The organism is Mesorhizobium sp. EU05-FHT14A09, from assembly GCF_058790995.1.
This window is the reverse complement of sequence record NZ_JBYTDF010000005.1, coordinates 1-56,260: the sequence shown is the minus strand read 5'-3', so window position 1 is coordinate 56,260 and position 56,260 is coordinate 1. Positions and strand designations below refer to the sequence as shown.

Here is a 56,260-nt window from a genome sequence, read left to right as displayed (position 1 = left end):
AAGCCGTGCTGTCCTCGATAGGTCAGCGCTCGCGCCGCATGATCGAGGCGGAACTCAGCCAGGGTTCGGAAGGCATTCCGCTGGCGGACATCATGGCAGCACGCAAGAACGTCGCGGCGGCAACGGTACGCTTGGCACGCGAAGGCGCATTCGAACTGCCGACCGCGCAGAGCGCTGCCGATGCAGCCTGATCCACGCTAATCCGGCGGGCGCGGCATGGCGGAAGCCGAAGACAAGGATTCCAAAACCGAGGAACCCACAGAGAAGAAGATCCGCGACACGATGGAGAAGGGCAAGCTGCCCCACTCCAGAGAGGCGGCACTGCTGACTTCCTTTGTGGCGATCCTGGTCTTTGCGGTCTTCTACGCGCGCGAGGCGACGGTCGATCTGAGTGTTTTCCTTGCATCGTTTCTCGAACGCCCGGAATCCTGGTCGATCGACACCGAGACCGACGTTATCCACCTCTATGGCATGGTGATGGTCGAAATCGGCCGGGCGGTGGTCGCTCTGCTGGTGCTGCTGGTAGTGGCAGGTGTCGGCGCTTCGATTTTTCAGAACGTACCGCAGTTCGTCGGAGAGCGGATCCGGCCACAATGGTCGCGCATCTCGCTTGCCCAGGGTTGGAAGCGGTTGTTCGGCCTGCAAGGCTTCGTCGAATTCCTGAAGTCGCTGGCCAAGCTCGGTTTCGTCATCGCCGTGCTGATCTTCACCCTGTCCCAGGACCACCGCCGGCTGCTCAACGGCATGATCACCGGTCCCGCCGAGTTCGGGCTGGTCATCCGCTCGATCGCCATCCAGATTTTGGTGGCGATCGTCTTCGTCATGACGGTCATCGCTGCCGCCGACTTCGTCTGGTCGCGCTTTCATTGGCGGCGGGATCTGCGGATGAGCAAGCAGGAGGTGAAGGACGAACTGAAGCAGTCTGAGGGTGACCCGATCGTCAAGTCGAGGCTGCGCTCGCTGGCGCGCGACCGGGCAAGGCGACGCATGATGACTGCGGTGCCCAACGCCACGCTGGTCATCGCCAACCCGACCCACTTCTCGATCGCGCTGCGCTATGTTCGTGACCAGGATGCTGCGCCGGTCGTGCTCGCGAAGGGGCAGGATCTGGTGGCGTTGCGCATTCGCGAAATCGCGCGCGAGAACAATATTCCGATTTTCGAAGACGTTGCGCTTGCTCGCTCCATGTACAAGCAAGTTTCGGTTGATAGCGTCATTCCATCACAATTTTACCAAGCAGTGGCAGAGCTGGTACGCATCGTTTACTCGAAAAAGGCAGAGCGCCGACGGACCTCATGAACCGACAGCCGCACACACTTTCTCGCGAAGTCATCGTAGCCCGCGCCATCGAACAGGTGGTTGCAGAACTCAGGCTCATCGATGTCGCCGACTACATCGCCTTCATCCGGCTCGAGCATTTCGCCTGCCTGTCGGATCTGGTCGATTCAGCATCGGAACTGTTCTTCGTGCCGGGCACGTTGCGGCTGGGCAACGGTGGCGAGGCGCATGTCGACTGGAGCGGTTCACCACGCATCGTGCTTGACCTGGAGCTCAGGCCGCGCGGCGTGACGGTCTATTTCCAGCTGACGCTGACGGAGAACGAAGCTTCGGTGGTGTTGAACTACATCTCTTTCGAGAAACCGGACGAAGATCCCACCCGCAACACCGAGTTGCTGGAAACGATGCTGGAAGACGCTCGCATCCGGCGTCCCGAGCCGATCGGATAAGCCGTCAGTCGATAAGGCCGAGGCGCAGTGCCTTGGCAACGGCCTGCGTGCGGTTCACGGCATCGAGCTTTTGCGCCGACTGGGTGAGATACTGGTTGGCGGTGTGGACCGACAGCTTCAGAAGCCGCGCGATCTCCTCGCTGGTGTAGCCATTGGCGGTGAGCTTCAGGCATTCCAGTTCGCGTTTCGACATGGCTTTTGCCCGGCCGGTGTCGCCTGGCCGGATGCGGGATACGGCATCGAACAGCGTGAAGCAGCGGGCGTGAATGTCGTAGATGGTGTCGCCGAGCTGTGGGGTGACGTGGGCACCAAAGAAAACCACCAGCCCGCTCTGGCCGCGCTCGGCGTGCACCGGGAACGCTATGCCGGTCGTGTCCGGAACAAGGGCTTTCGCACGCTCGATCCAGGGAAAGGTGTTGGCATCGCGAGGGCGGTCGGTTTCCGCCGACCAGTATCGCGGGCCGGTCGAGCGGCGCACGTGCTGGATGATCTCTTCACTGGCTGTAGCGGAGATGTTGCGTGTTGCGCCAGCGATACCCGGATAGTCGGAATCGAAACACGGCATCAGCCGTGGCCGGTCGGCGGACGGTGAGACAAAATAGAGGCCAAATGCGCCGGCATTGATGTCCATGGCAATCCAGCGGCAGCGGCGTACGGCATCGGGAATGGTGACCGTGAAGAGATCGGCGTTCGCCGCCGCGGCGCCGAACGGATTGCGATGCGCGAAGAATGGGTCGTCTGCGATCTCGTCTGCGCGGGCGTGTGTCAAATGATGCCGCTCCTGATCGCGGTCGCGATCGCCATTGCACGGTTGGAAGCAGAGAACTTCTGGATGGCGTGGGTGATGTAGCTGTTGACCGTGTTGGCCGAGACGCCGAGGATGACGGCAACCTCTTCGGTCGTCTTGCCTTCCGAGACCCAGAACAGGCACTCACGCTCGCGGTCGGAAAGCGGATCCTGCAGGGCAGCAGCGGCGAGAAGCTGCGGCACTTGCGAGAGTGCGTAGCAGCACTTCAACTGTGCCTTGTTGAGGACATCCGGCTGGATGCTGCCGGTCTCAGCTGCGGAAAACAGCACGAAAAGGCGCTGCCGTCCGACATCGAGACGGAGGGAATAGAGTTCCGCATGGCCCAGCACGTCGAGCAGCTTGGCTTCTTCCCCGCTTAGCAGGCCAGCTACTGTTTCCGCGTGAGACGCGACAAGCACGCGTGGACGATTGCCGGGGGGGGACGTAAGGGGACCGTAGGCGAGAGCGGCGATCAGATGTTTGCCGATCAGTTCGATCGCATCATACAGCCAGTTCGATGCGACGATGCGGGCGTCGTTGCGTTCCTCGTCGTGGATGATGGCCACCAGCATGTAGCTGTCGGCACCGATCTCGTCGGAGAGTTGGGTCAGAAACCCGGTCAGGTCCGCGCGAGAGGCCAGACGTGCTCCGATCATGTCGGATGCTATGGGCGCTGCAAAGGCTGTCATAGTCTTCAGGCCGGAATCGATTCTTATGCCCGGTGCTGGTTCAGCAGCGCCGGACGCGGGTACGCGTCACATTCACCTAAAACACACTCTCGGCGCAGACGGCGCCTATCGGCCGAATCCGGCAGGGAACGCGAAACCAGTCGCGCCTTGTGCCGGAAAACTCCGGTACAACAGGACTTTGGATGGTTCGCCGCGCCCCCTTGGAACGGCTGATTCGGGTTTAATTTAGCGGTTGATGAATCCGACTTCAAACAGGAATTGACAGATCGGGATTCAAGGGACTCGCGAACGCGACTCAGGCCGTGCGTTTGCTGGATTTCGGGCCAGGAAAAAAATTCTTCGCCGACACTGGAGCGTCTCCGCTTAAGGAAACGCTCCAGCATTTTTCACGCAATTCCGAACCGAACCATCGCGCACTTTTGTGGAATTGCGCTGGTCGGCAAGGAGGGGGTCAGCGTCCTTCGAAACCGGTCAGCACGCCCACCGCGTTCACGCCGATTTCGTCGACGGCATAGCCGCCTTCCATCACGAACAGCGTCGGCAGATTCAGTTTTGCGATACGCTCGCCGATCCTGGGATAGTCGCTGCTCTTGAGCTTGAACTGGCTGATCGGATCCTTCTCGAAGGTGTCGACACCGAGCGAGACGATGACGACGTCGGGGCTATAGGCGGTGAGTTTCGAGCAGGCGTCGTCCAAAGCCGCATTCCAGGCTTCCCAACTCGTGCCGAAGGGCAGCGGGTAGTTGACGTTGAAACCTTCGCCTGCACCTTCGCCGTGCTCGTCGGCATGGCCGAGGAAGTAGGGATATTCGACCATCGGATCGCCATGCAGGTTGAGCACCTGCACGTCGGCGCGGGAGTAGAAGATTTCCTGCGTGCCGTTGCCGTGGTGATAGTCGACGTCGAGGATGGCAACGCGCTTGGCGCCCTGGTCGAGGAACCATTGTGCGGCGACGGCAGCGTTGTTGATGTAGCAGTAGCCGCCCATGAAGCCGGCGCCGGCATGATGCCCGGGCGGCCGGCAGAGCGCAAAGGCGGCCGGCTCGCCGTCCTTGATCAGCCTAGCGCCGGTCAGGGCGACGTCATAGGAGGATTTGATCGCTTCCCATGTGCCTTTGACGAAAGGCGCGCCGGCGTCGAAGGAATAGTAGCCGAGCTTGGCGTCGAGGGCCTCGGGCACGACATCGCCGCGCAGGCCGCGTGTCGGCCAGGTATAGGGAATGGCGGAACCGGAGCGGCCAAGCGCTTCCCATCCGGGATAGATGGTCGGCAGGAAGTCGATGTAGTCGGCTTTGTGGATGCGCTTGGCAGCGGTGAGGTCATGGACCTCCGGCGCCAGTATCGGCCCCAGCTTTTCGCTCTCGACCCGAGCCCTGATGATCTCGGCGCGCGAGGGTTTCTCGAAGCCGGGCATGATCGCTCCCGACATCAGCTCCATCGTGCCGGCATGGCCGGCATGAAGCGGCGAATAGACAGTCTTCATGAAGTTCCTTCCCTGGATTGGTTGTTAGTTGAGGTCGAGATAGGGGGTGACGAGCGCGATCCACATGGTCTCGACATCGTCTTCAAGCAGGTCGAAGGTCCTGCGATCCTTCTTGAGGCCGACCAGACGGCAGACGTGGCCGACCTCCATCATCACGACACCGAGCCGGGTGGCGACATCTACCTGCAGGGCGGGATTCACATGCCGCAGCCAGGCTGCGTAGAGTGCAATGATCTGGTCGTCATATTCGTTCTGGATCGGTCTGAGATCCGGGTTGCCGGTGATGGCCTCGATGACCGGCATCAGGCTGGCATTTTCGAGATAGAGCCTGGATGTGTCGATGAAGAGTTCCCGCACCTCGCGCTGGAACGCAGCGCGGGTGGTCGGGCGCGGCACCCTGGTGCGTTTTTCGATCACTTCGGGGAACGCCCCGAGCCAGCGCCGGGCGAGATCGAGAAGAATGGCTTCCTTGTTGGGATAGTATTGATAGACCGAGCCGACAGACAAGCCGGCGCGCTGCGCAATGGCGAGCGTTGTCGGTGTCCCTGTTCCCTGCTCGCGGGTCAAGATCAAGGCCGCATCGAGAATCCGATCGACCACCTTGCTCGACCGTTCCTGCCGCGGTTGCTTGCGCGGCTCCAGCGCTATCTTGGTTTTCCGGTTGAGACTGCGGTTCACTGACTGAATTCCTCGTTCCCTGATTGCGGGCACCATATACGAGGGACGTTCTTCGCGAAGCATTCCGAATCCTGCGTATTGACAAACGCGAATAAATAGTCGCATTTTTTCTCCACGCTGTCTTTAGGGAAACTAAGGGGAATTCCGAAGGCGGCGGACTGGCACAATTCCTGTCCGAACGCACCGTTCCAGCGGAACTATCGAGCGTGAGGTGCGGTGTTGGAACAGTCTTGGTCAGTCAAAAGCGCGGAGTCGCGATGTCTGTCACTGGTGCGGTTCATCAAGCCGATCTGATCGTCGTCAACGGCCGTGTGCTGACCATGGATGACGCCAGTCCCGTCGCTGAAGCCGTTGCCGTCAAGGACGGATCCATCCTCGCAGTCGGCCGCGCTGTCGACATCGAAGCCCTGAGGGGGCCGGCCACCAGAATCGTTGACGCCAAGGGTGGCTCGGTGCTGCCCGGCTTCATCGAAGCGCACATGCATCTCTTTTCCGGTGCCGCTGAACTGGCGCATCTGCATCTGGCAGGCGTGCACGGCTTCGATGCCCTGAAGCAAGCGGTCCTGGCTTATGCTGCCTCGCGGCCCGACGCGCCGATGCTGGTGGCGCAGAGCGCCGACTACACCATTCTCGGCGAAGAGCGGGTGACCCGGCATCACCTCGATGCGATCCTGCCGGACCGGCCGTTCTGCATGGCCGCGCCGGACCATCACACGATGTGGGCAAATACCAAGGCGCTCGAAGCCGCTGGAATCCTGCATGGCCGCACGCTTGGCCCGGGCAATGAGATCGTCATGGGCGACGATGGGTTGGCCGAAGGCGAGCTGCGGGAAGGCGAGGCATTCGGGCCGGTGCTGGCTCTAGCCGGCGAGGAGCGTGTGCGGCTTGGCCTGTCGACCGGCGGTGAGCCCGATCCTGCGCCAACGCCTCAGCAGCGTGCGGCCGATCGCGACATCATGCGGCGTGGCCTGGCCTGGTGTGCCCAGCACGGCATCACCTCGATCCAGAACATGGACGGCAATCTCTACCAGCTCGAACTGCTGGCCGAGATCGAGGCCGAGGAAGGGCTTTCCTGCCGTGTGCAGATACCTTTCCACTTCAAGAACTTCATGAAGCTCGACATCCTGGAGAAAGCCTCCGTGATGGCTGAGCGCTATGACAGCGAATGGCTGTCGTCCGGTATCGTCAAGGTCTTCTATGACGGGGTCCTGGACTCCTGGACGGCCGTGATGATCGAGCCTTACGCCGATCGCCAGGACTGGGTCGGTGAGCCGCTGTTCACGCCGGAAGAGTTCAAGGCCCTGGCCGTTGCCGTCGACGCGCGTGGTTTGCAGATTGCGGTGCATTCGATCGGCGACGGTGCCGTGCAGGCCGTGCTCAACGGCTATGAAGCGGCGGCGAAAGCCAACGGCACACGCGACAGCCGCCACCGCATCGAGCATATCGAGGTGGTCGCGTCCTCGGATATTCCGCGGTTTGCCGACCTTGGCGTGATCGCCTCAATGCAGCCTCCGCATCCGCCGGGTGCGATGGATTTTCCGTTGGAGCCGACGGTTTCGCGTATCGGCAAGGAGCGCTGGCCGCTGAGCTATGCCTGGCGCACGCTGAAGGATGCGGGCGCGCATGTCGTCTTCGCCTCCGACTGGCCGGTTTCGCCGATCGATCCGATCCTTGGCGTGCAGGCGGCGGTGCAGCGCAAGCCGTGGGCAGAAGGCGATCCAGACCAGAGTTTCTCGCTGCACGAGTCGCTGGCTGCCTACACGGTGGAAGGTGCCTATGCCGAGTTCATGGAGCACCGCAAGGGCCGGCTGAAGCCGGGCTTCATGGCCGACCTCGTGGTGCTTTCGCATGACGTGGAAGCCGTGGAACCGCAGCGTTTGCATGAGGTGCGGCCTGTCACCACCATTTGTGGCGGCAAGGTTACCTATCAGTCCTGAGGTGAACATTCGTTTCGCCTGCTGAAACGATATTCGATCCGATTGTTGCCAAGCACGGCGGCTTGTGGTGACAATCTAAACCAGAAGAAAAGGCCTGCTTTCGGGGGCAGGCCAAGAAAAAAGAGGGGCTTGAGTGCCGGAACAACCGGGTAAGAACGCGATCGAAGTCCGCGGCGTGCGGAAAGTCTTCGGTACTGGGGACGCGGCGGTTGCCGCATTGGATACGGTCTCGGTTTCGATCCGAGAGAACGAATTCTTCACGCTGCTGGGACCTTCCGGCTGCGGGAAGACGACACTGCTTCGGCTGATCGCCGGCTTCGACTATCCGAGCGCGGGTGAGATCCTGCTTTACGGCGACGACATCGCGCTGTTGCCGCCGTTCAAGCGCCCGGTCAACACCGTCTTCCAGAGCTACGCGTTGTTCCCGCATATGACGGTGGCCGAGAATATCGGCTTCGGTCTGGAGATGCTGCGCAAGCCCAAGGCAGAGATCAAGGCCCGGGTCGCCGAGATGCTGAAGCTGGTGCGCATGGAGCATCTGGCTTCGCGGCGTACCAGCCAGATTTCCGGCGGCCAGCAGCAGCGTGTGGCGCTGGCCCGCGCGCTGGCGCCGCAGCCGAAAGTGCTCTTGCTTGACGAGCCGTTGTCGGCGCTCGACTACAAGCTGCGCAAGGAAATGCAGATCGAATTGAAGCGGCTGCAGAACCAGACCGGCATCACCTTCATCTTCGTCACGCACGATCAGGAAGAAGCGCTGACCATGTCGGACCGCATCGCGGTGATGTCGTCGGGCAAGATCCTGCAGGTCGGCAGCCCGTGGGATATCTACGACAAGCCGGCCGATCGCTTCGTCGCTGACTTCATCGGTGAAACGAACTTCCTGACCGCTTCCATCGCCGGTGTCGAGAACGGCAAGGCACGCGCCACGCTGAAATCGGGCGCCACCATCACGGCCAGCGTCGCCGATGGGTTCCAGCCAAAGGGCGAGGCCACGGTGGTGGTTCGACCCGAACATGCCAAGCTGGTCAAGGGCAAGGCGGAGCTTTCGGGCACGGTCGAGAACATCGTCTATTTCGGCACCGACACGCACATCCATGTGCGGCTCGACGGCAGCAATGACCTCTTCATCGTACGCCAGCAGAATGCGCGCAACGCGGACTGCGGTTTTGAAACGGGCGACAAGGCTGGCATCGCAATCAGCGACGACGCCGCACAGGTGTTGAGGGACTGATGGCCACCGCCGAGGAAATCGCCAGGGCGGCCGACCGGCGCGACATCCGCAACCGCTGGTATCTGTCCGCGCCTGCCATGCTCACCATCTTCTTCGCCGCGGTCGGTCCGCTGGCGATCGTGCTCGTCTATTCCTTCCTGACGCCAGGTTCCTACGGCGACGTGAAGTGGCAATTCTCGCCCGAGGCCTGGGTCTCGGTGCTGTTCGAGCGTGACATTTTCGACGACACGCTGTCGCTGGCGGGAGCGCATATCAGCATCTTCTGGCGCTCGGTGAAGCTTGCGATCATCACGACGATCATCACTTTGGCGCTCGGTTTCCCGACCGCGTACTTCATGGCCACGCGCAGTGAAAAGACGCGTGACCTGTGGCTGTTCCTTATCACCATCCCGTTCTGGACGAACCTGCTCATCCGCACCTTCGCGGTGCTGCAGATCATCCGCAACGAAGGCATCGTCAACACCGTGCTGATGAAGCTCGGCATCGTCTCGGCGCCGATCCAGATCCTGTACACCGACGTCGCGATCCTGATCGGCATGGCCTATGTCTATCTGCCGCTGATGGTGCTGCCGGTCTATGCCTCGATGGAAAAGCTCGACTTCCGGCTGGTCGAGGCGGGCTATGATCTCTACGCCTCGCGCTGGCAGGTGCTGCGCCGCATCATTTTCCCGCTGGTCAAGCCGGGCGTGATCGCCGGCTCGATTCTGGTCTTCATCCCGGCGATCGGCGCCTATGTGACGCCGAGCGTGCTTGGCGGCGGCAAGAACATGATGCTGTCCAACCTGATCGAGCTGCAGTTCGGCCAGGGCCGTAACTGGCCGCTTGGTTCGGCACTGTCGATCACCGTCATGCTGATCGTCATGGTGGCGTTGCTCGTCTATGTGCGCAACGCCGGTTCGCAGGAGGTGCGGCATGGCTAAGAGCTTCTCCATCCGCCATCAGCCCGGCTTCACGACGATCGCGGCTGTCTGCTTCGTCGCGCTCTACATGCCGATCATCGTGCTCGTCGTTTATGCTTTCAATGAAGCGCCATCGACATCGGAGTGGGGCGGCTTTTCGCTAAAGTGGTTCCAATCCGCCTCGCAGAACGCGCAGGTCATCGACGCCACGCTGCGCTCGTTCCAGATCGCCGCAATCGCCGCGACGCTGGCTACGATCGCGGCGACGATGGCCGCGCTCGCGACGACACGCACGCCGCCTTATCCGGGATTGACCTTCAAATATGCGATGATCAACCAGCCACTGATGGTGCCGGAAATCGTCACCGGCGTGGCGCTGCTGATCTTCTTCTCGCGCATCAAGATCTTCACCGGTTATTCGGGCCTGGGTTACCTGATCGCCGCGCACACGGCCTTCTGCATTCCCTTCGCCTATCTGCCGATCCGGGCACGGCTTGAAAACATGGACCTGTCGCTGGAGCGTGCGGCGGCGGATCTCTACGCCACGCCCTGGCAGGCGTTCCGGCGGGTGACGCTGCCGCTGCTGTGGCCCGGCATCCTGGCCGGCCTGATGCTGGCCTTCGTGATCTCGCTGGACGACGTCGTCATCACCGAATTCGTCAAATCCGGCGGCCAGGACACGCTGCCGACCTACATGCTCGGCCAGATCCGCCGCGGCATCACGCCTGAGATCAACGCGATCTCGACAGCCTTCCTGCTGCTGTCGGTGGTCATCGTCACGTTGTTCTTCTTCGTCAGCAGGAAGCGTGACTAGAGCAATTCCAGCAAAGGCGCGTGGCGGCTTTGCGTCTGGAATTGCGTGAAAACAAGGAGATAGGGCGGTTCCGCATTCTCGCTAAGAAGTGGAAACGCTCTGGTGCAAAAAGCCGAAGTCAAAACCAAAGCAATAATGGGAGAACAGAAATGAGTTGGAAGACCACCGCGACGGCCGTTGGGCTGGCGCTGCTCGCTTCGTCGGGCCTCGCCCGTGCCGAGGGCGCACTCAACATCTACAACTGGGGCAACTACATCAGCCCCGACATGATCAAGAAGTTCGAGCAGAAGTATAGCGTCAAGGTCACCGTCACCGACTACGATTCCAACGATACGGCGCTTGCCAAGGTGCGTCAGGGCGGCACCGGCTTCGACATCGCCATGCCATCGCAGACCTTCATCCCGGTCTGGATCAAGGAGGGTCTCATCCAGGAGACCAATCCGGGCGGCATGGAGAACTTCAAGAACGTTTCGCCGGAATGGGCCAATCCCGATTTCGATCCCGGTCGCAAATACACCGTGCCGTGGGCATGGGGCACGATCGGCGTGGTCGTCAACACCGATGCCTACAAGGGCCCGGCCAACAGCTGGGGCATCATCTTCAACACGCCTGACGAACTGAAGGGCAAGGTCAATGTCGTTCCCGAGATGAACGACGTCATCTTTGCCGCCATCAAATATGTCGGCGGCAAGCAGTGCACCGACGACAAGGCGGTGCTGAAGAAGGTGCGCGACCTGCTGGTTGCCGCCAAGCCGAACTGGATCGCGATGGAATACAACACCATCGAGAAGATGGGCGCCGGCGACTTCAAGGCGACCAGCGACTGGAACGGCTCGGCGCTGCGCCAGCGGCTGGCCAATCCGGCCATTCACTACAACTATCCGAAGGAAGGCTACGGCCTCTGGAGCGATAACGTCGTCGTGCTCAAGGAAGCCAAGAACGTCGAAAACGCCAAGCTGTTCCAGAACTTCATGATGGATCCGGAAAACGCCGCGCTGAATTCGGCCTTCCACCGCTACGCCAACGGTATTGCCGGTTCGGAGAAGTTCATGCCGGCTGACATGAAGGATGCTCCGGAAGTGAACATTCCGGCCGACGTGAAGTCGCTCGGCGAACTGCAGCGCCTGTGCTCGCCGGAAATCCAGGAAATCTACAGCAAGATCTGGACCGAGCTGCAGAAGTAAGCACTAGAGCATTTTGTAGCCAACTGGAATCACTTGGCGTTACAAAAATGCGGCGAAAACAAAAACTTAGAGCGTTTCCGCGTTTCCGTAGAAAAACGGAAACGCTCTAAGACAGCATGAAAAGACGAAGCCGGGACCGACAAATCGGTTCCGGCCGTCACAAGCTTTTTGCCTGAAGCAGGCAGAAACATAGAAGATTGGAAGAAGGAGTCCCTGTCATGAATTCGAGATTGTTTGCCGCGACGGCGGCGCTCGCGCTGCTTGCGGCGACGGGCCTGGCCCGCGCAGAAGGCGAGCTTAACATCTACAACTGGGGCAACTACACCAACCCGGACGTGATCAAGAAGTTCGAGGAAAAGTACAAGGTCAAGGTCACCATCACCGATTACGATTCCAATGACACGGCTCTGGCGAAGGTCCGCCAGGGCGGCTCCGGCTTCGACATCGTGGTGCCCTCGCAGACGCACCTGCCGATCTGGATCCAGGAGGGCCTGCTGCTCGAGACCAATCCTGGCGGCATGGAGAACTTCAAGAACATCGCGCCGGAGTGGGCCAATCCCGACTTCGACCCCGGCCGCAAATATTCGGTACCATGGGCCTGGGGCACGGTTGGCATCGTCGTCAACACCGATGTCTACAAGGGCGACATCAACACCTGGGACATTATCTTCAAGACGCCTGACGAGCTGAAGGGCAAGGTCAACGTCGTTCCCGAAATGAAGGACGTGATGACCGCCGCCATCCGCTATGTCGGCGGCGAGCAGTGCACGGCCGACAAGGAAGTGTTGAAGAAGGTGCGCGACCTGCTGACGGCCGCCAAGCCGAACTGGATCGCCATGGAATATGGCGCCGTCGACAAGATGGGGGCGGGCGACTTCAAGGCGTCGTCCACCTGGAATGGCGCCGGCCTGCGCATCCGGCTTGCGCATCCGCAGGTTCACTACGGCTATCCGAAGGAAGGCTTCACCTACTGGTCCGATAATGTCGTGGTGCTGAAGGACGCCAAGAACGCCGAGAACGCCAAGCTGTTCCAGAACTTCATCATGGACCCGGAAGTGGCTGCCGGCCTTTCTGCCTATCACCGCTATGCCAACGGCGTTGCGGGTTCGGAGAAGTTCATGCCTGCCGAAATGCGCGATGCGCCCGAGATCATCGTTCCGGCAGAAGCCAAGCCGCACGGCACCATGGCGCTAATGTGTTCGGAAGAAGCGGACGCGCTCTACAAGAAGATCTGGACCGAACTGCGCAAGTAAGCGGTCCCGGAGCATTTTGTAGCCAGGTGGAATCACTTGGCGTGACGAAAATGCGGCGAGCGTTTCCGTAAAAACGGAAACGCTCTGGAAGCAATTTCGGGAAAGCGGTTTTCCGTCCTGAATTGCCCAAGACAAAGAGTTGGAGCGGTGCCGTGAAAGAGCGGGCCGCTCCAGCGTCCGGCGGTGTTGCTGCCGGATGCCCCGTCTGGTGGCTGCCCGTCGGCATACCAGCTCGAGAAATTGAAATGCCGCAGGAGGCGCTTCTCATGCAGCCCTACCGCAACAGCGATACCCGCCCGTCGATCATGCAAGGTTCGCCGCCGGCCTTGGTGGTGCCCAAACTCGACTGGGACAGGGCGCCCTGGAACCGCTGGGCTTTCCAGAACATGCGGCAGATCGTGCCCACAGTTGAAGTCTGGCGCGGTTCCGGCCAGGTCAACGCATTGCCGCGTGCCGAGATCGATCTCGATGGCCTGGCAGTGACCGACAGCCTTGGCCGCGCCTCGACGCTCGCCGGCCTGCTCGACGAGACCTATACCGACGGGTTCCTGGTGCTGAAGGACGGCGCCATCGCCTATGAGCGCTACTTCAACGGCATGACGGCGCGGTCGCTGCATCTGTCGCAGTCGATGGCGAAGTCGGTGACGGCCGCGGTCTGCGGCATCCTTGTCGGTCGTGGCCTCATCGATCCGACAAGACCGGTGACGGCGTATCTTCCCGAACTTGCCGAGACGGGTTGGGCGGGTGCGATTGTCCAGCAGGTGCTGGACATGACGACCGGCGTGAAGTTCTCGGAAGCCTATACCGATCGCTACTCGGACATTGGCCAGGTTGATGTTGCTTCCGGCTGGAAACCGGTGCCGCCGGACAGCGATCCCGCTTTCCCGTGGCCGACGCATGTGTGGGAGCTCATCCTGCGGCTCAGAGGGACCACGCGGCCGCATGGCGCTGCTTTCGAATACCGCTCCATCGAGACCGATGTGCTCGCCTTTGTCATGGAACGCGCGAGCGGGCGCAGGCTGGCCGAGCTTGTTTCGGAAGAGCTGTGGCAGAAGCTGGGTGTCGAGGAAAGCGCATGCTTCACCGTGGACAGCGCCGGCTATGCTCTGGCGGACGGCGGGTTCAATGCCACACTGCGCGATTACGCCCGTTTCGGCCAGATGATCCTCGACAATGGCGCCGGCATCGTTCCTGCCGACTGGATCGAAGCGACCAGGAACAGCGTGCATGGCAACAATTTTTCGGAAAGCCTGCCGGAAGGCAGTTACCGCAACCAGTTCTGGATCGAAGATCCGCGCTCGCGTGCCCTGATGTGCCGTGGCGTGTTCGGCCAGCTCATCCACGTGGACTGGAACAGCCGGATGGTGACGGTGAAGCTGTCATCCTTCCCGGATTTCTCGAACACGCCCTATGCCGTGGCGACGCTGAAGGCCATTGCGGCAATTGCAGCGGAGCTGAGCTCCGTCGCCTAGATCAGCTGATATGGAAGACCGGCGCCGACGATCGCGGATCGTCTGCGCGGCATGCACCACCCAGGAAGGACATGACGTGACCAACCCGACAAAATTCGAGGAAGCATATGGCTTCCGCCGCAGTGATGCCGCCCTTGCGAACTGGCGCACGGCGCCGTTCAACCGCTGGGCGTTCCAGAATGTCGGCGAACTGGTGCCAAGCGCGCGTATCGAAGCTCCGGCAGATGCAATGGAAGCGGCCATGGTGGATTTCAGCGGGCTGCTCGGTGAAACGGTGTCGCTGTCCAACGGAGCCGAGACGGTCGCGGCATTCCTGGATCGCTCGAGCGCCGACGCATTGACCGTCATGAAGGGCGGAAGATTTATCGGCGATTGGTTCGCATCGCATATGCGGCCCGGCAATCGTCACATCATCTTTTCGATCAGCAAGTCGCTGACCGCGATCCTCGCTGGCATTTTGGAAGGCGAGGGCCGCTTCGACCCGGACGCGCCGGTGACGGCCTATATCCCGGAAGCGGCCGGTTCGGCCTATGGCGACGCCACCGTGCGCCATGTGCTCGACATGACGGTGAGCCTCGATTTCGAGGAAGCCTATCTCGATCCCGAAAGCGCCTTCGCCCGTTATCGGCGGGCGACGCTGTGGAACCCGGGCGGCGGCGATGAAGGGCTGGAGGAATTCCTGCTGTCGATCAGGCGCAGGTCCGAACCACATGGCGAGGTGTTCCGCTACCGCTCGCCGAATTCCGACCTGCTCGGCGTTCTGGTCGAGCGTGCTTCCGGCAAGCGCGTTCCGGAGCTGTTTACCGAAAAATTATGGGCGCCGCTGGGCGCCTGCACGGAAGGTGCCATCACGGTCGATCGGGCTGGCACGGCACGCACGGCGGGCGGCGTCTCGATGACGCCACGCGATCTCGCCCGCATCGGCGAGATGATGCGCCAGGGTGGTGTCGCGAATGGCAAACGCGTCTTGCCGGAAACCTGGGTCCGCGACACCACGACCGCCGGCAGTCTCGACGCCTGGAAACAAGGCGACTTCGCGCATCTTTTTCCCGAAGGGCGCTACCGCAACAAGTGGTACCAGAGCGGCAAGGGTTCCTATTGCGGGATCGGCATCCATGGCCAGTGGCTGTTCGTCGATCCGGCAAGCGAGGTGGTCATCGTCAAGATGTCGTCGCAGCCGATCCCCGTCGACGATCCGCTCGACCACGACAATGTCGATTTCTTCGAAGCGCTTGTGACGATGGTGTGAGGCGCCCCGGCTTTCCTGGAGCGTTTCCGTTTTTTACGGAAACGCGGAAACGCTCTAAGTTTTGTTTTCGCCGCATTTTTGTAACGCCAGGTGATCCCACTTGGCTACAAAATGCTCGAACTGCCGGCTTGCGGGCCGTGTTGTTGCATGGTTCTCAATGTTCGGTCGAGAATGCGCAGCAATTCTCCAACGCGTCCCCCACCCGTCGGTGCGGGTGGATAGCGGCATAGCACCTCTATGACTGTCGGGTTCGCATGCAGGGCTGCGCGTTCGAGGTAATGCGTTCCGGCATCGGTCGTACCTCCAGCCGCGAGTTCAACTGCGTGGGCGGCATGAGCCGCCGCGCCGAGAATGTGCCTGACCTGGGTGGGCCGGGCCAGCGGATGAAGATAGGCAGCCGAAGCGGCACACATGGCGGCTCGCGCGGCCTGGCTTGCTGCAACGTCCTGGCATTGCTGCGCAGACTTCAGGGCATTCCAGGCTGCGTCACGCAGTACCTTGCCGCGTTTGGCGCCTCGCGCGAATGTCCGAGCAGTGTCGATGGCGTCGCGGGGACGACTGTCCGAAGGGTTTGATGCCTCAAAGACCTCGAGCACCTTGGCGGCACTTTCGGCGGCAAAGGCAGTGACTGCGCGCAAATCATCCGTGCTGAGGATGATCTCGCCTGTCATCGTTCAGTCGCCGTACCCTGCGGCAGTTTGGTAAGCAGCCAGCTGCGGAAGCTGGCGACCGGTGGGTAGAGCCGCTTCTCGTTGGGCACCACCAGATAGTAGGCGCTGCGGCTTTGCATGGCACGGCCAGGGGCGGGTACCAGCTGGCCGCGCTGCAACTCGCCGGTGATCAGGAACAGCGGCAGCAGCGCGATGCCGAGGCCAGCGATGCAGGCCTGGGCTGCGGTCGAAAACTGTTCGAACTGCATGCCGGGGCCGGTCGGTGTGGCAAGCCCCTGGTGCTCGAACCACTCGGCCCAGCCACCGGGACGCGAGGCCATGTGCAGCAGCGGCAGCCGGCCAAGATCGTGTGGTTCCGCGACCGCATTCGCCTTCAGGAATTCCGGGGCCGCTACCGGCGCCACTTCCTCGCGCATCAACAGCGTCGATGTCGCACCCGACCAATCCGGCTGGCCGACATGAATGGCTGCGTCGAGCCGCTCACGGGCAAAATCGAAACGGCCGATGCGCGTTGCGAAGTTGATGGTGATGTCCGGGTTCTGCTCGACGAATTCAGGGATCAGCGGCATAAGCCAGCGTGTGCCGAAGGTGGGCAGTATGGCGAGGTTCAAAACGCCGCCATGCCGATTGCTCATCAATCCAAGTGCCGCTTCGCGAAGCTGGCCGAGCGCCGCACGCACCGTTTCGGCATAGATCTCGCCTTCCGGCGAGAGCTGGACATTACGGCTGTTGCGCTCGATCAGCCGCTTGCCGAACTGATCCTCCAACAGCTTGATCTGCCTGCTTATGGCGCCCTGTGTCAGCGCCAGTTCCTGCGCCGCTGCCGTGAAGGAGCCAAGCCTTGCCACCGCCTCGAAGGCGGCAAGCGCTCCTGTGGTCGGCAAAAGGCGGCGTTGCACACTCATGATCCATTACTAATCGTCATTGATCTCGGAGGCAATTTCATTTGCTTTTTTCCGGGCGGGGGCCGATAAGCCCGGCATTCTGCGCATTCTGGCTGCGCTTTCTGGGAGAATTACGCATGGCTGCCGAAAAGAACGCCTTCGTCTGGGACGATCCGTTCCTCATCGAGGATCAGCTTTCGGAAGATGAGCGCATGATTCGTGACGGTGCGGCGGCGTTTGCCGCCGACAAGCTCGCGCCGCGTATCGAAGACGCCTACATGGAAGAAAAGACCGATCCGGCGATCTTCCGCGAGATGGGTGAGGCCGGCCTGCTCGGCATCACCGTGCCGGAAGAATATGGCGGGCTCGGTGCCAACTATGTGACTTATGGCCTCGTCGCCCGCGAGGTTGAGCGCATCGACAGCGGCTACCGTTCCATGATGAGCGTGCAGTCGTCGCTGGTCATGTACCCGATCCAGGCTTACGGCTCGGAAGAGCAGCGCAAGAAGTATCTGCCGAAGCTGGCCTCCGGCGAATGGATCGGCTGCTTCGGCCTGACCGAGCCGGATGCCGGTTCCGATCCGGGCGGCATGAAGACCCGCGCCGAGAAGACAGCGAACGGCTACCGCATCTCCGGTTCGAAGATGTGGATTTCCAACGCGCCGATCGCCGATGTCTTCGTGGTGTGGGCGAAATCTGCAGCACATGACAACCAGATTCGCGGCTTCGTGCTGGAAAAGGGCATGAAGGGCCTGTCGGCGCCGAAGATCGGTGGCAAGCTGTCGCTGCGCGCTTCAATCACTGGCGAGATCGTCATGGAAGGTGTCGAGGTCGGCGAAGATGCGCTGCTGCCCAACGTCTCCGGCCTCAAGGGCCCGTTCGGCTGCTTGAACCGTGCCCGCTACGGCATCTCCTGGGGCGCCTTGGGTGCCGCAGAAGACTGCTGGCACCGTGCTCGCCAGTATGGCCTCGACCGCAAGCAGTTCGGCAAGCCGCTGGCCGGCATGCAGCTCTATCAGAAGAAGCTCGCCGACATGCAGACCGAAATCGCGCTTGGCCTGGAGGGTTCGCTGCGCGTCGGCCGGCTGATGGACGAGGGCAAGATGGCCCCGGAAATGATCTCCATTGTCAAGCGCAACAACTGCGGCAAGGCGCTCGACATCGCCCGTATGGCGCGCGACATGCACGGCGGCAACGGTATCCAGATCGGCTACCATGTCATGCGCCACGCGCAGAACCTTGAGACCGTCAACACCTATGAGGGCGCGCATGACGTGCACGCACTCATCCTTGGCCGCGCCCAGACCGGCCTGCAGGCGTTTTTCTGAATACTCAGCCTTCTCCCCGGCGGGGAGAAGGCATCTGCTGCCCGTGATGTTCAGGCGATGACGATCGGGCGTTTGTCGTTGCTGCTGAGAAAAGCGGCGTCGATCAATTTCTGCATATCCGAGGCACGACGAAACGACGGGTCGCCGTTGACGCTGGAAAGCAGCGCGTCAACGAACCGGCGTGCATTGCGCTTGATCTCAGGCAGTTCGAGGTCGCGCCAGGTGACGGTGTCGATATCGTCGCCGAAACACCCCTTCAACGAAGACGTCCTGCCGTTGGTTTCGACCCAGAGCGCGCCCTTGGTGCCGTGCAGCTTCAGTTCGAGATCGTTGAGGTGACCGGTGGCGTAGCGCGTCGCGACGATGGTGGCCAATGCGCCGGTCTGGAAGCGTGCAGTCATGGCGACACTGTCATCGGCATCCAGGCGATACTTGCCGATCTGGTCGCCAGGGGCCTTTGGAAAGGTAACCAGATCGGCATTGAGACTGGCGATGTCATCGGCAGCGCCATAGGTCGCGAAGTCGAGAATATGGATGCCGACGTCGCCGAGCACGCCGGTCGAGCCGTGCTCGGTTGACAGCCGCCAGAGCCATTGGTCGGTCGTGCGCCAATCACCCCAGGCTTTGCTGACCAGCCAGCTCTGCCGGTAACTTGCCTCGACATGGCGCAATTCGCCGAGTTCGCCGGCTTCGACCATTTGCCGGGCGCGCTGCAGCGCTGGCGAGTTGCGATATGTCAGGTTGACCATGTTGATGAGGCCTGCGTGTTCCGCCGCCTCGGTCATTTTCAGCGCATCGGCATGGTTGGGGGCCAGCGGCTTTTCGCAGAACACGTGTTTGCCGGCGGCAAGCAGGGCGAGAGTCGTGTCGCGATGAACGCCATCCGGGGTGGCGTTGATGGCTGCGTCGAAATCGCCCCAGGCAAGGGCTTCTTCCAGGCCGTCGAAGGCTTTGGTGATGCCGTTCTTTTCCGCATAGGCGGTGGCCCGGCCCGGTAAGGCATCGGCACAGGCGACGACGCGGCACTCCGGAACCTTGCCGAACTCTTCCATATGCTGCCCGGCAATGCCGCCGGTGCCCAGCAGAAGCAGCCGTTTCATCAGCGCAGGCCCTCGTCGCCATCCTTGTGAAGCTTGGGTCCCTTTTCGACCAAAGGTTCCTTGGCGGCTGAAATCGGCACGTTCGGGGCATTCGCGATCGTGGCCCAGGCAGGGGCCGGGTTATGCGCCCAGTGCACGGAATTGCGCAGCACAGTATGCACGTCCGGATGGTGATACGTCGGATAAGTCTCGTGGCCGGGACGGAAGTAGAAGATCCGGCCTGCGCCACGGTGATAGGTCAGGCCTGAACGGAACACTTCGCCGCCCTCGAACCAGGAGACAAAGACGGTCTCCATCGGCTCCGGTACGGTGAAGGGTTCGCCGTACATTTCTTCGTTCGGCAGTTCGATGCATTCGCCAAGCCCCTTGGCGATGGGATGATTGCGATTGACGACCCAGATGCGCTCGCGTTCGCCAGCCTCGCGCCACTTCAGGGAGCAGGGCGTACCCATGAGCCGCTTGAAGATCTTGGAGAAATGGCCGGAGTGCAGGACAATCAGACCCATGCCTTCCCAGACGTGCTGCTGCACACGTTCGACGATGGCATCATCGACCTTGCCGTGAGCGGCATGGCCCCACCAGACCAGTACGTCCGTCTTCGCCAGGCGCTCCTCGGTCAGGCCGTGTTCGGGGTCTTGCAGGACGGCGGTCTCGGCTGTGATATCCCGATCCTGGCTGAGGGCCGCCGCGATCGTGCCGTGCATGCCAAGCGGATAGATACCCCCAACGACAGCATTCTCCTGTTCATGCACGTTCTCGCCCCATACCAGTGCTCTGATCGGCATGCCGCATCTCCGCTGAAAAATCGTTGATTGGATCGGTTCAAAATACAGTATCCCGGATGGGTTGCAAGACCGTCCTGTCGCAATTCAAGCGGTTGGCCGATGATGGGGAAGGGGGGCCCCGGCTTCCCGCGCCGTGGCTCGTTTCGCTGTCAGCGCGGCGCCAGCTTGCGCAGCACTTTCTCGAGCCTGGCCCGTTTGGCCGGCTGCGGGATGGTGCTTGCCCGCGATCGCACCACCTCTGCCAAGGCGGAGGCATCCTGCATCGGCACCGCGCGCAGTGCCTGTTCGGCATACATGGGTGTCTGGTTGTCTGCGCTGGTGCGCAGGATGGCGAGCAGTCTTTGCCAGGCGAAAGAATTGCCGTTCGCGGCCAGCGTCGCCAGCATGGAAACCGCCTTGTCCTTGGCGATTACGCTGCCGCGGTCCGCCGCGTCGAGAATGTCCGGCAGGTTCGCTACAATCACGTTCGGTACGGTCGTGGTCAAAGTGTCCAGCGCTGTCAGCGCGCCCCACACCATACGGTTGTCGCGGCTTTTCAGTGCGGTCACGAATACCGGTGCGTGCGGTGCGATCAGGTCCGGCCGTTGTGCGCCGATCTCATAAAGTACCTTGATGGCATCGTGGCGGATCGGCTTGGCCGCAGTCTCGAGCGCATGTGCCAGAACGGCGATATCGCCGGCGTTGCCGCTGGCCGCCAAGTCTGCGGCCAGCTCCTGGTTGGGTTTCTCGTCCTCGCGATCGAGCGCGCTCGCGAGACGTGCGAGCACGCCAGCCGATTGAGCGGGCTCGCGGCCCATCCGTCAGGCGAGGAACTTGGCGATGATGGCGTTGCCCATGGCGACGGTGCCAACCTCGATCTTGCCTTCAGACATGATGTCCTTGGTGCGCAGGCCGTCGTCCAGCACTGCGGCGATCGCAGCTTCGAGGCGATCGGCTTCCGCCACCATGTTGAAGGAGTAGCGCAGGCACATCGCGAATGAGGCGATCATGGCGATCGGGTTGGCTATGCCCCGGCCCGCGATGTCAGGCGCGGAGCCGTGCACCGGCTCGTACAGCGCCTTGCGCTTGCCTGTCTTGGCATCCGGCGCACCGAGCGAGGCCGACGGCAGCATGCCAAGCGAGCCGGTCAGCATGGCGGCGACGTCCGACAGCATGTCACCGAAAAGATTGTCGGTGACGATGACATCGAATTGCTTGGGCCAGCGCACCAACTGCATGCCACCGGCGTCCGCCAGCATGTGGTCGAGCTTGACGTCTGCATACTTCGCCTTGTGGGTCGCGCTGACGACTTCGTTCCACAGCACGCCCGACTTCATGACGTTGCGCTTTTCCATCGACGTCACGTGGTTCTTGCGAGTGCGGGCGAGTTCGAAAGCGACGCCGGAAATGCGCTCGATCTCGAAAGTGTCGTAGACCTGCGTGTCGATGCCGCGCTTCTGCCCGTTGCCGAGGTCGATGATCTGCTTCGGTTCGCCGAAATAGACGCCACCGGTCAATTCGCGCACGATCAGGATGTCGAGGCCCTCGACCACCTCCTGCTTGAGCGAGGATGAAGCGGCAAGTGCGGGGTAGCAGATTGCCGGACGCAGGTTGGCGAACAGCTCCATGTCCTTGCGCAAACGCAGCAGACCGGCCTCCGGGCGCACCTCGTAAGGCACGCTGTCCCACTTCGGGCCGCCAACAGCACCGAACAGCACCGCGTCGGCGGCAAGCGCCTTGCCCATGTCTTCTTCCGAGATTGCCTGGCCGTGGGCGTCGTAGGCGCAGCCACCGACTAGGCCTTCATCGAACACGAAGCCGGCTCCCTTCTCGTTCATCGCGGCGATCAGTTTCTTGACTTCGGCCATGGCCTCTGGACCGATGCCGTCGCCGGCGAGCAGGAGAAGTTTTTTGGTTGCCATCTGAAGGACCTTCCACGGGTTCGGAGAATTGCAGCCTTGCTAACGGCAAGGCCGTTGTGGCGCAAGCCCGTCGGCACTTGGAAGCCCTCGTGGACCGGACAAAGCGTGCTGCTGGAGGGAAGTCGGGCAAGCTTCCGCGATGTAGAACAATGCCGACGAAAAGGAGGCTTGGAGCTGTTCGGCATGGGCAAACGCATAGGTCTCGGCATCATCGGCCTCGGAGCCATGGGGACTGAGCTTCTTGAGGCGGCTGCAAGGCATGACGACTTTGACGTCGTGCTTGGCGCTGATGTCAACGAGGCAGCGGTTGCGCGCGAACGCGGCAAGCATCCCAATATCGCCTTTACCGCCGACCCGAGAACTGCCGCGACCGGTGAGGGTGTCGACGCCGTCTACATCGCCACCCCTCCGCGGTTTCATGCTGCTTACGCGATGGAAGCGATGCGTGCCGGCAAGGCGGTGTTCTGCGAAAAGCCGCTTGCGGTCGACCTGGCCGAAGGGCAGGCGATGGCTGATCTCGCAGCTCGGACGGGCGTGGTGACGGCCGTCAATTTTGCTCTCTCCGACCGTCACGCCACATTGGAAATCGAGCGTGCCCTTCGTGCCGGAGAGCTCGGCAGTGTGGGCGGTGTCGAGATCCATCTTGCTTTTCCCCAATGGCCGCGGGCGTTTCAGGCAGATGCAGGCTGGTTGTCAGGCCGGGCAGAAGGTGGGTTCGTCCGCGAAGTCTTTTCGCATTTTGCCTATCTGACGGACCGGCTGATCGGCGAACTCGAGCCGGAGTTTGTGTCGCTGGATTTCCCGCAAGGGAACGAAGCGAGCGAAATCTCGGCCTTCGGCCTGTTTCGGGCGGGCGGTGTTCCAGTGCGCGTATTCGGTCAGGCGGGCCTCGCGGTGCCCGAGAGCTATGAGTGGGTCGTGTCCGGCAGCAACCGTTCCTACCGCTTGCACAACTGGGGCAACTTGCAGGTCTCCGACGGCAAGACCTGGCAGGATGTGGCTCTCAAAGGGGAGCGCGGCTCGGAATACACGCGGCTGTCTGCCTTCGCACAGGCGATCCGTGGCGAACCGCAGAGAAACCTGGCCGACTTCGCTGCGGGCTTAAGGGTCCTGCGTGCGGTGGAAGCGTTTCACGCCAAGGCGGGCTGAGTGTTCCATGTCTCCGTGAAAGACGGAGACGCTCTAGTCGTGCTGCAGGATGTTGATCAGTTTGCCGAAGGGGTCGCGCACGAAGAAGCGGCGCACGCCCCAGGGCTCATCGGAAGGACCGTATTCGATGGCGAAGCCGGCCGCCCTCATACCGGCAAGCACGACGTCGACATCGTCGACCTCTATAGACAGATCGGGCACCGGCGTTTCGTTACCGCCCTGTTGCGCGAACGAGACTTGTACGGTCATGCGTTCGGTGCTGCCGTAGGTGGCGATCCAGCCATGGTCCATCAGTATGTCGAGGCCAAGCACGTCGCCGTAGAAACGCCTGGCCGCCGCGATCTCGGTCGTGGCGACGTTGGCGACGATGCGCTTGACGGTCACAGGCCCGTCGCGCCACGGCGCAAGGCGGTGACCTCGATCTCGATCTTCATCTCCGGCTTGTTGAGCAGGCAGGTGATCATGGTCGCCGCGGGGCGAATGTCGCCGAAATACTCGCCCAGAATGGGGAACACCTTGTCCACGTCGTTCTGGTCGGTGATGTAATAATGCGCGCGCACGACATCAGCCAGTTCGAAGCCGCCTTCCTTCAAGGCCTTGGCGATGGTTTCCATGCAATTGCGGGTCTGCGCCTCGACGCTGTCCGGCATGGTCATCGTGGTGTAGTCGTAGCCAGTGGTGCCGGCGACGAAGCACCAGTCTCCCTGAACGACGGCGCGTGAATAGCCTGCCGTCTTTTCGAAGGGCGAGCCCGTCGAGATCAGTCTGCGCATCGGTAGTCCTCCCAGGCGCCGCGATGGGCGCTATTGCGGTTGCTGGAATGCCTTCTGCAAGGCGTCCTTCATCTCTTCGGGCCAGTCCTTCAGCGCCGGCCAGGCATTCGGCTCCGGCTTGTCGGTCTGTTGGGCGAAGTAGAGCGCCTTGTTCTTGACGTCCACCGCCATGAAACCGTCACTGCCGCCACAAGCGTGTGGCACGCAGCCGCTGGCATAGAAGGCGCCAGACGGGGTCTTTTCCGTGCCGCCGCCGACCAGCAGGCTGGTCGCGACGCTGCCCATCTGGTCGCCAAGCAGCTTCTCGGCAGCGTTGTAGACGGCCTCATTGTGGAAGGCGTCGATGATGTTCTGGTATTTTGACGGGTCGATGTCGTTCCAGCCGGTACTGGGTTGGGGCCTGTAGGTCAGCCGACCTGCGATCTGCAGACCATCCTGCGGCGACCATTGCAACGCGTCATTGGAGTCGCCAGGCATGAGATAGGGCACGAAATAAATGGCGTTTTCTGCGACGGCCGTCGGTGGTGCGCCGCATTCGTCCTGGTCGACCCGCACAGTTTGGAGCGTCGCGCTGCCTTCCGGCTTCCACGCGATTACGGTCGCGGGACCGCATTGGTTGCCGCCCGATCCAACATTGAACAGGGCGACATCCACGCCAGCCACTTTCACGACCTGGTCGAGGCCGACATAGTAGTCCCTGGCAATTTCCTTGCCATCATAAGCCAGGATCTTGTCCATCTCCGGCTGCTCGGTAATGGTGAAGGTGCCGCCTGCGAAAGGAACCGGTGCCGGCTTTTCGGTGCCATCAGCGGCTGCAGGCGAGCCGGTGTCGGAGGATGTTGCGGCAGGAGCATCCTGCGGGGCAGGGGCCTGATCCTGCGCGAGAGTGATCCCGGCCATGCCAACCGAAAGAAGGCCTGCCGCCACAAGGCGTGAAAGCGGCCTCATGGCGAGGTCATAGGAGTAGCTTGTCAGCCTGCGCATCGATGGTTCTCCCGAATATTTTCGGCTGGCGCCGTTACCGGAATGCCCATTCCAGCTGTTCCTTGACATCGTCCGGCCAGTCTTTCAGCGCCGGCCAGTAGCGCGGTTCCGGGGAGGCATTGTTCCATGCGAAATAGAGCGCTTTGTTCTTGGTGTCGACGGCCATGAAGGCTCGGCCATCCTCGGACGCATGCGGCTTGTTACCGCTGCCATAGAAGATGCCGGATCTGGTTCTTTGGGCACTGGTGGTGATCAGCAGGCTGGTCGCAACGTTGCCGATCTGGTCGCCGAGCAGCTTTTCGGCAGCCCCGTAAACGGCCTCGTTTGTAAAAGCAGCGACGATGCTTCGCCCGCCCGACAGGTCGAGATCATTCCAGCCTGTGCCGGGTTCGGGCGTGAAACTCAATCGACCTGCGGTCCGCGCACCGCCTTGCGGCGTCCACAGCAAGACATTCTCGGGTGCGTCCGGCATGACTGACGGCATGAAATAGATGGCGTCGTCGGCCATAGCCATGGACAGCGTGCCGCAATCTTCCTTGTCCGCCATCGCGCTCTGCAGCGTTGCTGTGTCCTGCGTCTTCCAAAGCATCAGCGGTTTGGGCATGCAGCCGGAGCCGCCGCTATCAAGATAGAACAACGCTACATCGATGTCGCCGACCTTGGCGATCCGGTTGAAAGAGATGAAGGCGTCACGCGCGATCTCCTTGCCTTCATAGGCAAGAACCATTTCCTGGTCCGGCTCCTCGCCAACAGCAATGCTAAAAGTGCCGCCTGCAAAAGCGATAGGCGCAGATTTTTCGGGAGCAGGGAGGGCATCGAGCGGCGTTGTGGCCGGCGGGTCCTTGGGGGCCTGTTCCTGTGCCAAGGCGATGCCGCCAATGCCTGTGGAGAAAAGGCCTGCCGTCAGCAGACGTGAAAACAGTTTCATAGCTGCCCCCATGCGATGTCCGCAGCCCTTTCGCTGCTTGCTTCCGCTTGGGCTAGACGATCACAATTCTGGGCGGGACGGAAGGTCCGTGAAGACCACCGGAGCGCTGCTCCTGCCAGCAGCGGACAATACATCTGTATTCCGCTCTATTTCTTGAAGTAGAACAGAATCTTATCCGACAAGTCAGCAGCTTTTTGCTGCTGACTTTCGCTGCGGGATCATGCTCTACAGATTCAGGCCCAGGGGCGCTGCTCGGCGTTGCGCTTTTCGAAGCTGGCGATGGCGCCGGACTTTTCCATGGTCAGTCCGATATCATCGAGGCCATTGAGCAGGCAGTGGCGCTTGAAATCGTCGAGGTCGAAGGTGACGACGCCGCCGTCCGGGCCGCGGATTTCCTTGGCTTCGAGGTCGACCGAGAGCGTGGCGTTGGCGCCGCGCTCGGCATCGTCCATCAGCTTGTCGAGATCTTCCTGGCTGACGGTGATCGGCAGAATGCCGTTCTTGAAGCAGTTGTTGTAGAAGATGTCGGCAAAAGAGGTCGAGATCACACAACGGATGCCGAAGTCGAGCAGCGCCCAGGGGGCGTGTTCGCGGCTGGAGCCGCAGCCGAAATTGTCGCCGGCAACCAGGATCTGCGCCTTGCGGTAAGCTGGCTTGTTCAGCACGAAATCCGGGTTCTCGGAACCGTCCTCATTGAAGCGCATCTCGGCAAAAAGTCCTTTGCCAAGTCCGGTGCGCTTGATCGTCTTCAGATAATCCTTCGGGATGATCATGTCGGTATCGACATTGACGATCGGCAGGGGAGCGGCGACGCCGGTGAGCTTGGTGAACTTGTCCATGGCTTTTGCCCATCTTGGGAGTTTGCTGGCATCGCTTTACACAAGGAGACGGGCAAATGAAAGGCGACAGTTGCCGCATCGTTGAGGCCTGGTATCGCTTGATAAGCAGGAATGCATACAGGGCGGCGGTGCGGACAAGACTTGACCTCGGGCCACAAGCAACGTTCTAGATCAGCCATGGCGAGCGGGAATCAGCAACGATCGGAGCATGCCGGACAGGCGCGCGGCCTGCTGGAACATTACCGGCCGATCGATGGCGTCGTCGACGAGATGGTCGATGCCGCTGGCAATCCGCGTCCTCTGTGGAAACAGTTCATTGCTTCGCTCGAGGCACTTGGCCCCGAAAGACTGGGGCAGCGATTTGCCCGGGCGGACCAATATCTGCGCGATGCCGGGGTCTACTACCGCGTTTACGACAATGCCGGAGCCAATGAACGCGCCTGGCCACTGGCACATGTGCCATTGCTGATCGACGAGAAGGAATGGTCGGCCATCAGTGCCGGTCTGATCCAGCGTGCCGATCTGTTCGAACGGATCGCGGCCGATATCTATGGGCCGAACAGGCTGGTGGAAGGTGGATTGCTGCCGCCTGGCCTTATTGCCGGTAGCCCGGAATATCTGCGTCCCCTGGTCGGGACCTTGCCGGCGGGCGGTCATTTCCTGCATTTCTGTGCCTTCGAGCTTGGCCGCGGGCCGGACGGGCGCTGGTGGGTGCTGGGTGATCGCATGCAGGCACCGTCGGGTGCCGGCTTCGCGCTGGAAAACCGCGTTGCCACCACGCGCGCGCTGTCCGAGCTCTACGGCGAATTGCATGTGCACCGCCTGGCCGGGTTCTTCCGCCGTTTCCGCGATGCCCTGAATTCGGCGGCAGCGGCGTCGCGCGGCCGTGTCGCCATCCTGACGCCTGGACCGCTCAACGAGACCTATTACGAACACGCTTATATCGCGCGCTATCTCGGCATCATGCTGCTCGAAGGCGAGGATCTCGTCGTCTCCAAAGGGCGGTTGATGGTTCGCACCGTCGCCGGCCTGGTGCCGATCTCGGTGCTGTGGCGGCGCCTCGATGCCGCTTTCGCCGATCCGCTGGAATTGCGGACGGATTCCCAGATAGGCACGCCAGGACTGGTCGAGGCGGTACGCCAGGGGGCCGTAGCGGCGGTCAACGGACTGGGTTCGGGCCTGCTTGAGATGCGCGCGCTGCTCGCGTTCCTGCCGCAGATCAGCCAGCAACTGTGCAAGGAAGATCTTCTCCTGCCCAGCGTTGCGACGTGGTGGTGCGGTCAAGAGACCGAACGCAAGCACGTGCTGGCCAATCTCGACAGAACGGTGGTGGGGCCGGCACTGTCCACCCGTCTGGCCTTCGAGGATGACGGCGCCAGTGTGCTGGGAGCCTCCCTGTCTGCGGAAGCGCGGGCAGAGCTGATCGCGCGCATCGAAGCCGACGGCAGCGCTTTTGTCGGGCAGGAAGCGGTAACGCTGTCGACCACGCCCGTCTATACCGATGGTCGGCTGGAGCCGCGACCGGCCAGTCTTCGCGTCTATCTGGCGCGCACGCCGGATGGCTGGACCGTGATGCCGGGCGGCTTCGCGCGCGTCGGTTTCTCACTCGATCCGACGGCGATCGCCATGCAACGCGGCGGCCAGGCCGCCGATGTCTGGGTGGTCAGCGACAGGCCGGTTGAGCGCGAGACACTGTTTCCGCGCGACAGCGAGGCTTTCGACCGCACCCTGCCCGGCAGCTTGCCGAGCCGGGCCGCGGAAAACCTGATGTGGCTCGGCCGCTACATCGAGCGGGCTGAAGATACAGCTCGTATCCTGCGTGCTTACCATGTGCGACTGGCCGAAACATCGGATCCCGCAATGCCGTTGCTTGCCGAGTTGCGCGCCTATCTCGATCCACTTGGCATCGACGTCACCGATCCGGTGCCGCAGGGACTGCTCGATATGATGGACAGCGCCGTCTACAGCGCTGGCCAGGTGCGCGACCGGTTCTCGCCCGACGGCTGGCTGGCACTGAAAGATCTGTCGAAGACATTGCATCTGTTCGAGAAGACGGTTTCGCGTGGCGACGATGCCACGCGTGCCATGACGGTGATCCTGCGCAAACTGGCGGGCTTTTCGGGGCTGCTGCACGAAAACATGTACCGCTTCACCGGCTGGCGGTTCCTGGAGATCGGACGAAGGCTGGAACGCGGCATCCAGACGGCACGCGTGCTGGCGCGGTTGACGCGGGCGGATGCGCCGGAGGGGGCGCTCGACATGATGCTGGAGATCGGCGACAGCGTCATGACCCATCGCAGGCAATATCCCGTGCAGGCGGGGTGCAGCACCGTCGTGGATCTCCTGGTGCTCGATCCGCTCAATCCTCGCTCGATCTTTTTCCAGATCGAGCGGTTGAAGGTGGAGATAGGGTTGTTGCCGGGCGAGAACGGCAGCAGCCACCTGTCGCCGGCAGCCAAGAACATCCTCAAGCTCAACACAGCGCTGGCGGTCAAGGAGCCGTCGGACATGACGACCGTGGCGCTTGACACGCTTGCGGAAGAAATCGGCGGGCTCTATGGCAGCCTTGCCAAGGCTTATTTCAGCTAAGGCGCGGGAATGCTCTACGACATCCGCCTCAACCTGCACTACGACTACGAAACCGCCGTCGGCGGCGGACGTCATCTGGTGCGGGTGTTGCCGGTCAATCTCGGCAGCAGCCAGCGCGTCGTGGCGGCATCGTTGTCGTTTTCGCCAGTTCCCGGCGAACGTTCGGACTTCCAGGATTTTTTCGGCTCGAGCGTGACGGCCATCGCGTTCCGCGAAGCTCACCGCACGCTTGATGTGCGCATGAGCGCGCGTGTTTCGGTGACGCGGGCTGAAACCGGGCTTGATGTGTCGCCAGACATAGCCGGGCTTGCCCGCGAAATCGCCGCCGTGCGTTCTCTCGATCCTGATTCACCGCATCATTTTCTTGCCCCCACCGATTTCGCGGATTCCGATCCCGCCATCACCGCTTATGCCCGCGAAAGCGGTGACGGTTCGGTGGCCGCGATCGCGGCCGAGATATGCAAGCGCATCCGGCACGATTTCATCTACGACGGTGCCGCGACCGATGTGCAGACGCGGGCCTCCGATGCTTTCGCGCTGAAGCGTGGTGTCTGCCAGGACTTCTCGCATGTGATGATCTCCGGCCTGCGCGGCCTGGGCATTCCAGCGGGCTATGTGAGTGGGTTCCTGCGCACCATTCCGCCTGCCGGCCAGGAGCGACTGGAAGGTGCGGATGCCATGCATGCCTGGGTTCGGGTATGGTGCGGGCGCGAGGCCGGCTGGCAGGAGTTTGATCCGACCAACGGCATACGTGCCTCCAACGACCATATCACGGTCGGCTTCGGCCGCGACTACAGCGACGTCGCGCCGATCGTCGGTGTGCTCAAGACGGCAGGCGGGCAGGCTGGTGCGCAGGCCGTGGACGTCGTTCCGGTGGCCTGAAACGCCGTCGTTTCGTCTGAAGAAAAAATCGCAGATTTTTTATCGACGTGGTGTCGGGAAGCGCCTAACTCTTTCGTCCTTGAAGCAATTCCAGGAAAGATGCGTAGCAGCTTTCCGTCCGGTATTGCGTACCGCGTTTCCGTGAAAAATCGGAAACGTTCCGGAGAGTGAAAGGGTCATCCATGCTTTATGCCGTTCTTTGCTATGCCTCCGAAGATGTCGTCGGTTCCTGGACCAAGGAGCAGGACGACGCGATCATCGGCAAGCTGATCGAGATCCAGGAAAGATACGCAAAAGCCGGCAAACTTGGCCCTGTGGCGCGGCTGTTGCCGACGACCGCCGCGACGACACTGCGCAAGGTGAAGGGTGAATCCCTCGTCATCGACGGGCCGTTTGCCGAAACCAAGGAACAGTTTCTCGGCTTCTACACGATCGATGTCGAAAATCTCGACGAAGCCCTGCAGTTCGCCCGCGAACTCTCCGAGGTCAATCCCAGTGGCGGCTCCTATGAGATCCGGCCCATTTCCATATTCAGTCCTGCAACGGTAAACCCATGAGCGACCTGTCCTGGATCAGCAATGTCATCAGCGCCGCGCGGCCACAGGCCATGGGGGCGTTGCTGCGCTACTTCCGCGATCTCGATACCGCGGAAGAAGCGTTCCAGGACGCATGCCTGCGCGCCTTGAAGAACTGGCCACAGAACGGGCCCCCGCGCGATCCGGCTGCCTGGCTGATCTTCGTCGGCCGCAACAGCGGCATCGATGCGGTGCGCAAGAGAAGCAAACAGACGGCGATGCCGGACGAGGACCAGGTATCGGATCTGGAAGATGCCGAGTCCGACATCGCCGAGCGGCTGGATGGCGCGCATTACCGCGACGACATCCTGCGGCTGCTGTTCATCTGCTGCCATCCGGACCTGCCACCCACGCAGCAGATCGCCGTGGCGCTGCGCATTGTTTCCGGCCTTTCGGTCAAGCAGATCGCCCGCGCCTTCCTGGTCGGCGAAAGCGCCATGGAGCAGCGCATCACTCGCGCCAAGGCGCGTATCGCAGATGCCGGCGTGCCGTTCGAGACGCCGGGAGCGGTCGAGCGGTCTGAACGACTCGCCGCCGTCATGGCGATGGTCTACCTGGTCTTCAACGAAGGCTATTCCACCAACAGCGGCGAAGCCAAGGTGCGGGAACCGCTCTGCGAGGAAGCGATCCGGCTTGGCCGGCTGTTGCTCAGGCTTTTCCAGACGGAAGCGGAAGTCATGGGTCTCCTGGCGCTGATGCTGCTGCAGCACGCGCGGGCGCCGGCTCGCTTCGATGCCAACGGTGAAATCGTGCTGCTCGAAGACCAGAACCGGGCGCTCTGGAGTGGCAAGATGATCGAGGAGGGGCTGGCACTCGTCGACAAGGCTTTGCGCCATCGCAAACCGGGCTCCTACCAGGTCCAGGCCGCGATTGCGGCTCTGCATGCCCGCGCGGCCAAGGCCGAAGATACCGACTGGCAGGAGATCGATCTGCTCTACAGCCTGCTGGAACGTATGCAGCCGTCGCCAGTGGTGACGCTGAACCGCGCGGTTGCGGTATCCAAGGTGCGCGGGCCGGAAGAGGCGCTCGCCATGATCGAACCGCTGGCGGAGCGGCTTTCCGGCTACTTCCACTTCCATGGCCTGAAGGGCGGGCTGCTGATGAAACTCGGCCGCAACGATGAAGCGCGTGTCGCCTTCGACAGGGCGATCGCGCTCGCCAACACCGCTGCCGAGGCAGCGCATATCCGCATGCATATCGATCGGCTCAAGGCTGAGGCCACACAAGGCAAGTCCGAAAAAGCTGGCTAGATCGCGGCCGCGAATTGCTCTTCTTCCGTCTGGATCAACGGCCAACGCCACCGGCTTGGACCATGCCGGGGTGGCGGATTTGGCGCGAAACGGGTAATGCCACGCCAAAGGCCCGCGCGACGGGCGGTGGGGTGGCGGATGGCTCCGGCTGTCGCCATATCAGCACACAGTCGAAAGGGAAGACGATGACGATAGCGAAGGAAACTGCGGATCTTCTTGGCAAGCTTGGCGTTGCCAAGGACGTGCTTTCGGGTGGCGATCTGGTCGTGCGCAGCCCGGTGACGGGTGAGCAACTGGCAGCGCTGAAGACGGTTTCGGCAGCCGAGGCCAACAAGGTGATCGATGCCGCTCATGAAGCCTTCAAGGCCTGGCGCCTGGTGCCGGGTCCCAGGCGCGGCGAACTGGTGCGCCTGCTGGGCGAGGAACTGCGTGCCCACAAGGCCGAGCTCGGCCGCCTGGTGTCGATTGAGGTCGGCAAGATCCCGTCCGAAGGTCTCGGCGAAGTCCAGGAAATGATCGACATCTGCGATTTCGCCGTCGGTCTGTCGCGTCAATTGTATGGCCTGACCATCGCCACCGAACGTCCCGGCCATCGCATGATGGAAACCTGGCATCCGCTCGGCGTCGTCGGTGTCATCTCGGCCTTCAACTTCCCCGTCGCGGTGTGGTCGTGGAATGCCGCACTGGCCCTGGTCTGCGGTGATGCGGTGGTGTGGAAGCCTTCGGAAAAGACGCCGCTGACGGCGCTCGCCTGCGAGGCGATCTTCGCCCGCGCCGTCAAGCGCTTCGGTACCGATGCCCCGGCCAATCTGGCGCCGGTGCTGATCGGCGAGCGTGAGATCGGCGAAGTGCTGGTCGATCATGCCAAGGTGCCGCTGGTCTCGGCCACCGGCTCGACCCGCATGGGTCGTGAGGTCGGTCCGCGCCTGGCCAGGCGTTTCGCCCGTGCCGTGCTGGAACTCGGCGGCAACAATGCCGGCATCGTCTGCCCGAGTGCCGATCTCGACATGGCGCTGCGCGCCATTGCCTTCGGCGCCATGGGCACGGCCGGCCAGCGCTGCACCACACTGCGTCGCCTGTTCGTGCATGAGAGCGTCTATGACCAGCTCGTGCCGCGCCTGAAGAAGGCCTATGAGAGCGTCTCGGTCGGCAATCCGCTGGAGACCGCCTCGCTGGTCGGCCCGCTGATCGACAAGGCAGCCTTCGACAACATGCAGAAGGCACTGAGTGAGGCCGGCAAGCATGGCGGCACGGTCACCGGCGGTGCCCGTGTCGAGAATGGCCACGGCGATGCCTATTACGTGCGTCCGGCGCTGGTGGAGATGCCGAAGCAGGCGGGTCCGGTTCTGGAAGAGACCTTCGCGCCGATCCTCTATGTGATGAAGTACTCCGACTTCGACAGCGTTCTCGACCTGCACAATGCGGTTGGAGCCGGACTGTCGTCATCGATCTTCACGCGCGACCTGCAGGAATCGGAACGGTTCCTGAGCGCCGACGGTTCTGACTGCGGCATTGCCAACGTCAACATCGGCACGTCGGGCGCCGAGATCGGCGGAGCGTTCGGTGGCGAGAAGGAGACCGGTGGCGGCCGTGAGAGCGGTTCGGATGCGTGGAAGGCCTATATGCGTCGTGCCACCAACACCGTGAACTACTCCAAGGCACTGCCACTCGCACAGGGCGTCTCCTTCGACATCGACTGAGCATGTGCTGATATTCAAGCAAGGCCGGCCTGCAAATGGCGGTTTTCTGCGCTTCCGGTGCTCACGTACCTAACGTACGCTCCGCTCCGGTTCTCGAAAACCACCATTTTCGGCTCGCCCTGGCTTGAATCTCAACACATGACGGACTCCTCAGTCACGAACGGCGGGCCTCGGTCCGCCGTTTTTGTGTCTTTCGACTGACACGCGTTTCGGGTGGTGCTTTGCCTATCCGGGGTGGGGTGCCGCCTACCCGGCAGGCAGGTTTGGTCCGACGCTTGATGGCGGAAGGTTCCACCTTGGCAGGTGTTGTGAGGCGTTGCTCGGGAAAAGATTATTCTTCCCACGGCGGAGATCGCCGAATGCCCGCCGGTCCCTTTGAAACCGGCGCAGACAGATCGGGAGGATCATCATGGCTGGTTTCACGCATCTCTTTGTCCCCGGACCGACCAACGTCCCGGAGGCCGTCCGCCAGGCCATGAACCTGGCCATGGAGGATATGCGCGCGTCGACCTTTCCGCAGCTGACGCTCGGCCTGTTTGACGGTTTGAAGCGGGTGTTCAAGAACGAGAGCGGTCGCGTCTTCATCTATCCGTCGTCCGGTACCGGTGCCTGGGAATCGGCCATCACCAACACGCTGAGCCCTGGCGACCGCGTGCTGATGTCGCGTTTCGGTCAGTTCTCGCATCTGTGGGTCGACATGGCCGAGCGGCTGGAACTCAACGTCGATGTCGTCGACGCGGAATGGGGCACCGGCGTGCCGGTCGAGATCTATGCCGAGCGGCTTGCTGCCGACAAGGAACATCGCATCAAGGCAGTCTTCTGCACTCACAATGAGACCGCGACGGGCGTCACCAGCGATGTCGCCGGCGTGCGCAAGGCGCTCGATGCCGCGGGTCATCCGGCGTTGCTCTTCGTCGATGGTGTGTCATCGATCGGCTCGATCGACTTCCGCCAGGAAGAGTGGGGCGTCGATTGCGCGGTCAGCGGTTCGCAGAAGGGCTTCATGCTGCCGGCAGGTCTCGGTTTCCTGTCGGTCAGCCAGAAGGCGCTCGCCGCCGCCAAGACGGCGAAAGGACGGCGCTGCTATTTCTCCTTCGAGGACATGATCCGCGCCAACGACACCGGCTTCTTCCCCTATACGCCAGCGACCCAGCTGCTGCGTGGCCTGCGTGTGTCGCTGGACCTGATCGAAGCGGAAGGGCTGGAGGCGATCTTCGCCCGCCATCATCACCTGGCCGAAGGCGTGCGCAAGGCGGTCGATGCGTGGGGCCTCAAGCTCTGCGCCAAGGAGCGCAAATGGCATTCCGACACTGTGAGCGCGGTTTATGTGCCGGAAGGCATCGACAGTGCCGAAGTCGTGAAGCGCGCCTACCACAAATACCAGACGTCACTGGGCGTCGGCCTGAACAAGGTCGCTGGCAAGGTGTTCCGTATCGGCCATCTCGGCTGGCTGAACGAGGTGATGGTCTGTGGGGCACTTTCGGCCGCCGAAATGGCGTTGCGCGACTGCGGCGTGAAGGTTGCACCGGGATCCGGCGTTGGAGCGGCACTCGAACATTTCCGCCTGGCCGAGCCGGTCACTGTCGCCGAGGCGGCCTGAGCGGCCGGGGAGGATCTGGGATGAGCCACACGATCAACCATCTGCGCAAGTTGCGGCTGCAGCGCTCCGAACTTGCGGTACCGGGCTCCAATCCGGACATGATCAGCAAGGCGGCGGCAAGTGCTGCCGACTTCATCTTCCTCGACATCGAGGACGCGGTGGCGCCGCCAGACAAGGAGCGGGCGCGCCGCAACATCATCGAGGCGCTGAACGACGTCGACTGGCGCGCCAAGGGCAAGACTGTGTCGGTGCGCATCAACGGGCTCGACACGCACTACATGTACCGCGACGTCGTCGACATCATGGAGCAGGCCGGTGACCGGTTGGATACGATCCTGGTGCCTAAGGTCGGCGTGCCGGCCGACCTCTACATGGTCGAGGCGATGGTCAACCAGATCGAGATGGCCAGGGGCTACAAGACTCGTGTCGGCCTGGAAGCTTTGATTGAAACGGCGCTCGGCATGGCCAATGTCGAGGCGATCGCCGCCTTCGGCGGACGTCTGGAAGCCTTGCATTTCGGCGTTGCCGACTATGCCGCAAGCTGCAAGGCGCGCACCGTCAACATCGGCGGCCTCAATCCCGACTATCCGGGTGACCAGTGGCATTTCGCACTGTCGCGCATGACGGTCGCCTGCCGCGCATACGGATTGCGCGCCATCGACGGCCCGTTCGGCGATTTCTCCGATCCGGAAGGGTACATGGCAGCCGCCCGCCGTGCGGCGGCACTCGGCATCGAAGGCAAGTGGGCAATCCATCCTTCACAGATCGAGCTTGCCAATGCGGTGTTCTCGCCGCCCGAAAAAGAGGTCACCCGCGCCAGGCGCATCATCGAAGTGCTGAAGGAAGCGGAAGAGCAGGGCAAGGGCGCTGCCGCGCTGGACGGCAAGATGATCGACGCCGCTTCCGAGCGCATGGCCCGCAACGTCCTGGTGACCCACGACGCAATCGAGCAGTCGGCGCGTTCGCGCCAGGCTTTACCGAACTGAGGAGGGTTCGACATGGATATTCATGAATACCAGGCCAAGGAACTGCTTTCACGCCATTCGGTGCACATTCCGCGCGGCGGGCTGGCCTACAGCCCTGAACAGGCAGCCTATCGCACGCGCGAGATCGGCGGCGACAAATGGGTGGTGAAGGCTCAGATCCATTCCGGTGCGCGCGGCAAGGCCGGCGGCATCCGCATCTGCAAGTCCGACAAGGAAGTGTCCGACGCGGCGGAGGCGATGCTCGGGCGCAAGCTGGTGACGCATCAGACCGGCCCGCGCGGCAAGCTGGTGTCGCGCCTCTACATCGAGGAAACCGTCGACATCCGTCAGGAGATCTATCTCGGCTTCGTGCTCGACCGCAAAGCCGAACGCGTGATGATCGTGGCTTCGGCATCGGGCGGCATGGAGATCGAGGAGATCGCCGAACGCCAGCCGGATTCGATCATCCGCGCCATCGTCGATCCGGGCGTCGGCATGCAGCAGTTCCAGGCGCGCGAGATCGCGTTCGGGCTCGGACTGGAGAACAGCCTGATCGGCAAGGCGACCGACACCATCATGGGCTGCTACCAGGTGTTCCGCGACTATGATGCCTCGATGCTGGAGATCAATCCGCTGGTGGTGACGCGTGAAGGCAATCTGATGGCGCTCGACGCCAAGATGTCCTTCGACGAGAACGCGCTGTTCCGCCGGCCCGAGATTTCGGAACTGCGCGACAAATCGCAGGAAGATCCGCGCGAAACCTTCGCCAGCGACCGTGGCCTCTCCTATGTCGGGCTGGAAGGCAATATCGGCTGCATCATCAACGGCGCCGGCCTCGCCATGGCAACGATGGACATGATCAAGATCGCCGGCGGTGAACCGGCCAATTTCCTCGACATCGGCGGCGGCGCCTCGCCGGAGCGCGTGGCCAAGGCCTTCCGTGCCGTGCTTGCCGACAAGAACGTCGAGACAATCCTGGTCAACATCTTCGCCGGCATCAACCGCTGCGACTGGGTGGCGGAGGGCGTGCTGAAGGCGATCCACGAAGTCGGTGTCAACGTGCCCCTTGTGGTGCGACTGGCCGGCACCAATGTCGAGGAAGGACGCCGCATCCTGAGCGCGTCGGGCCAGTCGATCATCGTCGCCGATACGCTTGCCGAAGCTGCCGACAAGGCAGTTGCCGCGATGCGCCAGTCGGCGCTCAAGAAAGCCAGCTGAGGGAGGACGAAAATGTCAGTTCTGCTCAACCGCAATACGAAAGTCATCGTCCAGGGGCTCACCGGCAAGATCGGTTCCTTCCACGCCGAGGACATGAAGCGCTACGGCACCAATGTCGTCGGCGGCGTGACGCCGGGCAAAGGCGGCCAGTCACAACAGGGCATTCCGGTGTTCAACACGGTCAAGGGCGCGGTGCGCGAGACCGGCGCCGAGGCCAGCATCGTGTTCGTGCCGCCACCCTTTGCGGCCGACTCGATCATGGAAGCGGCGGATGCCGGCATCAAGCTCTGCGTCTGCATCACCGACGGCATTCCTTCGCAGGATATGATGCGGGTGAAGCGCTACATGCTGCGCTACCGCCGCGAGGACCGCATGACGCTGATCGGCCCGAACTGCGCCGGCGTCATCACCCCGGGGCAGGCGCTGATGGGCATCATGCCGGGATCGATCTACCTGCCTGGCCGTGTCGGCATCGTTGGTCGCTCAGGCACGCTTGGATATGAAGCGGCTTCGCAGATGAAGGCGCTGGGTATCGGTGTGTCGACCAGCGTCGGCATCGGCGGCGATCCGATCAATGGCTCGTCGTTCAAGGATATCCTCGAACTGTTCGAGAACGACGATGAAACCGACGCGGTGGTGATGATCGGCGAGATCGGCGGGCCGCAGGAGGCTGAAGCCGCCGAGTGGGCAAAGACCAATATGAAGAAGCCGCTGATCGCCTACATTGCCGGTCTTTCGGCGCCGAAGGGCAAGCGCATGGGCCATGCCGGCGCCATCATCTCGGCGTTCGGCGAGTCGGCACAGGAGAAGGTCGAGATCCTGCGCGACGCCGGCGTGACGATCGTTCAGACCCCAGCCTCGTTCGGGCCGACCGTTGCGGGCGTACTGGCCGAGCAGCGCAAAGCAGCCTAAACAAATCGAGACAGTCGTCTTGAAGGGGCAGCGCCGGTTCCGGTGCCGCCCCGACCATGCAGGAGCTTAGGATGAAGCCACGCGTTATCGTGACCCGGAAGTGGCCGGCCGCCGTTGAAAAGGTGCTTTCCGAGCGTTTCGACACCACCCTCAACGCGAGCGATATCCCGTTGACGGCGGAGCAACTCAAGGCAGCCATGCTCGACTTCGATGCCGTGCTGCCGACGGTGAGCGACAAGCTGCCGGCCGAGATTTTTCCGGCCGAACAGCCGCGTGCCAGGATTATCGGTAATTTTGGTGTGGGTTTCAGCCATATCGATGTCGAGGCCGCGAAGCGGCTTGGCGTCGTGGTGACCAACACGCCGGGCGTGTTGACCGATTGCACTGCCGATATCGCGATGAGCCTGTTGCTCGCGGTCGCGCGCCGCACTGGCGAGGGCGAACGCCAGCTGCGCGCCGGCGAATGGAAGGGCTGGTGCCCGACGCACATGATCGGCGCCAAGGTGACGGGCAAGACGATCGGCATCATCGGTATGGGCCGCATCGGCAAGGCGATGGCGCGTCGCGCGCATTTCGGCTTCGGCATGCAGGTGATCTTCTTCAATCGCTCGCGCGTCGACGACGAAGAGACGCGCGCGATGGGCGCGACGCAGTTGCCCTCGATCGAAGCGGTGCTGGAGCAGGCCGATTTCGTGTCGCTTCATTGCCCTGGCGGCGCTGAAAACCGCAACCTGATCAATGCCGAGCGGCTTTCACGCATGAAGAAGAGCGCTTTCCTGATCAACACGGCGCGCGGCGACGTGGTCGACGAGACAGCACTTGCCGATGCGCTGGAGCGCGGCGTCATCGCGGGCGCGGGGCTCGATGTCTTTGCCCAGGAACCGCAGGTACCGGAGCGGCTGATCAAACTGGAAAACACGGTGCTGTTGCCGCATCTCGGCAGCGCCACCGAAGAAACCCGCGTCGCGATGGGGATGAAGGTGATCGACAACATAACCGCCTTCTTTGCAGGGGAGGCCATTCCGGATCGCGTCGTCTGACGGCGATTCCCGACAATGAGATCAACCGCGCAAATCCTTCGCTGATTGCTCGATCCAGACGGATTGGTTTTCTCCGGTCTCCGTACACTTCGCTGTGTTCAGCCTTTGGACTTGAACCAAAGGGTGAATATGTTTACCTATGGTGAACATGCGAAGTTTCGGGGGTATATAATGGACAAGTCGGTCAAGGACGGTAAGGGCGTCAGCGCTGCCGTCAAGGCGACGAAGGCGTCCAAGACGATAACGTCTTCCACGCAGACCAAGGCGGCGCCGCTGCATCAGGACCCGCACGCGGTCCGTGATACGCGCGAAAAGGTTCTGGAAGTTGCCATCGGCCACGAAGTGCGCGCCTTCCGCAAGAAACTCGGCATAACCGTCGCTGATCTCGCTGCGACGACCAATATCTCGCTTGGTATGCTGTCGAAGATCGAAAACGGTATTACATCACCTTCGCTGACGACCTTGCAGGCCTTGTCACGCGCGCTTGGCGTGCCACTCAGTTCTTTCTTCCGCCGTTTCGAGGAAGACCGCAACGCCGTCTTCGTGAAAGCCGGCGAAGGTGTCGATGTTGAAAGGCGTGGTACCCGCGCCGGTCACCAGTACAATCTGCTTGGTTATATCAGTTCGAATACAGCGGGTGTGACGGTTGAGCCCTATCTCATCACGCTGACGGAAGATTCCGATGTCTTCCCGGCCTTCCAGCACGATGGCATGGAATTCCTCTATATGCTGGAGGGCGAGGTGGTTTATCGCCACGGCAGCAATCTCTTCCGGATGCTGCCCGGCGACAGCCTGTTCTTTGACGCCGACGCCCCGCATGGGCCGGACGAACTGACGAAACTGCCGATCCGCTATCTCTCGATCATCTCCTACCGGCAGGGTTCCGGAAACGAATAGCGCGCCTTTCGGCGCGCTATTGTCCTGCCCGGCTGAGGGTTGTCACACCGAACTAGTCCGGGGCGAAACCAGGCGAGGTGGGGGTTCCGTCGTCATATTGCGACAGCCATTCGAGGGTGGTCGGACGATAGCGGGTGAGACCCTTGTATTCGACCAGTTCGTTCGGCAGGTCGCGCAGGACGCGGTGGAAGCGGCGCGCCCATTTCGGCACGGTCACCAGTTCCTCCATCTTGATCAGATAGCAGCGGATCGGGAAGACCAGCGCGTTGGAGCGCGGCAGGCGCCAGAAGCTCTGCAGTTCGACACGCAGATGCACCTTGTCGCCGACATTGTCTGGCGTGACGGTGGTGCGGTCAGGTCCCCATTTGTGGTAATTCTCGGGGCTGGTGTCGAGCCGCGGGTTGATCGTCATCGTCCAGTTGAGCCGCCGTGCCGGCTTGCCCTGCTGGATGTTGGTGAGGAACTTCAGCGCCCGCGTGAAGATGCCCTTTTCATGGGCCAGCGGCACCGGCGCGTGCCATTCGAAGAAGTTCATGCCGATGTCGAAGTCGAGCGACCAGTCGGCCTGGGTGGTGACCGTGCCGGCATCCATCCAGAGGTTGCCGTCGCGCTGGTCGAGGATGCAGAAGTCGCCCTGGCTCTGACGCGTGATGTATTCCATCGGCCCGTAGGGCAGGGTGGAAAGATCGCCGAAGGTGAAGCTGTCGTCGACGCCGAGCGGCCGGTTGATCCAGCGCCAGCGATCGCCGTCGCGGGTGAGCGTAAAGTGCTCCGGATAACCCTTGGCCTGCTCGGTCATCAGAAGTTCGAGCAGGTCCCAGCCGGCCAGCGTCATGTGCGGCAGCGACTGGCAGCGCAGCGGGTCCTCGGCGAGCACCTTGGCGCGGTCCTGCATCTCGGAGACATAGTGTTCGTCGACGTCGATGAGGTTTTCGAGCACGGTGCCTTTCGGGCCCGGCACATGCGGTTCGATGTTGACCGCATACATGTAGGCGTCTTCATGGAATGGGAAGGGAAACCGCCGGATGAATTCCGGACTGTTCCTGAAGGTGAAGTCGTCCCGGAACGTTTCCTGCCTGAAATTGATGCCCATAGGTTCCTCCCCGTGGTTCCAACTCTTTGTGTTTACGCAAGTCCGGACGCACACCGGAATTGCTCTGGGCTAGCGCTCCAGCACCAGGGACTTGCCCTCGAAGCGTGAAACGCAAGGCATGATCTTCTTGCCCGAACAATGCTCGGCCTCGGTCAGCCAGTGGTCGTTGTGTTTGAAGGTGCCGTCATGGGAGACGACATTGGTCTCGCACTGACCGCAGACGCCGCCGCGGCACAGATAGGGCGGGTCGATGCCGGCCGCTTCCATTGCCTCGAGCAGGCTCTGTTCCTCGCCGACGCTGATCTGCATCTTGCTGAGCGCCAGCGTGACGTCGAAGGGCAGACCCGGCTGCGGCGCGGCGAAATGTTCGTAGTGAACGGTTTCGTCCGGCCAGCCATGCGCCGCTGCCGTTTCGCGCACCCAGCGGATCATGCCGGCGGGACCGCAGACGTAGAGATGGGTGCCGAGCGGCTGCGAGGTCAGCAGGCGTTCGAGCGGAAGGCGCTCGTTGGTGTCATCGTAATAGATGTTGACCCGCTTGCCGTAGCGATCGCGCAGCACATCGGCATAGGTGCCGAGCGCCGGTGTGCGGCAGGTGTAGTGCAGTTCGAAATTGCCACCTTCGGCGGCGAGCTGCGCGGTCTGGGCCATGAACGGTGTGATGCCGATGCCGCCAGCCAGCAGCAAATGTTTCCTGGCCCTCAGGTCGAGCGAGAACAGGTTGACCGGATAGGAGATCACCATCTCCATGCCGCGCTTGACGCGGTTGTGCATGAACAGCGAGCCGCCGCGGCCGGAATCGTCGCGGCGCACGCTGATCGTGTAGTCGCGCGTGTTGTGGGGCGAACTCATCAGCGAATAGGGATTGAGCCTGGACCTGTCGCCGTCGCGCATCTCCACCACGACATGGGCGCCGCCGGAAAAGGTCGGCAGGTCGCCGCCATCGGTACGCTCGAAATGGAAACGCTTCACCAGTTCGTTGACCGCGACCACATCGGTCACGGTGACGTTCAGTTTGGTTGTTCCCGCGCTCACCGGAAAATCTCCTCTTTCTGAGGGATCTCGCTCGGATCCTCGGCATTGATGCAGACGCCCTGGAAGGCAGCAAGACGACGCGAATAATGATCGCGCACCAGAAGCAGCAGGCCACAATGCGCGCAGGTGGCGGGCTGCGTGGTGACGTTCTCGGTGACGCCTTTGCAGTGCACGCACTGTACTCGGCGCGCCCAGGAACCGCGATGCTCGGTCTGGATCGAGGAATGGTCGATGCCGGCTTCCAGCGCCACCTGCATGGCCTGGCCGATCAACCCTTCGGTGCCGGCGAGATAGAGCCTCAGTCCCATATGCGCATTGGCTAGCGTTTGCCTGAGACGGGGCAGGGCTGCCGCGATCGAGGGGCCCTCGTAGAATTGCGCAGGCTTCAGGGCCTTGAGCGAAGCCTGGAACTGGCTTCGGCTCGTTTCCGGAATGAACATGATGTGTGTGCTGGCGAAGAAGCCGTCCGGAGCTTTCTTCGCCAGGTCGAGGATCGCGGACGCACCTTCGGCGTCCGCGACGAAGAGATGGTTCTTGCCGGTCTGGGGCGACAGGGTTCCATAGACCGGGCGACTGAGGATCGTCTTTGCCGGCATCCCGTCCAACGGATCAGCCTTTCGCCGTGCGCTTCAGCTTCTTGGGATCGTCGAACGGCAATGCCTGTGCGGTCGCCTTCACCGACCCGGACGCGTTGCGGATCTCGAGTTCGGTACCGACGACGGCACAGTCGACATCGAGGCGGGCGATGCCCATCGATTTCTTCACCAGCGGTGAATACATCGCGCAGGTGACGACGCCGACCTTCTTGCCGTTGCGATGGATCGGCGCGCCTTCGTCCGCCGGCTTGGTGCCGTCCAGCAGGACGCCGAAAATCTTGAAGCGCTCCTTGCCCTTGAGGCGATAGTGTTCCTCTGCGCCGCGGAAGCCGGTCTTGCCGGGACTGACGGTGAAGTCGAGCCCCAGTTCCCACAGCGTGTCGCCAGGTCCTTCATTCTCGAAGGGATATTTCTGCGAGTTGTCGTAGGGATAAAACAGCAGGTAGCTCTCGACGCGCAGCATGTCGAGCGTGGTGAAGCGGCATGGGATGATGCCGTCGTTCTTGCCTTCATCGAGGATGCGGTCCCAGATCGTGCCAGCATCCTGGCCGCGGCAGAAGATTTCATAGCCGCGTTCGCCGGTGTAACCGGTGCGCGAGATCATCACCGGCAGGCCGAACAGCTGGGTCTGCATGTGGTGGAAATAGTTGAGGTCGCGGATGCCGGGCACATGCCTGGCCAGGTAGTCGACGGCGGTCGGACCCTGCAGCGACAGGTCGTGCAGATTGTCGTCGAAACGAACCGAGACGTCGCGGCCGATGGATGCGCGCGTCAGCTCTTCGTGGCCGGTGCCCGAACCATGCACGACCATCCAGGAATTGGTGCTGATGCGGTAGACGACGCAATCGTCGGTGAACTTGCCGGCATCATTGAGCATGCAGGCGTAGACCGACTTGCCCGGGTAGATCTTCTCGACATCGCGTGTCGTGCACAGGTCGATCAGATGCGAGGCGTGCGGGCCGGTGATGTGGACCTTCTTCAGGCCCGAAACGTCCATCAGGCCGGCCTTGGTGCGGATGGCGACATATTCTTCGTCGGCGTCCTTGTCATAAGTCCAGGCCGTGCCCATGCCGCTCCAGTCTTCAAGCTTGGAGCCCAGGGCGCGATGGCGGTCGGCCAAAGTCGAGAAACGCCAGGAAGCTGTCATGTGGGTGTCCTTCTCCTCAAGGGTACCTTCGAAAAGCGGCCATTCTTTTCTTATCGGCCTGCACTTTCGCCAGACGCATATTGACTCGAATTCCGTCGTCTGGGCAATATCTTTGTGCAAGAAATATTACTGATAGGCAACTTTCCCTGGTTCCGACTTTAGTCCTCCCAGGAGGCCCCGGTTCCGCGGCGAGACGTGATGCGAGACTTTTCTGTAAGGAAAAAAACATTCATAGCAGTTGAATTGGATTTTTAAAGCTGCTAGCGTTCAATCATCGGACCGCTGCCATTGGAGGTAACGTCGTGTGCGGAATTGTGGGACTGTTCTTGAAGGACAAGACATTGGAGCCGCAACTCGGCGCCATGCTCTCTGAAATGCTGGTCATGCTGACCGATCGCGGCCCCGACAGCGCGGGCATCGCAGTCTACGGCGCCGCGACCAAAGGCAAGGCCAAGGTTACGATCCAGTCGCCATCACCGGAGGCGGATTTCGCCGGTCTCGAAGCCGAGCTCGGCAAGAAGATCGACGCCAAGGTGAAGCTGCTGGCCAAGTCGACGCATGCGGTGATCGACGTGCCCGCCGGCAAGGTTGAGGCGGTGCGCGAGGCGATCGCCGAACTCCGTCCATCGGTGCGCATCATGGGTGCCGGCGAAGCCATCGAAATCTACAAGGAAGTCGGCCTGCCGGTCGACGTCGTGAGGCGCTTCGACGTCAGCAAGATGACCGGTACCCACGGCATCGGCCATACCCGCATGGCGACCGAATCCGCCGTCACCACGCTTGGCGCGCATCCTTTCTCGACCGGACCGGATGAGTGCCTGGTGCACAATGGCTCGTTGTCCAACCACAACAATCTGCGGCGTGAACTGATCCGCGAGGGCATGAAGTTCGAGACCGAGAACGACACCGAGGTGGCTGCCGCCTATCTCTCGTCCAAGATCGCGCACGGCCTGGATCTCGGCCAGGCGCTGGAAAGCAGCGTCAATGACCTCGACGGTTTCTTCACCTTTGTCGTCGGCACCAAGAACGGTTTCGGCGTCGTGCGCGATGCCATCGCCTGCAAGCCGGCCGTGCTTGCCGAGACCGATCGTTACGTCGCCTTCGGCTCGGAATACCGCGCGCTGACCAAGCTGCCCGGCATCGAGGATGCCAAGGTGTGGGAACCGGAGCCGTCAACCGTCTATTTCTGGGAGCACTGAGCCGATGTCCGTGACAACTCTCGCCAAGGCGCCGCAGCGCGAAGTCAACTATGCGCCGCGCGTCTTCGATCTTGACGCGGCACCGCTGCGCGAACTCAACCTCGCTTTGCATCAGGTGACGGATGCGGCCGACGAGCCGAGCTGGGAAGTGATCAACCCGAAGGGCAGCCACGCCGTGGCCGCCGGGGTGGCGCAACCGATCGCCGTCGAGGTGCGCGGCAGTGTCGGCTACTATTGCGGCGGCATGAACGACAAGGCCAGCATCACCGTGCACGGCTCGGCCGGGCCCGGCGTTGGCGAAAACATGATGTCGGGCCAGATCACGGTGAAGGGCGACGCCAGCCAGTATGCCGGTGCGACCGGCCGCGGCGGCCTGCTGGTGATCGAAGGCAATGCCTCGTCGCGTTGCGGCATCTCGATGAAGGGCATCGACATCGTCGTGCGCGGCAATGTCGGCCACATGTCGGCCTTCATGGCGCAATCCGGCAATCTCGTGGTGCTCGGCGATGCCGGCGATGCGCTGGGCGATTCCATCTACGAGGCGCGCCTGTTCGTGCGTGGCGAGGTGAAGAGCCTTGGCGCCGACTGCATCAAGAAGGAAATGCGTCCGGAGCATATCGCCAAGCTCAAGGAGCTGCTCGACCGCGCCGGCATCACCGATGTCAAACCGGAAGAATTCACACGCTACGGATCGGCCCGTACGCTCTACAATTTCAATATCGATAACGCCGACGCGTACTGAGGGGACGCCTACATGACCTATCACAATCCTCCGACGACGCCTCGCCGCTCGGCCACGTTCGACGACTATACGATGTCGGAGATCCGCCGTGCGGCGGCAACCGGCATCTATGACATCCGCGGCTCGGGCGCCAAACGCAAGCTGCCGCATTTCGACGACCTGCTGTTCCTCGGCGCGTCGATCTCGCGCTATCCGCTGGAAGGCTATCGCGAACGCTGCGACACCAGCGTCACGCTCGGCGCCCGCCATGCGAAAAAGCCGATCCAGCTGAAAATCCCGATCACCATCGCCGGCATGAGCTTCGGCTCGCTGTCGGGGCCGGCCAAGGAAGCGCTCGGGCGCGGCGCGACGATCGCCGGCACCTCGACGACCACCGGCGACGGCGGCATGACAGAGGAGGAGCGCGGCCATTCACAGACGCTGGTCTATCAGTATCTGCCGTCACGCTATGGCATGAACCCGCGTGACCTGCGTCGTGCCGATGCCATCGAGATCGTTGTCGGCCAGGGCGCCAAGCCGGGCGGCGGCGGCATGCTGCTCGGCCAGAAGATTTCCGACCGCGTCGCCGAAATGCGCACGCTGCCCAAGGGCATCGACCAGCGTTCCGCCTGCCGCCATCCCGACTGGACCGGCCCGGACGATCTCGAAATCAAGATCCTCGAACTGCGCGAAATCACCGACTGGGAAAAACCGATCTACGTCAAGGTCGGCGGCGCGCGGCCTTACTACGACACCGCTCTTGCCGTGAAGGCGGGTGCCGACGTGGTGGTGCTCGATGGCATGCAGGGCGGTACCGCAGCAACGCAGGAAGTGTTCATCGAGCATGTCGGCCAGCCGACGCTCGCCTGCATCCGCCCGGCGGTGAAGGCGCTGCAGGATCTCGGCATGCACCGCAAGGTGCAGCTCATCGTCTCCGGCGGTATCCGCAATGGCGCTGATGTCGCCAAGGCGCTGGCGCTGGGCGCCGATGCCGTCTCGATCGGTACCGCCGCGCTGATCGCGCTCGGCGACAACGACCCGCGCTGGGAGGACGAGTACCAGAAGCTCGGCACCACGGCCGGTGCCTATGACGACTGGCACGAAGGCAAGGACCCGGCCGGCATCACCACCCAGGATCCGGAGCTGATGAAACGCCTCGATCCGATCGCAGCCGGCCGCCGTCTGGCGAATTATCTCAAAGTGATGACGCTGGAAGCACAGACGATCGCCCGTGCCTGCGGCAAGAATCACGTCCACAACCTGGAACCGGAGGATCTCTGCGCCCTGACAATCGAATCCGCGGCCATGGCAGGCGTTCCGCTCGCCGGCACCGGTTGGATACCGGGAAAGGGCAGCTTCTAGGCATCTTCTTCGATCAATCAAAACAACAAGAAGAAAAACCCAGGGGAAAACAATGGGAACCAATTTCGAAGCCAGCACGGCCGTTACCGCAGAGCTGAAGGATTTCGCCCGGGCGCGTAACGTCAAATATTTCATGATCTCCTACACCGACCTGTTCGGCGGCCAGCGCGCCAAGCTGGTGCCGGCGCAGGCGATCTCGGACATGCAGAAGGACGGAGCCGGCTTTGCCGGCTTTGCCACTTGGCTCGACCTGACGCCGGCGCATCCGGACATGCTGGCCGTGCCGGATCCGGATTCGGTCATCCAGCTGCCATGGAAGCCTGAGGTCGCCTGGCTGGCGTCGGACTGCCTGATGGAAGGCAAGAGCGTGGCGCAGGCGCCGCGCAACACGCTGAAGCGCCTGGTTTCGGAAGCCGCCGAATTCGGCATCCGCGTCAAGACCGGCGTCGAGCCCGAGTTCTTCCTGACGACGCCGGACGGCAAGCAGATCTCCGACGAATACGATACCGCCGCCAAGTCCTGCTACGACCAGCAGGCGGTGATGCGCCGTTACGACGTCATCGCCGAAATCTGTGACGCGATGCTGTCGCTGAACTGGGAGCCCTATCAGAACGACCATGAGGACGCGAATGGTCAGTTCGAGATGAACTGGGCCTATGACGATGTTCTGGCGACTGCCGACAAGCACTCCTTCTTCAAGTTCATGGTGAAGTCGATCGCCGAAAAGCATGGCCTGCGCGCCACCTTCATGCCGAAGCCGTTCCAGGGCCTGACCGGCAATGGCTGCCATGCGCACATCTCGGTCTGGGATCTCGGCGGCAAGACCAACGCCTTCGCCGACAAGAACATGGAACTCGGGCTTTCCGAGCAAGGCCGCCATTTCCTCGGCGGCATCATGAAACATGCGTCGGCCCTGGCCGCGATCTGCAACCCGACCGTCAATTCCTACAAGCGCATCAACGCGCCGCGCACGATTTCGGGGGCGACCTGGGCACCGAACACCGTGACCTGGACCGGCAACAACCGCACGCACATGGTGCGTGTGCCAGGGCCGGGCCGCTTCGAACTCCGCCTGCCGGACGGTGCCGCCAATCCATACCTGATGCAGGCGGTGATCATTGCTGCCGGCCTCGACGGCATGAAGAGCAAGGCCGATCCGGGACCGCGCAGCGATATCGACATGTACAAGGACGGCCACACCGTGACCCACGGTGCCAAGCTGCCGCTCAACCTGCTCGATGCGCTGCGCGAATACGACAAGGACACGTCGCTGAAGGCGGCCATGGGCGAGGAGTTCTCGGCGGCCTTCATTCGGCTGAAGCAGCAGGAGTGGAATTCCTACGCTTCGCATTTCACCCAGTGGGAGCGCGACCACACGCTCGACGTGTAGCGGCGGGAGCAAGTCCAGGAAAAGTGGGCAGCGGTTAAGACGTTTCCGAAAAATGGAAACGTCTTGAGACAAGGGTCAGAACAGACTGAAATGCGGTACTCGATCTTCTCGCTCGCCAAGGCGGCGCTTTCCGGCCACAAGGGCTGGACGCGCGCCTGGCGCGATGCCCAGCCGAAGAAACATTATGACGTGGTGATCATCGGCGGCGGCGGTCATGGACTGGCCACCGCCTATTACCTCGCCAAGGAATACGGCATCCGCAACGTCGCGGTGCTGGAGAAGGGCTGGATCGGATCCGGCAATGCCGGCCGCAACACCACCATCATCCGCTCCAACTACATGCTGCCGGGCAACACCGGCTTCTACGAGCTGTCGATGAAGCTGTGGGAGCGGCAGGAGCAGGACCTCAACTACAACACGATGGTGAGCCAGCGCGGCATCATCAACCTTTATCATTCCGATGCCCAGCGCGATGCCTTTGCCCGGCGCGGCAACGTCATGCGCATCAACGGCATCGACGCGGAACTGCTCGACAGCGATCAGATCCGCAAGGTGTTGCCGTTCCTGAACTACAACAATGCCCGTTTCCCGGTGATGGGTGGCCTGTGGCAGCCACGGGCTGGTACGGCCCGCCACGATGCCGTGGTGTGGGGTTATGCGCGCGCCGCCGACTCCTTCGGTGTCGACATCATCCAGAACTGCGAGGTGACCGGTTTCACGCGCGACCAGAACGGCAGGATCACCGGCGTCGAAACGGCGCGCGGCACGATCGGCGCCGGCAAGATCGGCATGGCGGTGGCCGGCAGCACCTCGCGCGTCGCGGCGATGGCCGGCATGCGCCTGCCGATCGAAAGCCATGTGCTGCAGGCCTTCGTATCCGAGGCGATCAAGCCGCTCATTCCCGGCGTCATCACCTTCGGCGCGGGCCATTTCTACGTCAGCCAGTCCGACAAGGGCGGGCTTGTCTTCGGCGGTGATCTCGACGGCTACAACTCCTATGCCCAGCGCGGCAACATGCCGGTGATGGAAGACGTCTGCGAAGGCGGCATGGCGCTGATGCCGATGATCGGCCGCGTGCGCCTGCTGCGGCAGTGGGGCGGCATCATGGACATGTCGATGGACGGCACGCCGATCATCGACAGGACGCCGATCGACGGGCTCTATCTCAATGCCGGCTGGTGTTACGGCGGCTTCAAGGCGACGCCGGCCTCCGGCCTGGTCTTTGCTCACCTGCTCGCTCGCGACGAGCCGCACGAGGAAGCAAAACGCTTCCGGCTCGACCGCTTCCGGCGCGGCGCGATGATCGACGAGAAGGGCCAGGGCGCCCAACCCAACCTGCATTGAAAGCGAGTAAGGCGCCATGCGCATAGCATGCCCATTCTGCGGCGAACGCGAACTCGGCGAGTTCACCTATCTCGGCGACGCGGCACCGAAGCGGCCGATGGCTTTCGCGGCCGACGGGGCCGAGCAGCCTGACGCGCAGGATCTTTTCTTCGACTACGTCTATCTGCGTGACAACGTTGCCGGCGACATGGACGAACGCTGGTACCATGGCGGCGGCTGCCGTTCTTGGCTGACTGTCACCCGCAGCACGACAACACATGAAATCAAGGCCGTGCGCGCGGCACCGGGTGCAGGTGCGCAGAAGCCGGCCAAGGCAGGCGCGACATCATGAGCAGGACCAGCCAGATTTCCGGTGATGCCGCGCCGCTCGCCTTCAATGAGAAGCCTGTCGCCGACGCACGGCCGCCGCGTTTTGTCTCCGCAGGCACGCAATCCCACCGCCTGTCGAGCGGTGGCCAGATCGATCGCAAGCAGCCGCTCGGCTTCACCTTCGACGGCAGGAAAATGGTCGGCTTCGCCGGCGATACGCTGGCCTCGGCGCTGGTGGCGAACGGCGTCAGGCTGGTCGGCCGTTCGTTCAAATATCATCGGCCGCGCGGCATCCTGACCGCCGGGGCGGAAGAGCCGAACGCATTGGTCGAACTGCGCAACGGTGCACGGCGCGAGCCCAACACACGCGCCACGACGACCGAGCTCTATGACGGGCTTTCAGCGGAGAGCCAGAACCGCTGGCCCTCGCTGCGCCATGACGTCATGGCGGTGAATTCGCTGTTCTCGCCGATCTTTGTCGCCGGCTTCTACTACAAGACCTTCATGTGGCCGGCGAAGCTTTGGGAAAAGCTCTACGAGCCAGCCATCCGCCGCGCTGCCGGCCTCGGCAAGGCATCGGGCGAAGCTGATCCGGATCATTACGAGAAAGCCTGGGCGCATTGCGACGTGCTGGTGGTGGGCAGCGGCCCGGCCGGCCTCGCCGCCGCACTCGCCGCAGGCCGCGCCGGCGCACGCGTCATCCTGGCCGAAGAGGACAGTCGCCTCGGCGGCCGCCTGCTCTCCGAAGATGGCGAGATCGACGGCAAGCCGGCGGAGGCATGGCTGGCGGATGCACAGCGCGAGATCGCGGGACTGGCCAATATCCGCATCATGACCCGCACTGCCGTTTTCGGTGTCTATGACGGCGGCACCTATGGCGCACTCGAGCGGGTCAACGATCACGTCGCGGTGCCGCCGGCACATCAGCCGCGCCAGCGGCTCTGGCGCATCGTCGCCAGGCGCGCTGTCGTCGCGGCCGGCGCGATCGAACGTCCACTGGTTTTCCCGGGCAATGACAGGCCGGGCGTGATGATGGCATCCGCTGTGCGCAGCTACATCAACCGGTTCGCGGCGATGCCCGGCCGGCAGGTCGCGCTCTTCACCAACAATGACGACGGCTGGCGCACGGCTGAAGCCGTCCAGCGCGCCGGAGGTTCGGTCGCTGCCGTAATCGACAGCCGTGGTGTGATTCCAGAGGCCTATCGCGGGCTCAATCTGCGACAGCTCGGTGGCGTCGTCAGCGATGTGAATGGCGGCGTCGATGGCGTACGCAGCATCATCGTGCGCGATGCCGGTGGCCGTACACAGCAGATCGAAGCGGATTGCCTGGCCATGTCGGGCGGCTGGAATCCGAATGTGGCGCTGTCGTCGTTCCAGCGTGGCAGGCCGGTCTGGCGTGACGACATCGCGGCCTTTGTGCCTGGGCAGTGCCCTGCAGGCATGGTCTTGGTGGGCGCAGCCAGCGGTGATTTCTCGCTTGCTGCCTGTCTGCGCGAAGGTCATGCGGCTGGTGCCGTTGCGGCGAAGGAGTGTGGCGCCAAGGGCAAGGCTGGTGAAAGGCCCCAGGGCGACGACGAAGGATTTGCGATCAAGCCGTTGTGGCATGTCGAGGGCGGCAAGGCTTTCGTCGATTTCCAGCATGATGTGACGGCTTCCGATGTGAAGCTGGCGCAGCGTGAAGGCTTCGAGAGCGTCGAGCACCTGAAGCGCTACACCACGCTCGGCATGGCGACCGACCAGGGCAAGCTGTCCAACGTCAATGGTCTTGCCCTGATGGCCGAGGCAAGCGGGCGCGACATTGCCGATACCGGTACGACGATCTACCGGCCGCCTTATGCGCCGGTGGCGATCGGCGCACTGGCCGGTCACCATCGTGACGAGAACTTCCATGCGTGGCGCCTGACGCCGTCACACTACTGGGCAGCCGCGCGGGGTGCCGTGTTCGTCGACACCGGCCTGTGGAAGCGTGCACAATGGTATCCGATCGCCGGCGAGAAGGACTGGCTGGAGTCGGTGACGCGTGAGGTACGCGCCGTACGCAACGGCGTCGGCTTCTGCGATGTCTCCACGCTGGGCAAGGTCGACGTGCGTGGTCCGGATGCCGGCACCTTCCTCGACCGCCTCTACATCAACACCTTCTCCAATCTCGCGGTCGGCAAGGCCCGCTACGGGCTGATGCTGCGCGAGGACGGGCTGGTCTATGACGACGGCACCACGTCGCGGCTGGCGGAGGATCACTATTTCCTCACCACCACCACCGCCAAGGCCGGGCCGGCCATGCAGCATCTCGAATACTGCCGGCAGGTGCTGTGGCCCGAGCTCGATGTGCAGCTGACCTCGGTGACGGATCAGTGGGCGCAGTTCTCGATCGCCGGCCCCAACACGCGCGACCTTCTGAAGAACCTGTGCGATCCGGCGGAAGACCTCTCCAATGAAGGGTTCCCGTTCATGGGGGTGCGCGAAGTGTCGTTGCGCGGCGGCATGCGGGCGCGGCTTTACCGCATCTCGTTCTCCGGCGAGATGGCGTTCGAAATCGGCGTGCCGGCACGCTATGGCGAAGCCATGGCCGAGAACCTGATGCGCGCTGGCGCCGAGTTCGGGGTTACGCCCTATGGCACGGAAGCGCTTGGCGTCATGCGCATCGAAAAGGGCCATGTCGCCGGCCCCGAACTCAGCGGCACCACGACGGCCGACGATCTCGGCCTCGGCAAGATGATGTCGAAGAAAAAGGACTATGTCGGTCGCGTCATGGCCGGTCGCGAGGCGCTGGTCGCGCCGGACCGGCAGGTGGTGGTTGGCGTCAAGCCGGTCGACAAGGCCAGCAGGCTGCGTTCGGGTGCGCATGTCATCCCCAAGGGCGCCGTTCCCGGTCCCGACACCGACCAGGGTTATCTGACCTCGGTCTGCTATTCGCCGATGCTCGGTCACTGGATCGCGCTGGCGCTGGTCGAGCGTGGACGCGAGCGCCACGGCGAGATCGTGCGGGCTTACGATCCGCTGCGCGGCGAAGAGATGGATGTCGAGATCACCAGTCCGGTCTTCTACGACCCCGAGGGAGGGCGCCAGCGTGGTTGAGTATTCCTGGGAAGCGCAGTCACCGCTGCGCATGGCGTTCGCGCCCGGCCGTCTTGGCCTGGCCAGCGGGGAAGCCGGTATCGCCCTGTCGGAAATCAGCGACTTCAACCTGGTGCAGGTGATGGCACGCCGTGGCCAGGTCGCCGAAGTCGCAAAGGCGGCCAAAAAAGCCTGGGGTGTCCTGCCGCCGGAGAAGCCCGGAGCCGCTGTCGGCAAAGGCGTCACGCTGATATGGACCGGTCCGGATCAGTTCTTTGTGCTCAGCGCGGGAAATAACCCCGATCCCGTCCCATCACTGGCGGTTGTCTTCGACGGCATGGCATCTCTCAGTGATCAATCCGGTGGCCGCTGCCTGATCCGGTTGTCGGGCGCCAAGGTACGCAGTGCACTCTCCAAAGTGTCGTCGATCGATCTGCATGACAGCGTGTTTCCGGTCGGAGCGGCTGCCGCAACGTCGATCGATCATACCGGCGTCAATCTTTGGCGTGGAGCAGATGCTGCCAATGGCGACACGGTCTACAATCTGCTCGTCTTCACCAGTTTCTCCGACAGCCTCTGGCACACGCTTGCCGATGCCGCGGCTGAATATGGCGTCGAGGCAACCCGCACATCGCTGTCCTAATCCGGGGCAGCGTCGCTGCCACCGACGGTTGGACATGTCAGCATTGTCGATCTGTGCCATGGCGCGGCTGAGAGGTGCACGTTAGGCTCGCCGCAGACCGACATCCTGCACAAGGCAAATCCATGAGCGACCAGATCGAACGCGCGCGTGCTTTCCATGCCCTTCACGTCAAGGGCGACCCGGTGGTGCTTTTCAACGTCTGGGACCCGGGCAGTGCCCAGGCTGTCGTCAAGGCCGGCGCCAAGGCGTTGGCGACCGGTAGCTGGCCAGTTGCGGCAGCCTTCGGCTATCCGGATGGCGAGAAGATTCCGTTAGCGCTGGCGCTCGACAATTTCCGCCGCATCACCGCATCGGTGGAGCTGCCGGCAACGATGGATCTCGAAAGCGGCTATGGGCCAGCGCCGGCAACGGTCGCGTCGACCGTGGCGCAGGCGATCGAGGCGGGTGCGGTTGGCTTCAATTTCGAAGACCAGATCGTCGGTGGCGGCGGTCTTTACGAGATCGCGGTGCAGGTCGAACGCATCAAGGCGGCAGCCGATGCGGTCAAGGCCAGCGGTGTGCCGGCCTTCATCAACGCCCGCACCGACATCTTCCTGAAAGCCAAGCCCGAAGAGCACAGCGAAGCCTTGGTCGAACAGGCGATCGCGCGTGCCTCAGCTTATGAGAAGGCCGGCGCGCATGGTTTCTTCGCACCCGGGCTCGGCGATCCGGCGCTCATCGAAAAGCTGTGCAAGGCAGTTGCGCTGCCGGTCAACATCATCGCGCTGGCGCATGTGCCGCCGCGTCAGAAGCTGGCCGAACTCGGCGTTGCCCGCATCAGCCACGGGCCGGTGCCCTACCGCAAGATGGTGGCGTGGCTGGAAGAGCAGGCCAGGGCCGCGATTTCCGGATAGTTACTTGGTTTTGCGCAATTCCGGACGGAAAATCGCTACAGACTTTTCCTGGAATTGCTTCAGTCCTGGTTACTGGCGACCTCGGCCGCCCGCGCCAGATGCTGCATGAACTGGCTGGCGGTCGGTTCGGCAATGCCGGCCTCCGCCACCGCCTTTGCCATGCATCTCAGCCAGAGGTCGCGCATCTGAGGTCCGATCGGAACATGCTCATGGATCTCGCGCAGCCGTGAATGGCCGTGCCTTCGCACATAGTGCTGGGGACCGCCGAGAAAACCGGAGAGATAGTCGAACTGCTCGATGCGGGAATGGGCGACGCCATGGCCGCGACGATGGAGAAGATGCAGTTCCTGCGCATCCTCGTCCTGTTCGATAATGTCGCAGAAAGCCTGGACGAGCCGCTCCAGACCTCCATCGCCGCCGATGGCTTCGTAAAGTGAAAGTTTGCCCGGTAGTGTCATTTGAAAAGAGGCAATCGGCAGTAGGCAATCGGCAGTCGGAAAGATCGATACCCGACTGCCTACTGCCGATTGCCGACTGCCTTCCCGTTTAGAACAACCCCTCGATCTGGCCCTGGTCGTTGAGGAAGATCTTCTCCGACGATGGCTTGGAAGGCAGGCCAGGCATGGTCATCACCTCACCGCAGATGATGACGACGAAGCCGGCGCCGGCAGCAAGGCGAACCTCACGCACCGGAACGGTGTGGCCGGTCGGAGCACCACGCAGGTTCGGATCGGTCGAGAAGGAATATTGCGTCTTGGCCATGCAGACGGGAAGGTTGCCGTAGCCAGACTGTTCCCACTGATGCAACTGGTCACGGATCGCCTTGTCGGCAATCGCCTCGTCACCGCGATAGATGCGCTTGACGATGGTGTTGATCTTCTCGAACAGCGGCATGTCGTCGGGATAAAGCGGCGAGAACTGCGAGGCACCGCTCTCGGCAATCTCCACAACCTTGTGGGCAAGCTCCTCGATGCCGGCTGAGCCCTGTGCCCAGTGCTTGCACAGGATCGCCTCGGCCCCTTGCGCCGCCACGAACTCCTTCATCGCCTGGATCTCGGCATCGGTGTCGGAGACGAAGTGGTTGATGGCCACCACCGCCGG

General features: G+C 62.4%; 54 protein-coding genes (1 of these 54 cut by a window edge). 33 read left to right on the top strand and 21 right to left on the bottom strand.

Annotated features, from left to right (window positions below):
• The 3 genes in view from AC3WTO_RS18265 to AC3WTO_RS18255 are tightly spaced (at most 25 nt apart) and all read left to right on the top strand, a layout consistent with a single transcriptional unit that may run on beyond the window.
• On the top strand, positions 1-191 hold the 3' end of the coding sequence (locus AC3WTO_RS18265) for a flagellar motor switch protein FliG (RefSeq protein ID WP_492462176.1). 829 nt of this gene lie to the left of the window's left edge; only the last 191 of its 1,020 coding nucleotides appear in the window; its start codon lies beyond the left edge, outside the window; it ends in the stop codon at positions 189-191.
• 25 nt (positions 192-216) lie between these two features.
• Positions 217-1,299 carry a flagellar biosynthesis protein FlhB gene (gene flhB / locus AC3WTO_RS18260; RefSeq protein ID WP_492462175.1) on the top strand — a complete coding sequence of 361 codons (1,083 nt, stop codon included), beginning with the start codon at positions 217-219 and terminating at the stop codon, positions 1,297-1,299.
• Positions 1,296-1,727 carry a BspJ family T4SS effector nucleomodulin gene (locus AC3WTO_RS18255; RefSeq protein ID WP_492462174.1) on the top strand — a complete coding sequence of 144 codons (432 nt, stop codon included), beginning with the start codon at positions 1,296-1,298 and terminating at the stop codon, positions 1,725-1,727. The genes flhB and AC3WTO_RS18255 overlap by 4 nt, the downstream gene beginning before the upstream one ends.
• A 4-nt stretch (positions 1,728-1,731) precedes the next feature.
• Here AC3WTO_RS18255 and AC3WTO_RS18250 read toward each other — a convergent pair whose 3' ends face one another.
• The 4 genes from AC3WTO_RS18250 to AC3WTO_RS18235 all read right to left on the bottom strand — a co-directional run bounded on the left by AC3WTO_RS18250 (position 1,732) and on the right by AC3WTO_RS18235 (position 5,364).
• Entirely contained in the window at positions 1,732-2,496 is a 765-nt protein-coding gene (locus AC3WTO_RS18250) for a helix-turn-helix transcriptional regulator (RefSeq protein ID WP_492462173.1), read from the bottom strand.
• The gene (locus tag AC3WTO_RS18245) at positions 2,493-3,170 is read right to left on the bottom strand and encodes a helix-turn-helix transcriptional regulator (protein ID WP_492462172.1); all 678 of its coding nucleotides are present in this window, start codon (positions 3,168-3,170) and stop codon (positions 2,493-2,495) included. Before AC3WTO_RS18245 ends, AC3WTO_RS18250 begins: the two co-directional genes overlap by 4 nt.
• A 484-nt stretch (positions 3,171-3,654) precedes the next feature.
• Positions 3,655-4,686 (bottom strand): histone deacetylase family protein, encoded by a 1,032-nt coding sequence (locus AC3WTO_RS18240; RefSeq protein WP_492462171.1) that lies wholly within the window; start codon positions 4,684-4,686, stop codon positions 3,655-3,657.
• Between the two features lie 24 nt (positions 4,687-4,710).
• Positions 4,711-5,364 carry a TetR/AcrR family transcriptional regulator gene (locus tag AC3WTO_RS18235; protein ID WP_492462170.1) on the bottom strand — a complete coding sequence of 218 codons (654 nt, stop codon included), beginning with the start codon at positions 5,362-5,364 and terminating at the stop codon, positions 4,711-4,713.
• Positions 5,365-5,621: 257 nt separating this feature from the next.
• Here AC3WTO_RS18235 and AC3WTO_RS18230 point away from each other — a divergent pair, with 257 nt between their 5' ends.
• The 8 genes from AC3WTO_RS18230 (at position 5,622) to AC3WTO_RS18195 (ending at position 15,403) form a co-directional block, all read left to right on the top strand.
• On the top strand, positions 5,622-7,301 hold the full coding sequence (locus AC3WTO_RS18230) for an amidohydrolase (RefSeq protein WP_492462169.1): 1,680 nt from the start codon (positions 5,622-5,624) through the stop codon (positions 7,299-7,301).
• Between the two features lie 133 nt (positions 7,302-7,434).
• The gene (locus AC3WTO_RS18225; protein WP_448112196.1) at positions 7,435-8,532 is read left to right on the top strand and encodes an ABC transporter ATP-binding protein; all 1,098 of its coding nucleotides are present in this window, start codon (positions 7,435-7,437) and stop codon (positions 8,530-8,532) included.
• On the top strand, positions 8,532-9,452 hold the full coding sequence (locus AC3WTO_RS18220; protein WP_492462168.1) for an ABC transporter permease: 921 nt from the start codon (positions 8,532-8,534) through the stop codon (positions 9,450-9,452). The genes AC3WTO_RS18225 and AC3WTO_RS18220 overlap by 1 nt, the downstream gene beginning before the upstream one ends.
• Positions 9,445-10,245 carry an ABC transporter permease gene (locus AC3WTO_RS18215; protein ID WP_054308494.1) on the top strand — a complete coding sequence of 267 codons (801 nt, stop codon included), beginning with the start codon at positions 9,445-9,447 and terminating at the stop codon, positions 10,243-10,245. The genes AC3WTO_RS18220 and AC3WTO_RS18215 overlap by 8 nt, the downstream gene beginning before the upstream one ends.
• Before the next feature lie 149 nt (positions 10,246-10,394).
• The gene (locus AC3WTO_RS18210; RefSeq protein ID WP_492462166.1) at positions 10,395-11,429 is read left to right on the top strand and encodes an ABC transporter substrate-binding protein; all 1,035 of its coding nucleotides are present in this window, start codon (positions 10,395-10,397) and stop codon (positions 11,427-11,429) included.
• Positions 11,430-11,647: 218 nt separating this feature from the next.
• Positions 11,648-12,682 (top strand): extracellular solute-binding protein, encoded by a 1,035-nt coding sequence (locus AC3WTO_RS18205; RefSeq protein ID WP_492462165.1) that lies wholly within the window; start codon positions 11,648-11,650, stop codon positions 12,680-12,682.
• Positions 12,683-12,948: 266 nt separating this feature from the next.
• Positions 12,949-14,154 (top strand): serine hydrolase domain-containing protein, encoded by a 1,206-nt coding sequence (locus tag AC3WTO_RS18200; RefSeq protein ID WP_492462164.1) that lies wholly within the window; start codon positions 12,949-12,951, stop codon positions 14,152-14,154.
• 76 nt (positions 14,155-14,230) lie between these two features.
• Positions 14,231-15,403, top strand: a complete 1,173-nt coding sequence (locus AC3WTO_RS18195; protein ID WP_492462163.1) for a serine hydrolase domain-containing protein — start codon at positions 14,231-14,233, stop codon at positions 15,401-15,403.
• A 104-nt stretch (positions 15,404-15,507) separates the two neighbouring features.
• On the opposite strand, the gene AC3WTO_RS18190 is transcribed toward AC3WTO_RS18195, so the two are convergent.
• Together AC3WTO_RS18190 and AC3WTO_RS18185 are read right to left on the bottom strand one after the other, a co-directional pair.
• The gene (locus AC3WTO_RS18190; protein ID WP_492462162.1) at positions 15,508-16,074 is read right to left on the bottom strand and encodes a putative immunity protein; all 567 of its coding nucleotides are present in this window, start codon (positions 16,072-16,074) and stop codon (positions 15,508-15,510) included.
• Complete coding sequence (locus AC3WTO_RS18185; RefSeq protein ID WP_492462161.1) at positions 16,071-16,979, bottom strand: LysR family transcriptional regulator; 909 nt, start codon at positions 16,977-16,979, stop codon at positions 16,071-16,073. Before AC3WTO_RS18185 ends, AC3WTO_RS18190 begins: the two co-directional genes overlap by 4 nt.
• Before the next feature lie 116 nt (positions 16,980-17,095).
• On the opposite strand from AC3WTO_RS18185, the gene AC3WTO_RS18180 reads away from it, so the two are divergent.
• Positions 17,096-18,286 (top strand): acyl-CoA dehydrogenase, encoded by a 1,191-nt coding sequence (locus AC3WTO_RS18180; protein WP_492462160.1) that lies wholly within the window; start codon positions 17,096-17,098, stop codon positions 18,284-18,286.
• A gap of 50 nt (positions 18,287-18,336) precedes the next feature.
• Here AC3WTO_RS18180 and AC3WTO_RS18175 read toward each other — a convergent pair whose 3' ends face one another.
• The 4 genes from AC3WTO_RS18175 to leuB form a co-directional block, all read right to left on the bottom strand.
• Positions 18,337-19,386 carry a Gfo/Idh/MocA family protein gene (locus AC3WTO_RS18175; RefSeq protein ID WP_492462158.1) on the bottom strand — a complete coding sequence of 350 codons (1,050 nt, stop codon included), beginning with the start codon at positions 19,384-19,386 and terminating at the stop codon, positions 18,337-18,339.
• On the bottom strand, positions 19,386-20,171 hold the full coding sequence (locus AC3WTO_RS18170) for a ThuA domain-containing protein (protein ID WP_492462157.1): 786 nt from the start codon (positions 20,169-20,171) through the stop codon (positions 19,386-19,388). The genes AC3WTO_RS18175 and AC3WTO_RS18170 overlap by 1 nt, the downstream gene beginning before the upstream one ends.
• Before the next feature lie 149 nt (positions 20,172-20,320).
• Positions 20,321-20,938, bottom strand: a complete 618-nt coding sequence (locus AC3WTO_RS18165; protein WP_492462156.1) for a hypothetical protein — start codon at positions 20,936-20,938, stop codon at positions 20,321-20,323.
• A 33-nt stretch (positions 20,939-20,971) separates the two neighbouring features.
• The gene (leuB, locus tag AC3WTO_RS18160; protein ID WP_492462155.1) at positions 20,972-22,072 is read right to left on the bottom strand and encodes a 3-isopropylmalate dehydrogenase; all 1,101 of its coding nucleotides are present in this window, start codon (positions 22,070-22,072) and stop codon (positions 20,972-20,974) included.
• Between the two features lie 105 nt (positions 22,073-22,177).
• On the opposite strand from leuB, the gene AC3WTO_RS18155 reads away from it, so the two are divergent.
• Positions 22,178-23,221: a Gfo/Idh/MocA family protein gene (locus tag AC3WTO_RS18155; protein WP_492558426.1), complete on the top strand. Its 1,044-nt coding sequence runs from the start codon at positions 22,178-22,180 to the stop codon at positions 23,219-23,221.
• A gap of 33 nt (positions 23,222-23,254) precedes the next feature.
• Here AC3WTO_RS18155 and AC3WTO_RS18150 read toward each other — a convergent pair whose 3' ends face one another.
• From AC3WTO_RS18150 to leuD, 5 genes are all read right to left on the bottom strand, one after another.
• Positions 23,255-23,605: a VOC family protein gene (locus tag AC3WTO_RS18150; RefSeq protein ID WP_492462153.1), complete on the bottom strand. Its 351-nt coding sequence runs from the start codon at positions 23,603-23,605 to the stop codon at positions 23,255-23,257.
• Positions 23,602-23,994 (bottom strand): RidA family protein, encoded by a 393-nt coding sequence (locus AC3WTO_RS18145; RefSeq protein ID WP_492462152.1) that lies wholly within the window; start codon positions 23,992-23,994, stop codon positions 23,602-23,604. Before AC3WTO_RS18145 ends, AC3WTO_RS18150 begins: the two co-directional genes overlap by 4 nt.
• Positions 23,995-24,024: 30 nt before the next feature.
• Positions 24,025-24,978, bottom strand: coding sequence for an Ivy family c-type lysozyme inhibitor (locus tag AC3WTO_RS18140; RefSeq protein ID WP_492462151.1), 954 nt, complete (start codon positions 24,976-24,978; stop codon positions 24,025-24,027).
• A gap of 34 nt (positions 24,979-25,012) precedes the next feature.
• Positions 25,013-25,906 (bottom strand): Ivy family c-type lysozyme inhibitor, encoded by an 894-nt coding sequence (locus AC3WTO_RS18135; RefSeq protein WP_492462150.1) that lies wholly within the window; start codon positions 25,904-25,906, stop codon positions 25,013-25,015.
• Between the two features lie 233 nt (positions 25,907-26,139).
• Positions 26,140-26,745: a 3-isopropylmalate dehydratase small subunit gene (gene leuD / locus AC3WTO_RS18130; protein WP_054308507.1), complete on the bottom strand. Its 606-nt coding sequence runs from the start codon at positions 26,743-26,745 to the stop codon at positions 26,140-26,142.
• Between the two features lie 177 nt (positions 26,746-26,922).
• Between leuD and AC3WTO_RS18125 the strand changes: the two genes are divergently transcribed.
• The 11 genes from AC3WTO_RS18125 (at position 26,923) to AC3WTO_RS18075 (ending at position 40,373) form a co-directional block, all read left to right on the top strand.
• On the top strand, positions 26,923-29,334 hold the full coding sequence (locus AC3WTO_RS18125) for a circularly permuted type 2 ATP-grasp protein (protein WP_492462149.1): 2,412 nt from the start codon (positions 26,923-26,925) through the stop codon (positions 29,332-29,334).
• Positions 29,335-29,343: 9 nt separating this feature from the next.
• Entirely contained in the window at positions 29,344-30,216 is an 873-nt protein-coding gene (locus AC3WTO_RS18120; RefSeq protein ID WP_492462148.1) for a transglutaminase family protein, read from the top strand.
• A 182-nt stretch (positions 30,217-30,398) separates the two neighbouring features.
• A complete protein-coding gene (locus AC3WTO_RS18115) occupies positions 30,399-30,773 on the top strand; it encodes a YciI family protein (RefSeq protein WP_492462147.1) in 375 nt (124 codons plus the stop codon).
• Entirely contained in the window at positions 30,770-32,041 is a 1,272-nt protein-coding gene (locus tag AC3WTO_RS18110; RefSeq protein WP_492462146.1) for an RNA polymerase sigma factor, read from the top strand. The genes AC3WTO_RS18115 and AC3WTO_RS18110 overlap by 4 nt, the downstream gene beginning before the upstream one ends.
• A 185-nt stretch (positions 32,042-32,226) precedes the next feature.
• Complete coding sequence (amaB, locus tag AC3WTO_RS18105) at positions 32,227-33,741, top strand: L-piperidine-6-carboxylate dehydrogenase (RefSeq protein ID WP_492462145.1); 1,515 nt, start codon at positions 32,227-32,229, stop codon at positions 33,739-33,741.
• Between the two features lie 409 nt (positions 33,742-34,150).
• Positions 34,151-35,341, top strand: coding sequence for an aminotransferase class V-fold PLP-dependent enzyme (locus tag AC3WTO_RS18100; protein WP_492462144.1), 1,191 nt, complete (start codon positions 34,151-34,153; stop codon positions 35,339-35,341).
• A gap of 20 nt (positions 35,342-35,361) precedes the next feature.
• A complete protein-coding gene (locus tag AC3WTO_RS18095; RefSeq protein ID WP_492462143.1) occupies positions 35,362-36,327 on the top strand; it encodes an HpcH/HpaI aldolase/citrate lyase family protein in 966 nt (321 codons plus the stop codon).
• A gap of 12 nt (positions 36,328-36,339) precedes the next feature.
• Complete coding sequence (locus tag AC3WTO_RS18090) at positions 36,340-37,524, top strand: malate--CoA ligase subunit beta (protein ID WP_492462142.1); 1,185 nt, start codon at positions 36,340-36,342, stop codon at positions 37,522-37,524.
• A 12-nt stretch (positions 37,525-37,536) separates the two neighbouring features.
• Positions 37,537-38,436 (top strand): succinate--CoA ligase subunit alpha, encoded by a 900-nt coding sequence (gene sucD, locus AC3WTO_RS18085; RefSeq protein ID WP_492462141.1) that lies wholly within the window; start codon positions 37,537-37,539, stop codon positions 38,434-38,436.
• 71 nt (positions 38,437-38,507) lie between these two features.
• On the top strand, positions 38,508-39,476 hold the full coding sequence (locus AC3WTO_RS18080) for a 2-hydroxyacid dehydrogenase (RefSeq protein ID WP_492462140.1): 969 nt from the start codon (positions 38,508-38,510) through the stop codon (positions 39,474-39,476).
• 171 nt (positions 39,477-39,647) lie between these two features.
• Complete coding sequence (locus AC3WTO_RS18075) at positions 39,648-40,373, top strand: helix-turn-helix domain-containing protein (protein ID WP_492462139.1); 726 nt, start codon at positions 39,648-39,650, stop codon at positions 40,371-40,373.
• A gap of 52 nt (positions 40,374-40,425) precedes the next feature.
• On the opposite strand, the gene AC3WTO_RS18070 is transcribed toward AC3WTO_RS18075, so the two are convergent.
• The 4 genes from AC3WTO_RS18070 to AC3WTO_RS18055 form a co-directional block, all read right to left on the bottom strand.
• Positions 40,426-41,466, bottom strand: a complete 1,041-nt coding sequence (locus tag AC3WTO_RS18070; RefSeq protein WP_492462138.1) for a heme-dependent oxidative N-demethylase family protein — start codon at positions 41,464-41,466, stop codon at positions 40,426-40,428.
• A gap of 69 nt (positions 41,467-41,535) precedes the next feature.
• Positions 41,536-42,501, bottom strand: a complete 966-nt coding sequence (locus AC3WTO_RS18065; RefSeq protein ID WP_492462137.1) for a PDR/VanB family oxidoreductase — start codon at positions 42,499-42,501, stop codon at positions 41,536-41,538.
• Positions 42,498-43,097 carry a dimethylamine monooxygenase subunit DmmA family protein gene (locus AC3WTO_RS18060; RefSeq protein ID WP_492462136.1) on the bottom strand — a complete coding sequence of 200 codons (600 nt, stop codon included), beginning with the start codon at positions 43,095-43,097 and terminating at the stop codon, positions 42,498-42,500. Before AC3WTO_RS18060 ends, AC3WTO_RS18065 begins: the two co-directional genes overlap by 4 nt.
• A 13-nt stretch (positions 43,098-43,110) precedes the next feature.
• On the bottom strand, positions 43,111-44,244 hold the full coding sequence (locus AC3WTO_RS18055; RefSeq protein ID WP_492462134.1) for an aminomethyl transferase family protein: 1,134 nt from the start codon (positions 44,242-44,244) through the stop codon (positions 43,111-43,113).
• A 302-nt stretch (positions 44,245-44,546) separates the two neighbouring features.
• Between AC3WTO_RS18055 and AC3WTO_RS18050 the strand changes: the two genes are divergently transcribed.
• The 9 genes from AC3WTO_RS18050 to AC3WTO_RS18010 all read left to right on the top strand — a co-directional run bounded on the left by AC3WTO_RS18050 (position 44,547) and on the right by AC3WTO_RS18010 (position 55,159).
• A complete protein-coding gene (locus tag AC3WTO_RS18050) occupies positions 44,547-45,443 on the top strand; it encodes a class II glutamine amidotransferase (protein ID WP_492462133.1) in 897 nt (298 codons plus the stop codon).
• 4 nt (positions 45,444-45,447) lie between these two features.
• Positions 45,448-46,185 (top strand): GltB/FmdC/FwdC-like GXGXG domain-containing protein, encoded by a 738-nt coding sequence (locus AC3WTO_RS18045; protein WP_129413591.1) that lies wholly within the window; start codon positions 45,448-45,450, stop codon positions 46,183-46,185.
• 12 nt (positions 46,186-46,197) lie between these two features.
• Positions 46,198-47,526, top strand: coding sequence for an FMN-binding glutamate synthase family protein (locus tag AC3WTO_RS18040; RefSeq protein WP_492462132.1), 1,329 nt, complete (start codon positions 46,198-46,200; stop codon positions 47,524-47,526).
• 52 nt (positions 47,527-47,578) lie between these two features.
• Positions 47,579-48,916 carry a type III glutamate--ammonia ligase gene (gene glnT / locus AC3WTO_RS18035; protein ID WP_326895666.1) on the top strand — a complete coding sequence of 446 codons (1,338 nt, stop codon included), beginning with the start codon at positions 47,579-47,581 and terminating at the stop codon, positions 48,914-48,916.
• Between the two features lie 90 nt (positions 48,917-49,006).
• Positions 49,007-50,260 (top strand): sarcosine oxidase subunit beta family protein, encoded by a 1,254-nt coding sequence (locus AC3WTO_RS18030; RefSeq protein ID WP_492462131.1) that lies wholly within the window; start codon positions 49,007-49,009, stop codon positions 50,258-50,260.
• A gap of 16 nt (positions 50,261-50,276) precedes the next feature.
• Complete coding sequence (locus AC3WTO_RS18025; protein WP_492462129.1) at positions 50,277-50,591, top strand: sarcosine oxidase subunit delta; 315 nt, start codon at positions 50,277-50,279, stop codon at positions 50,589-50,591.
• A complete protein-coding gene (locus tag AC3WTO_RS18020; RefSeq protein ID WP_492462128.1) occupies positions 50,588-53,644 on the top strand; it encodes a sarcosine oxidase subunit alpha family protein in 3,057 nt (1,018 codons plus the stop codon). Before AC3WTO_RS18025 ends, AC3WTO_RS18020 begins: the two co-directional genes overlap by 4 nt.
• Positions 53,637-54,266, top strand: coding sequence for a sarcosine oxidase subunit gamma (locus AC3WTO_RS18015; RefSeq protein WP_492462127.1), 630 nt, complete (start codon positions 53,637-53,639; stop codon positions 54,264-54,266). The genes AC3WTO_RS18020 and AC3WTO_RS18015 overlap by 8 nt, the downstream gene beginning before the upstream one ends.
• 122 nt (positions 54,267-54,388) lie before the next feature.
• Complete coding sequence (locus tag AC3WTO_RS18010; protein WP_492462126.1) at positions 54,389-55,159, top strand: isocitrate lyase/PEP mutase family protein; 771 nt, start codon at positions 54,389-54,391, stop codon at positions 55,157-55,159.
• 59 nt (positions 55,160-55,218) lie between these two features.
• Here the strand turns inward: AC3WTO_RS18010 and AC3WTO_RS18005 are convergent, their stop codons facing one another.
• Together AC3WTO_RS18005 and AC3WTO_RS18000 are read right to left on the bottom strand one after the other, a co-directional pair.
• Complete coding sequence (locus AC3WTO_RS18005) at positions 55,219-55,617, bottom strand: group II truncated hemoglobin (protein WP_492462125.1); 399 nt, start codon at positions 55,615-55,617, stop codon at positions 55,219-55,221.
• Positions 55,618-55,705: 88 nt separating this feature from the next.
• Positions 55,706-56,260: formate--tetrahydrofolate ligase (locus AC3WTO_RS18000; RefSeq protein WP_492462124.1), on the bottom strand; the 555-nt coding region annotated here is incomplete at its 5' end.

Excerpts from the sequence above, each read along its gene's own strand:
- AC3WTO_RS18220 (WP_492462168.1), top strand. The coding sequence starts at position 8,532 with ATGGCCACCGCCGAGGAAATCGCCAGGGCGGCCGACCGGCGCGACATC.
- AC3WTO_RS18230 (WP_492462169.1), top strand. The coding sequence starts at position 5,622 with ATGTCTGTCACTGGTGCGGTTCATCAAGCCGATCTGATCGTCGTCAAC.
- AC3WTO_RS18005 (WP_492462125.1), bottom strand. The coding sequence starts at position 55,617 with ATGACACTACCGGGCAAACTTTCACTTTACGAAGCCATCGGCGGCGAT.
- AC3WTO_RS18025 (WP_492462129.1), top strand. The coding sequence starts at position 50,277 with ATGCGCATAGCATGCCCATTCTGCGGCGAACGCGAACTCGGCGAGTTC.
- AC3WTO_RS18205 (WP_492462165.1), top strand. The coding sequence starts at position 11,648 with ATGAATTCGAGATTGTTTGCCGCGACGGCGGCGCTCGCGCTGCTTGCG.
- AC3WTO_RS18200 (WP_492462164.1), top strand. The coding sequence starts at position 12,949 with ATGCAGCCCTACCGCAACAGCGATACCCGCCCGTCGATCATGCAAGGT.
- AC3WTO_RS18045 (WP_129413591.1), top strand. The coding sequence starts at position 45,448 with ATGTCCGTGACAACTCTCGCCAAGGCGCCGCAGCGCGAAGTCAACTAT.
- flhB (WP_492462175.1), top strand. The coding sequence starts at position 217 with ATGGCGGAAGCCGAAGACAAGGATTCCAAAACCGAGGAACCCACAGAG.
- AC3WTO_RS18030 (WP_492462131.1), top strand. The coding sequence starts at position 49,007 with ATGCGGTACTCGATCTTCTCGCTCGCCAAGGCGGCGCTTTCCGGCCAC.
- AC3WTO_RS18240 (WP_492462171.1), bottom strand. The coding sequence starts at position 4,686 with ATGAAGACTGTCTATTCGCCGCTTCATGCCGGCCATGCCGGCACGATG.
- AC3WTO_RS18095 (WP_492462143.1), top strand. The coding sequence starts at position 35,362 with ATGAGCCACACGATCAACCATCTGCGCAAGTTGCGGCTGCAGCGCTCC.
- AC3WTO_RS18080 (WP_492462140.1), top strand. The coding sequence starts at position 38,508 with ATGAAGCCACGCGTTATCGTGACCCGGAAGTGGCCGGCCGCCGTTGAA.
- AC3WTO_RS18075 (WP_492462139.1), top strand. The coding sequence starts at position 39,648 with ATGGACAAGTCGGTCAAGGACGGTAAGGGCGTCAGCGCTGCCGTCAAG.
- AC3WTO_RS18055 (WP_492462134.1), bottom strand. The coding sequence starts at position 44,244 with ATGACAGCTTCCTGGCGTTTCTCGACTTTGGCCGACCGCCATCGCGCC.
- AC3WTO_RS18185 (WP_492462161.1), bottom strand. The coding sequence starts at position 16,979 with ATGAGTGTGCAACGCCGCCTTTTGCCGACCACAGGAGCGCTTGCCGCC.
- AC3WTO_RS18190 (WP_492462162.1), bottom strand. The coding sequence starts at position 16,074 with ATGACAGGCGAGATCATCCTCAGCACGGATGATTTGCGCGCAGTCACT.
- AC3WTO_RS18215 (WP_054308494.1), top strand. The coding sequence starts at position 9,445 with ATGGCTAAGAGCTTCTCCATCCGCCATCAGCCCGGCTTCACGACGATC.
- AC3WTO_RS18140 (WP_492462151.1), bottom strand. The coding sequence starts at position 24,978 with ATGCGCAGGCTGACAAGCTACTCCTATGACCTCGCCATGAGGCCGCTT.
- AC3WTO_RS18040 (WP_492462132.1), top strand. The coding sequence starts at position 46,198 with ATGACCTATCACAATCCTCCGACGACGCCTCGCCGCTCGGCCACGTTC.
- AC3WTO_RS18020 (WP_492462128.1), top strand. The coding sequence starts at position 50,588 with ATGAGCAGGACCAGCCAGATTTCCGGTGATGCCGCGCCGCTCGCCTTC.
- sucD (WP_492462141.1), top strand. The coding sequence starts at position 37,537 with ATGTCAGTTCTGCTCAACCGCAATACGAAAGTCATCGTCCAGGGGCTC.
- AC3WTO_RS18090 (WP_492462142.1), top strand. The coding sequence starts at position 36,340 with ATGGATATTCATGAATACCAGGCCAAGGAACTGCTTTCACGCCATTCG.
- glnT (WP_326895666.1), top strand. The coding sequence starts at position 47,579 with ATGGGAACCAATTTCGAAGCCAGCACGGCCGTTACCGCAGAGCTGAAG.
- AC3WTO_RS18070 (WP_492462138.1), bottom strand. The coding sequence starts at position 41,466 with ATGGGCATCAATTTCAGGCAGGAAACGTTCCGGGACGACTTCACCTTC.
- AC3WTO_RS18115 (WP_492462147.1), top strand. The coding sequence starts at position 30,399 with ATGCTTTATGCCGTTCTTTGCTATGCCTCCGAAGATGTCGTCGGTTCC.
- AC3WTO_RS18145 (WP_492462152.1), bottom strand. The coding sequence starts at position 23,994 with ATGCGCAGACTGATCTCGACGGGCTCGCCCTTCGAAAAGACGGCAGGC.
- AC3WTO_RS18180 (WP_492462160.1), top strand. The coding sequence starts at position 17,096 with ATGGCTGCCGAAAAGAACGCCTTCGTCTGGGACGATCCGTTCCTCATC.
- leuB (WP_492462155.1), bottom strand. The coding sequence starts at position 22,072 with ATGGCAACCAAAAAACTTCTCCTGCTCGCCGGCGACGGCATCGGTCCA.
- leuD (WP_054308507.1), bottom strand. The coding sequence starts at position 26,745 with ATGGACAAGTTCACCAAGCTCACCGGCGTCGCCGCTCCCCTGCCGATC.
- AC3WTO_RS18010 (WP_492462126.1), top strand. The coding sequence starts at position 54,389 with ATGAGCGACCAGATCGAACGCGCGCGTGCTTTCCATGCCCTTCACGTC.
- AC3WTO_RS18170 (WP_492462157.1), bottom strand. The coding sequence starts at position 20,171 with ATGCCGATCAGAGCACTGGTATGGGGCGAGAACGTGCATGAACAGGAG.
- amaB (WP_492462145.1), top strand. The coding sequence starts at position 32,227 with ATGACGATAGCGAAGGAAACTGCGGATCTTCTTGGCAAGCTTGGCGTT.
- AC3WTO_RS18255 (WP_492462174.1), top strand. The coding sequence starts at position 1,296 with ATGAACCGACAGCCGCACACACTTTCTCGCGAAGTCATCGTAGCCCGC.
- AC3WTO_RS18210 (WP_492462166.1), top strand. The coding sequence starts at position 10,395 with ATGAGTTGGAAGACCACCGCGACGGCCGTTGGGCTGGCGCTGCTCGCT.
- AC3WTO_RS18245 (WP_492462172.1), bottom strand. The coding sequence starts at position 3,170 with ATGATCGGAGCACGTCTGGCCTCTCGCGCGGACCTGACCGGGTTTCTG.
- AC3WTO_RS18175 (WP_492462158.1), bottom strand. The coding sequence starts at position 19,386 with ATGAAACGGCTGCTTCTGCTGGGCACCGGCGGCATTGCCGGGCAGCAT.
- AC3WTO_RS18060 (WP_492462136.1), bottom strand. The coding sequence starts at position 43,097 with ATGCCGGCAAAGACGATCCTCAGTCGCCCGGTCTATGGAACCCTGTCG.
- AC3WTO_RS18135 (WP_492462150.1), bottom strand. The coding sequence starts at position 25,906 with ATGAAACTGTTTTCACGTCTGCTGACGGCAGGCCTTTTCTCCACAGGC.
- AC3WTO_RS18120 (WP_492462148.1), top strand. The coding sequence starts at position 29,344 with ATGCTCTACGACATCCGCCTCAACCTGCACTACGACTACGAAACCGCC.
- AC3WTO_RS18100 (WP_492462144.1), top strand. The coding sequence starts at position 34,151 with ATGGCTGGTTTCACGCATCTCTTTGTCCCCGGACCGACCAACGTCCCG.
- AC3WTO_RS18125 (WP_492462149.1), top strand. The coding sequence starts at position 26,923 with ATGGCGAGCGGGAATCAGCAACGATCGGAGCATGCCGGACAGGCGCGC.
- AC3WTO_RS18110 (WP_492462146.1), top strand. The coding sequence starts at position 30,770 with ATGAGCGACCTGTCCTGGATCAGCAATGTCATCAGCGCCGCGCGGCCA.